This is a genomic window from Shewanella sp. SM21, assembly GCF_025654335.1.
Lineage (GTDB): Bacteria > Pseudomonadota > Gammaproteobacteria > Enterobacterales > Shewanellaceae > Shewanella > Shewanella oncorhynchi.
Map to the genome: position 1 here is coordinate 115,343 of NZ_JAKKRL010000007.1, position 57,671 is coordinate 173,013.

48 protein-coding genes, 7 tRNA genes and 1 riboswitch (1 of these 56 cut by a window edge) are annotated in these 57,671 nt (G+C 44.5%); of the genes, 13 read left to right on the forward strand and 42 right to left on the reverse strand.

The annotated features are described in order from the left end of the window. Nucleotides 1-62 precede the first annotated feature (62 nt). The 16 genes from L5L94_RS10955 to motY all read right to left on the reverse strand — a co-directional run bounded on the left by L5L94_RS10955 (nt 63) and on the right by motY (nt 10,504). A tRNA-Lys gene (locus L5L94_RS10955) sits at nt 63-138 on the reverse strand. A 177-nt stretch (nt 139-315) separates the two neighbouring features. Next, nucleotides 316-391: transfer RNA gene (locus L5L94_RS10960), tRNA-Lys, on the reverse strand. 58 nt (nt 392-449) lie between these two features. Next, nucleotides 450-525, reverse strand: a tRNA-Lys gene (locus L5L94_RS10965). Nucleotides 526-562: 37 nt separating this feature from the next. Next, a tRNA-Lys gene (locus L5L94_RS10970) sits at nt 563-638 on the reverse strand. Between the two features lie 38 nt (nt 639-676). Next, a tRNA-Lys gene (locus tag L5L94_RS10975) sits at nt 677-752 on the reverse strand. A gap of 59 nt (nt 753-811) precedes the next feature. Further along, nucleotides 812-887, reverse strand: a tRNA-Lys gene (locus tag L5L94_RS10980). 185 nt (nt 888-1,072) lie between these two features. Continuing rightward, nucleotides 1,073-1,148: transfer RNA gene (locus L5L94_RS10985), tRNA-Lys, on the reverse strand. Between the two features lie 142 nt (nt 1,149-1,290). Next, entirely contained in the window at nt 1,291-2,037 is a 747-nt protein-coding gene (ybgF, locus tag L5L94_RS10990) for a tol-pal system protein YbgF (RefSeq protein WP_028760345.1), read from the reverse strand. A 24-nt stretch (nt 2,038-2,061) separates the two neighbouring features. After that, the gene (gene pal / locus L5L94_RS10995) at nt 2,062-2,595 is read right to left on the reverse strand and encodes a peptidoglycan-associated lipoprotein Pal (RefSeq protein WP_028760346.1); all 534 of its coding nucleotides are present in this window, start codon (nt 2,593-2,595) and stop codon (nt 2,062-2,064) included. 46 nt (nt 2,596-2,641) lie between these two features. Then, entirely contained in the window at nt 2,642-3,970 is a 1,329-nt protein-coding gene (tolB, locus tag L5L94_RS11000) for a Tol-Pal system beta propeller repeat protein TolB (RefSeq protein WP_263163141.1), read from the reverse strand. An 11-nt stretch (nt 3,971-3,981) separates the two neighbouring features. Next, the gene (gene tolA / locus L5L94_RS11005; protein WP_263163143.1) at nt 3,982-5,007 is read right to left on the reverse strand and encodes a cell envelope integrity protein TolA; all 1,026 of its coding nucleotides are present in this window, start codon (nt 5,005-5,007) and stop codon (nt 3,982-3,984) included. Beyond that, nucleotides 5,008-5,442: a protein TolR gene (tolR, locus tag L5L94_RS11010; RefSeq protein ID WP_113938780.1), complete on the reverse strand. Its 435-nt coding sequence runs from the start codon at nt 5,440-5,442 to the stop codon at nt 5,008-5,010. It lies immediately after the preceding gene. Continuing rightward, on the reverse strand, nt 5,442-6,128 hold the full coding sequence (gene tolQ, locus L5L94_RS11015) for a protein TolQ (protein WP_028760350.1): 687 nt from the start codon (nt 6,126-6,128) through the stop codon (nt 5,442-5,444). The genes tolR and tolQ overlap by 1 nt, the downstream gene beginning before the upstream one ends. Further along, nucleotides 6,118-6,519, reverse strand: a complete 402-nt coding sequence (ybgC, locus tag L5L94_RS11020; protein WP_006081251.1) for a tol-pal system-associated acyl-CoA thioesterase — start codon at nt 6,517-6,519, stop codon at nt 6,118-6,120. The genes tolQ and ybgC overlap by 11 nt, the downstream gene beginning before the upstream one ends. Before the next feature lie 171 nt (nt 6,520-6,690). Then, complete coding sequence (locus L5L94_RS11025) at nt 6,691-8,874, reverse strand: prolyl oligopeptidase family serine peptidase (RefSeq protein WP_263163145.1); 2,184 nt, start codon at nt 8,872-8,874, stop codon at nt 6,691-6,693. 760 nt (nt 8,875-9,634) lie between these two features. Next, nucleotides 9,635-10,504: a flagellar protein MotY gene (gene motY / locus L5L94_RS11030; protein WP_028760352.1), complete on the reverse strand. Its 870-nt coding sequence runs from the start codon at nt 10,502-10,504 to the stop codon at nt 9,635-9,637. Nucleotides 10,505-10,645: 141 nt separating this feature from the next. Here motY and rnt point away from each other — a divergent pair, with 141 nt between their 5' ends. After that, nucleotides 10,646-11,317: a ribonuclease T gene (rnt, locus tag L5L94_RS11035; protein ID WP_263163147.1), complete on the forward strand. Its 672-nt coding sequence runs from the start codon at nt 10,646-10,648 to the stop codon at nt 11,315-11,317. Between the two features lie 100 nt (nt 11,318-11,417). On the opposite strand, the gene L5L94_RS11040 is transcribed toward rnt, so the two are convergent. Continuing rightward, nucleotides 11,418-12,023, reverse strand: coding sequence for a peroxiredoxin C (locus tag L5L94_RS11040; protein WP_006081247.1), 606 nt, complete (start codon nt 12,021-12,023; stop codon nt 11,418-11,420). Between the two features lie 385 nt (nt 12,024-12,408). Here L5L94_RS11040 and L5L94_RS11045 point away from each other — a divergent pair, with 385 nt between their 5' ends. Then, a complete protein-coding gene (locus L5L94_RS11045) occupies nt 12,409-13,728 on the forward strand; it encodes a Na+/H+ antiporter family protein (protein ID WP_173496537.1) in 1,320 nt (439 codons plus the stop codon). A gap of 188 nt (nt 13,729-13,916) precedes the next feature. Here the strand turns inward: L5L94_RS11045 and L5L94_RS11050 are convergent, their stop codons facing one another. Both L5L94_RS11050 and upp read right to left on the reverse strand, forming a co-directional pair. Further along, nucleotides 13,917-15,332, reverse strand: coding sequence for a GGDEF domain-containing protein (locus L5L94_RS11050; RefSeq protein ID WP_263163149.1), 1,416 nt, complete (start codon nt 15,330-15,332; stop codon nt 13,917-13,919). 252 nt (nt 15,333-15,584) lie between these two features. Beyond that, nucleotides 15,585-16,211: a uracil phosphoribosyltransferase gene (gene upp, locus L5L94_RS11055; protein ID WP_011789711.1), complete on the reverse strand. Its 627-nt coding sequence runs from the start codon at nt 16,209-16,211 to the stop codon at nt 15,585-15,587. Between the two features lie 330 nt (nt 16,212-16,541). On the opposite strand from upp, the gene purM reads away from it, so the two are divergent. From purM to asnB, 5 genes are all read left to right on the forward strand, one after another. Further along, the gene (gene purM / locus L5L94_RS11060) at nt 16,542-17,579 is read left to right on the forward strand and encodes a phosphoribosylformylglycinamidine cyclo-ligase (protein ID WP_263163150.1); all 1,038 of its coding nucleotides are present in this window, start codon (nt 16,542-16,544) and stop codon (nt 17,577-17,579) included. Next, nucleotides 17,579-18,223: a phosphoribosylglycinamide formyltransferase gene (gene purN, locus L5L94_RS11065; RefSeq protein WP_113938787.1), complete on the forward strand. Its 645-nt coding sequence runs from the start codon at nt 17,579-17,581 to the stop codon at nt 18,221-18,223. Before purM ends, purN begins: the two co-directional genes overlap by 1 nt. A 159-nt stretch (nt 18,224-18,382) precedes the next feature. Next, a complete protein-coding gene (locus L5L94_RS11070; RefSeq protein WP_028760358.1) occupies nt 18,383-19,129 on the forward strand; it encodes an HAD-IIA family hydrolase in 747 nt (248 codons plus the stop codon). A gap of 241 nt (nt 19,130-19,370) precedes the next feature. Beyond that, complete coding sequence (locus tag L5L94_RS11075; protein ID WP_263163152.1) at nt 19,371-21,047, forward strand: M28 family metallopeptidase; 1,677 nt, start codon at nt 19,371-19,373, stop codon at nt 21,045-21,047. A 578-nt stretch (nt 21,048-21,625) separates the two neighbouring features. Further along, on the forward strand, nt 21,626-23,290 hold the full coding sequence (gene asnB, locus L5L94_RS11080; RefSeq protein ID WP_263163154.1) for an asparagine synthase B: 1,665 nt from the start codon (nt 21,626-21,628) through the stop codon (nt 23,288-23,290). A 170-nt stretch (nt 23,291-23,460) separates the two neighbouring features. On the opposite strand, the gene L5L94_RS11085 is transcribed toward asnB, so the two are convergent. From L5L94_RS11085 to L5L94_RS11095, 3 genes are all read right to left on the reverse strand, one after another. After that, a complete protein-coding gene (locus L5L94_RS11085; protein ID WP_263163156.1) occupies nt 23,461-24,579 on the reverse strand; it encodes a patatin family protein in 1,119 nt (372 codons plus the stop codon). A gap of 243 nt (nt 24,580-24,822) precedes the next feature. After that, nucleotides 24,823-27,069, reverse strand: coding sequence for a TonB-dependent siderophore receptor (locus L5L94_RS11090; RefSeq protein WP_263163306.1), 2,247 nt, complete (start codon nt 27,067-27,069; stop codon nt 24,823-24,825). 396 nt (nt 27,070-27,465) lie between these two features. Continuing rightward, on the reverse strand, nt 27,466-29,256 hold the full coding sequence (locus tag L5L94_RS11095) for an acyl-CoA dehydrogenase C-terminal domain-containing protein (protein ID WP_263163157.1): 1,791 nt from the start codon (nt 29,254-29,256) through the stop codon (nt 27,466-27,468). A 246-nt stretch (nt 29,257-29,502) separates the two neighbouring features. Between L5L94_RS11095 and L5L94_RS11100 the strand changes: the two genes are divergently transcribed. Further along, nucleotides 29,503-30,351, forward strand: a complete 849-nt coding sequence (locus tag L5L94_RS11100) for a D-hexose-6-phosphate mutarotase (protein WP_263163159.1) — start codon at nt 29,503-29,505, stop codon at nt 30,349-30,351. Between the two features lie 160 nt (nt 30,352-30,511). On the opposite strand, the gene L5L94_RS11105 is transcribed toward L5L94_RS11100, so the two are convergent. The 11 genes from L5L94_RS11105 to yceD form a co-directional block, all read right to left on the reverse strand. Beyond that, the gene (locus L5L94_RS11105) at nt 30,512-31,387 is read right to left on the reverse strand and encodes an NAD(P)-dependent oxidoreductase (RefSeq protein WP_263163161.1); all 876 of its coding nucleotides are present in this window, start codon (nt 31,385-31,387) and stop codon (nt 30,512-30,514) included. A gap of 167 nt (nt 31,388-31,554) precedes the next feature. Further along, nucleotides 31,555-32,034, reverse strand: coding sequence for an acyl-CoA thioesterase (locus tag L5L94_RS11110; RefSeq protein WP_105252855.1), 480 nt, complete (start codon nt 32,032-32,034; stop codon nt 31,555-31,557). Between the two features lie 117 nt (nt 32,035-32,151). After that, entirely contained in the window at nt 32,152-32,520 is a 369-nt protein-coding gene (locus L5L94_RS11115) for a hypothetical protein (RefSeq protein WP_028760367.1), read from the reverse strand. A gap of 232 nt (nt 32,521-32,752) precedes the next feature. Further along, nucleotides 32,753-33,991, reverse strand: a complete 1,239-nt coding sequence (fabF, locus tag L5L94_RS11120) for a beta-ketoacyl-ACP synthase II (protein ID WP_006087466.1) — start codon at nt 33,989-33,991, stop codon at nt 32,753-32,755. A 236-nt stretch (nt 33,992-34,227) separates the two neighbouring features. After that, entirely contained in the window at nt 34,228-34,461 is a 234-nt protein-coding gene (acpP, locus tag L5L94_RS11125; RefSeq protein ID WP_006081231.1) for an acyl carrier protein, read from the reverse strand. A 164-nt stretch (nt 34,462-34,625) separates the two neighbouring features. Further along, the gene (fabG, locus tag L5L94_RS11130) at nt 34,626-35,372 is read right to left on the reverse strand and encodes a 3-oxoacyl-ACP reductase FabG (RefSeq protein WP_006081230.1); all 747 of its coding nucleotides are present in this window, start codon (nt 35,370-35,372) and stop codon (nt 34,626-34,628) included. A 9-nt stretch (nt 35,373-35,381) separates the two neighbouring features. Beyond that, nucleotides 35,382-36,308: an ACP S-malonyltransferase gene (fabD, locus tag L5L94_RS11135; protein WP_113938794.1), complete on the reverse strand. Its 927-nt coding sequence runs from the start codon at nt 36,306-36,308 to the stop codon at nt 35,382-35,384. A 62-nt stretch (nt 36,309-36,370) separates the two neighbouring features. Beyond that, on the reverse strand, nt 36,371-37,330 hold the full coding sequence (locus L5L94_RS11140; RefSeq protein ID WP_028760369.1) for a beta-ketoacyl-ACP synthase III: 960 nt from the start codon (nt 37,328-37,330) through the stop codon (nt 36,371-36,373). Nucleotides 37,331-37,339: 9 nt separating this feature from the next. Beyond that, a complete protein-coding gene (plsX, locus tag L5L94_RS11145; protein ID WP_028760370.1) occupies nt 37,340-38,368 on the reverse strand; it encodes a phosphate acyltransferase PlsX in 1,029 nt (342 codons plus the stop codon). Nucleotides 38,369-38,383: 15 nt separating this feature from the next. Further along, nucleotides 38,384-38,554, reverse strand: coding sequence for a 50S ribosomal protein L32 (gene rpmF, locus L5L94_RS11150; RefSeq protein ID WP_006081226.1), 171 nt, complete (start codon nt 38,552-38,554; stop codon nt 38,384-38,386). A 16-nt stretch (nt 38,555-38,570) separates the two neighbouring features. Beyond that, nucleotides 38,571-39,095: a 23S rRNA accumulation protein YceD gene (gene yceD, locus L5L94_RS11155; protein ID WP_028760371.1), complete on the reverse strand. Its 525-nt coding sequence runs from the start codon at nt 39,093-39,095 to the stop codon at nt 38,571-38,573. Between the two features lie 262 nt (nt 39,096-39,357). On the opposite strand from yceD, the gene L5L94_RS11160 reads away from it, so the two are divergent. Further along, nucleotides 39,358-39,942 carry a Maf family protein gene (locus tag L5L94_RS11160; protein WP_263163164.1) on the forward strand — a complete coding sequence of 195 codons (585 nt, stop codon included), beginning with the start codon at nt 39,358-39,360 and terminating at the stop codon, nt 39,940-39,942. Between the two features lie 163 nt (nt 39,943-40,105). On the opposite strand, the gene L5L94_RS11165 is transcribed toward L5L94_RS11160, so the two are convergent. Together L5L94_RS11165 and rluC are read right to left on the reverse strand one after the other, a co-directional pair. Continuing rightward, entirely contained in the window at nt 40,106-40,825 is a 720-nt protein-coding gene (locus tag L5L94_RS11165) for an HAD family hydrolase (RefSeq protein WP_263163166.1), read from the reverse strand. Nucleotides 40,826-40,847: 22 nt separating this feature from the next. Next, a complete protein-coding gene (gene rluC, locus L5L94_RS11170) occupies nt 40,848-41,807 on the reverse strand; it encodes a 23S rRNA pseudouridine(955/2504/2580) synthase RluC (protein WP_263163167.1) in 960 nt (319 codons plus the stop codon). Nucleotides 41,808-42,349: 542 nt separating this feature from the next. Here rluC and rne point away from each other — a divergent pair. Next, a complete protein-coding gene (gene rne / locus L5L94_RS11175; protein WP_263163169.1) occupies nt 42,350-45,790 on the forward strand; it encodes a ribonuclease E in 3,441 nt (1,146 codons plus the stop codon). A gap of 1,003 nt (nt 45,791-46,793) precedes the next feature. On the opposite strand, the gene L5L94_RS11180 is transcribed toward rne, so the two are convergent. The 4 genes from L5L94_RS11180 to L5L94_RS11195 form a co-directional block, all read right to left on the reverse strand. Next, nucleotides 46,794-47,003, reverse strand: a complete 210-nt coding sequence (locus tag L5L94_RS11180; protein ID WP_011789734.1) for a cold-shock protein — start codon at nt 47,001-47,003, stop codon at nt 46,794-46,796. A gap of 307 nt (nt 47,004-47,310) precedes the next feature. Further along, nucleotides 47,311-48,126: a 23S rRNA (guanine(745)-N(1))-methyltransferase gene (gene rlmA / locus L5L94_RS11185; protein WP_263163171.1), complete on the reverse strand. Its 816-nt coding sequence runs from the start codon at nt 48,124-48,126 to the stop codon at nt 47,311-47,313. 40 nt (nt 48,127-48,166) lie between these two features. Further along, the gene (locus tag L5L94_RS11190; protein ID WP_263163173.1) at nt 48,167-49,015 is read right to left on the reverse strand and encodes a hypothetical protein; all 849 of its coding nucleotides are present in this window, start codon (nt 49,013-49,015) and stop codon (nt 48,167-48,169) included. Between the two features lie 288 nt (nt 49,016-49,303). Beyond that, nucleotides 49,304-49,711, reverse strand: coding sequence for a DUF1398 domain-containing protein (locus L5L94_RS11195; protein WP_263163175.1), 408 nt, complete (start codon nt 49,709-49,711; stop codon nt 49,304-49,306). Between the two features lie 452 nt (nt 49,712-50,163). Between L5L94_RS11195 and L5L94_RS11200 the strand changes: the two genes are divergently transcribed. Then, a complete protein-coding gene (locus L5L94_RS11200) occupies nt 50,164-51,087 on the forward strand; it encodes a hypothetical protein (protein WP_212599916.1) in 924 nt (307 codons plus the stop codon). A gap of 173 nt (nt 51,088-51,260) precedes the next feature. On the opposite strand, the gene L5L94_RS11205 is transcribed toward L5L94_RS11200, so the two are convergent. Further along, nucleotides 51,261-53,507 (reverse strand): TonB-dependent receptor, encoded by a 2,247-nt coding sequence (locus L5L94_RS11205; protein ID WP_263163177.1) that lies wholly within the window; start codon nt 53,505-53,507, stop codon nt 51,261-51,263. Nucleotides 53,508-53,740: 233 nt separating this feature from the next. Between L5L94_RS11205 and L5L94_RS11210 the strand changes: the two genes are divergently transcribed. Beyond that, nucleotides 53,741-54,202: a Fur family transcriptional regulator gene (locus L5L94_RS11210; RefSeq protein ID WP_049821724.1), complete on the forward strand. Its 462-nt coding sequence runs from the start codon at nt 53,741-53,743 to the stop codon at nt 54,200-54,202. 335 nt (nt 54,203-54,537) lie between these two features. Here L5L94_RS11210 and L5L94_RS11215 read toward each other — a convergent pair whose 3' ends face one another. After that, nucleotides 54,538-54,756, reverse strand: coding sequence for an Arm DNA-binding domain-containing protein (locus L5L94_RS11215; RefSeq protein ID WP_263163179.1), 219 nt, complete (start codon nt 54,754-54,756; stop codon nt 54,538-54,540). 955 nt (nt 54,757-55,711) lie between these two features. Further along, nucleotides 55,712-56,452 carry a carbonic anhydrase gene (locus tag L5L94_RS11220; RefSeq protein WP_219252817.1) on the reverse strand — a complete coding sequence of 247 codons (741 nt, stop codon included), beginning with the start codon at nt 56,450-56,452 and terminating at the stop codon, nt 55,712-55,714. 552 nt (nt 56,453-57,004) lie between these two features. Next, nucleotides 57,005-57,116: riboswitch (yybP-ykoY riboswitch) on the forward strand. 11 nt (nt 57,117-57,127) lie between these two features. On the opposite strand from L5L94_RS11220, the gene L5L94_RS11225 reads away from it, so the two are divergent. Then, nucleotides 57,128-57,671 carry the 5' portion of a sodium:calcium antiporter gene (locus L5L94_RS11225; RefSeq protein ID WP_263163181.1) on the forward strand. Its footprint extends 542 nt past the window's final position, so the window shows 544 of its 1,086 coding nt (coding positions 1-544); it begins with the start codon at nt 57,128-57,130; its stop codon lies off the right edge, out of view.

Genomic DNA, 57,671 nt, shown 5'->3' on the forward strand with positions numbered 1-57,671 from the left:
TATTGGAGTTTAGCTTGGAAAATTCAGTGACTATTCGAGAGAAACACAGCGGGAAAAATAAGTGGTGGGTCGTGAAGGATTCGAACCTTCGACCAATTGGTTAAAAGCCAACTGCTCTACCGACTGAGCTAACGACCCATCTATTGTCTATTAAAACTGTTATGCTGATTTATACACTTTCAGTAAAGTGGTGTGTCATGAAGGATTGGAACCATTCGACTGATTGGTTAAAAGCCAACTGCCCTCGCCTTATAAAAAATCGACTGAGCTAACGAGCCATCTGGTATTGCGCTGATTTATACACTTTCAGTAAAGTGGTGGGTCGTGAAGGATTCGAACCTTCGACCAATTGGTTAAAAGCCAACTGCTCTACCGACTGAGCTAACGACCCAACTAGGTATTACGATAAAATGTTCACTTATTTTGGCATCAACAATGCGAATAATAAGTGGTGGGTCGTGAAGGATTCGAACCTTCGACCAATTGGTTAAAAGCCAACTGCTCTACCGACTGAGCTAACGACCCATCTGGTGTTGCGCTGATTTATACACTTTCAGTAAAGTGGTGGGTCGTGAAGGATTCGAACCTTCGACCAATTGGTTAAAAGCCAACTGCTCTACCGACTGAGCTAACGACCCATCGAGGTATAACGCTGATTTATGCACTTTCAGTAAAGTGGTGGGTCGTGAAGGATTCGAACCTTCGACCAATTGGTTAAAAGCCAACTGCTCTACCGACTGAGCTAACGACCCATCTAGGTATTACGATAAAAATGTTCACTTATTTTGGCATCAACAATGCGAATAATAAGTGGTGGGTCGTGAAGGATTCGAACCTTCGACCAATTGGTTAAAAGCCAACTGCTCTACCGACTGAGCTAACGACCCATCTGGTGTTGCGCTGATTTATGCACTTTCAGTAAAGTGGTGCGTCATTAAGGATTAGAACCATTCGACTGATTGGTTAAAAGCCAACTGCCCTAGCTTTATAAAAAAGCGACTGAGCTAACGACAAATTGTACTACTGACTATCTCGTTAAATACCACTAACTTATTCTATTTATTAGATTAAGTGGTGGGTCGTGAAGGATTCGAACCTTCGACCAATTGGTTAAAAGCCAACTGCTCTACCGACTGAGCTAACGACCCATTTACTGGTATTTCACGCCCCGAACGACCTCGCCGCTCTGAGGGCGCCTATAATACCTTTTTCATCTTCTCATGCAAGCGCAAATTCCCAATTTTTTGTCGTTTGCATGAAAAACAGACTAAGAGTATGTTTTTTAGTTAATTACGCTTTAATTGCAGCCAGTTGCTGCTGTGCAATGCGTGCTGCGGCGCTATTTGCGTAATCTTTGACAACTTGTTGGTAGTATTGCATCGCACCAGCTTTATCACCGGTTTTCTCGGCGATCATGCCAAGCTTCACTAAACTATCGCCACGTTTATTAGAATCACTAAAACGATCAACCACAGTTTTGAAGGCTTGTTTGGCTTCTGCAAATTCGCTCTTATTAAATAATAGCTGTCCTAACCAATAGTTCGCATTCGCGGCATACACAGAGTCTGGGTATTGTTTGATAAAAGCACGGAAGGCAGGAATGGCATCGTCATACTTACGCTCTTTTAAGACTAAGTTAACGGCATTTTCATAACTTGCAGTTTCACTTAAACTACTTGCGGCAGCATTGGTCGATACCACAGAGGGGATAGATGTCGCTGCAGCTGCAGGTGCGGCAGATGCCTTTGAGGATAAATTAGCAAGCTCATCATATAACTGACGCTGACGCTCTTGCATCTGCTCAATCTGATAATTCTGTTGTTCGGTTAAACCGCGTAAATCGAGAACTTCCTGCTGCAGTGTATCAAGACGACGTTGCATCTCGAGCTCACTTTGTTGTCTCGATTTTACAATACGTTCGATACGAGCAAGTCTGTCATCACCCGAACCACCAGCAATATCTTCCACAGGAGCAGGCGCTGCAACTGCAGCGCCCGCACCAAGGAACATTGCCGTAATTAAGACGGCACGTTTCATTGTGTTACTCTCCGAGATTCAATCTTAGTAAACTAAAACTGCACGACGGTTTTTGCCAAAACCTTCATCAGTGCGAGAAAAATCAAGTGGTTTTTCTTCGCCATAGCTGACTACGCTCATTTGGCTTGGCTGTACGCCCATACCTTGTAGGTATTTAGCAACGGCTTTAGCACGACGTTCACCCAGAGCAATGTTGTACTCAGGAGTGCCACGCTCGTCCGCATGACCTTCAATCAGTACGCGCACACTTGGGTGCTCAACTAAGTAAGTACCATGAGCTTCTAATACAGCGGCGAATTCAGTTTGAACTTCACTGCGGTCGAAATCGAAGTAAATGATGTGTTCTTTTCTCAACTCTTCTAACTGCTGACGTTGCTGCTCTTCAGATGACAACATAGCACCCACACCACCAGTTTGAATGCCACCATTCAGTTCGCTACCTGAACCGTTTGTTGAGCCCATTGCATCAGTTTCTGATTCTGAAGTTGAGCTACATGCACTAATAGCCATAATTGGAAGTGCTACCAACATAGCTTTTAACAACTTATTCAGATCCATTACGTGTTCCTTATAAAATTAAATGTGATTAAATCAAGGTATAACATTAGAGAAACGGAGACCAAGAAGGTGATTTCACCTCGCCTTGACCCACGGGTAATCTCGCTTTAAAGCGTCCATCCGTAGAAACAGCTGCTAATACTTGCTTACCTTGGTGTGTAGTGCCATATATGACCATAGTACCATTAGGCGCCACACTTGGGGATTCATCCAAGCGTGTAGAGGTTAGCACCTGCATAAAACGCGTATTTAAGTCCATACGCGCAATATTAAACTTACCGTTAGTACGGTTAACAAAAATCATACTACGTCCATCTGGCGTAATTGAACCGCCAAGGTTCCATTCACCTTCAAATGTTTCACGACTCACTTTACCTGAACTTAACTCTACGCGATAAATTTGCGGTCTACCACCACGTTCAGAGGTGAAAATCAACGACTTCCCATCAGGATACCATGATGGTTCAGTATCGATAGCATAGTGATTGGTAATACGCTTAATCGCTTTTGTCGCAATATCGATAACATAGATCTCAGGCTGACCATCCTTAGACAGCGTCACAGCCAAAGATTTGCCATCAGGAGAGAAAGCCGGCGCACCGTTAATACCAGGGAAAGAGCTCACTTTAGTGCGCACTTGGGTATAAAGGTCTTGTACGAAAATCTCTGCTTTTTTATTTTCAAAGCTAACATACGCCAAACGACGCCCATCGGGTGACCAAGTAGGTGACATTAATGGCTCAGGTGAGCGCAGTAACATTTGCTCGTTAAAACCATCATAGTCCGCAACCATCAACTGATAAGGTGCTTTTTGAGTATGATTGACCACGACGTAGGAGATCCGCGTTAAGAATGCACCGCGAATACCGGTTAACTTTTCATAGACGATATCGCTAATTCTATGACCATATTGACGAAATTGCGCTGCTGAAATCACAGTTTGGCGACTGTCCATCAAAAATTCTGTAGCACTGACTGAGCCTTTCAATGCTTGGTTTTGTGCTTTAACTAAATCGATTAAATCAAAGCTCACCAAATACTGATCGGTCCCGTAAGGTTTCACAGTACCTAACACCACAGCTTCTGCGCCAACGCTAGACCATGAACTAGGTTGAAACTGAGCCAAAGCACCAATATTGCGCTGAGGTAGTCCGAGCTCGTCTAAAGGTTTAAAGGTACCGCTACGAGCTAAGTCAGACATCACCACATCAGCAATCGCTTGTGGCGGTGCGCCAGGACCTTGCCATACAAAAGGCATCACAGCAATCGGACGCGCTGCATCAACACCTCCGGTAATTACAATATCCAGCGCCGCTTTTGCGGGGGTGGTGCACAGCAGAATCGCCACTGTTAACCATTTTGCCAAAATCTTCATGTGACTCCTTGTTAATTAAACGTTGGTTCAACGATTAAGTTAAGTTCTTTCATAAAATTATATACTTGTGGATCCGGTGACACTGGCAGTTTACCCGCCTTTAAAATCGCGCTCTTAGCAGCACGGCAAACCGATTCATCACCGCTTTTTGTTTGACTACTGATTACAAAACCATCGCTGGCTAAACGTACTGAAACAGTACAAGTCTTGCCCCGCATCGATTCATTCTTCACTAAATTACGTTGTATGACAGATTGAATCATCGAGGTGTACTTACCCACTTCGCTTTCCACTTGTTTACTCATGGTTTGCGACAATGCCGCCTGCTCCGCCGCTAATGCATCGGCCATTTCCTGCTCTTGATCGGCACGGGCTTTGGCATCCGCTTTAGCTTTGGCATCCGCTTTAGCTTTGGCATCCGCTTTAGCTTTGGCATCTGCTTTAGCTTTGGCATCTGCTTTAGCTTTGGCATCAGCCTCCGCTTTAGCTTCCGCATCTGCTTTTTGCTTACGGTCAGTTTCAGCTTTCACTGCAGCAGCTTCTTCAACCTTGCGTTTTTCAGCTGCTTTTTGTGCGGCGTCTTCAGCAACCTTACGCTCCTGCTCTTTCAGCTTACGGTCGGCTTCGGCTTTGACCGCCTTTTCCTTTTCCTGCTGCTGTTTCACCTGGGCTAATTTGGTCGCTTCATTGGCTTTTTGAATCTCAATTTCCTGCAGCTTACGTTCTTGCTCTAGCTGTTTAATCTGAGCTTGTTCGCGCTCGCGTGCCTGTTTCGCTTCTTGAGCTTTGCGTTCAAGCTCGGCTTGACGTTCTTGCTCACGGCGTTCGGCATCACGCTTTTCTTGCTTAAGTTTCTCAACTTGATTAGCCACTTTTTGCTGATCAACCATAACAGCTTTGATTGCTGGTGCGCTAACTTGTTGCATAGGCTCAGGTTTGTGAGAAAAATCTATTCCTAACGCCAGAATAATTATCACGCCAATATGAATACCCGCTGAAATTGACAGAGGTAATGTTACATCTGACTTATCTGCCACCTATTTCTCCTTGGGTGAATCCGTCATCAAACCGACTGATGGCACGCCAGCTTGCTGCAGTGTCACCATCAACTGAATCACTTTATCGTAAGGAATATTTCTATCGGCTTTAACCACAACAGGACGCTCAGGTTCAGTCACGATAAGTGCAGCCACTTCCGTTGCCAATTCTTCCAAATCCATAGGCACATTCGTTGAACCGCCTTTATTGAGGAAGTAATCACCATCACCATCGATTGAAGCAACAATGGGCGGCTTACTGTCATTGGGTAAAACTTCTGCCGCCCCTTGAGGTAGCTCAACTTTGACCCCTTGGGTGACTATGGGCGCTGTTACCATAAAAATAATTAACAGCACGAGCATCACGTCGATATAGGGCACCACGTTGATTTCAGCAACGGGGCGACGACGTTTGCGCTGATAAGCTGGTTGCATTATGCCCCTTCCTTCTCACTGTATGCTTGGCGATGCAAAATGCTGGAGAACTCTTCCATAAAGTTTGCGTAAGCCATTTCTAATTTATCGACTTGAGTCGAGAAACGGTTGTAGGCGATTACCGCTGGAATTGCAGCAAATAAACCCATAGCCGTTGCAATCAAAGCTTCAGCAATACCTGGGGCAACCATAGCTAAGGTGGCGTTTTCCATCGAACCAATAGCGATAAAAGAATTCATGATCCCCCATACCGTACCAAATAAACCGATATAAGGGCTAGTCGAACCAATCGTTGCTAATAACGGTAAGTTAGCTTCTAACTTTTCCATTTCGCGAGACAAGGTCACACGCATAGCACGCGATGTACCATCCATGACGGCATCGGGCACTTTGCTATTTAATTTATTCAGGCGTGAATATTCCTTAAAGCCAGTCACAAATAATGACTCTAAACCGCTATTATCTGGACGAGATGATAATTCTTTATACAAACGGTTTAAATCAACACCTGACCAAAATTTGTCTTCAAACTTCGCCGATTTACTTTTTGCGGATGTCAGTAAGCTACGGCGTTGTAAAATCACCGTCCAAGACATCACCGACAAGCAAAGTAAAGTGAACATAACAAATTTCACTAATAAACTGGCTTGTAAAAATAACCCAACAATCGACATATCAGCTTGCACTGTCAAACTCCTGCACAATATTTAAGGGAATAGCTCGGGGACGCATACGTGATAGCGCAACACAAACAACCAGCACTGTGCCTTCACAATAACAGTCTCCCTGTTTATCGACCAAGCGTTGATGAAAGATCAACGAGGCCTTTTTCAACTCTATGACCTTAGTTTCAACAATAAGGTTCTGTTCAAAACGTGCTGCTTTGCGAAAATCGAGTTCCGCACGCTTTACGACAAAAGCAGTGTCGTCGGCTAATAACGCAGTCTGACTCACGCCAAGGGCTTTTAGCCACTCGGTTCGCGCGCGCTCAAAAAAGTTGAGGTAGTTCGAATGATAGACAACGCCACCAGCGTCGGTGTCTTCGTAATAGACTGAAATTGGCCAATGAAACATCATTTGAAAATAAGCAAATTTTGGTTGAAAAATTGACGCTTACTATACCTAGGGAAACAAGACTTGTGAATGACCCGATGAAGATATAGATAGGAATAGCGCGGGTTTCAGATGAATAGGGGCAATTGTAAAAGAGAATGGGGTCAAACGACCCCATTTTATTAACATAGTTAGTTATTTTGCGATAGCTTGTGGCAAGGTTAAGCCAAAACTCTGCCACAAGAAACTGTAGATGTCGGCAAATTCGTCGATCTTCATCGCCGTGGGCTTACCCGCTCCATGACCAGCATTTGACTCGATACGCATAATGACTGGTTTATTGCCCTGCTGTTTCTCCTGCAGCATGGCCGCAAACTTGAAACTGTGTAATGGCACAACACGATCATCATGATCCGCAGTCATTACCATAGTCGCAGGATAAGCTTGCGCTTTTACATTGTGATAGGGCGAATAAGCCAATAGCGCAGGGAATTGCTCTGCTTTATCGGCACTGCCGTATTCACTCGTCCAAGCCCAACCAATAGTGAACTTGTGGAAACGCAGCATATCCAACACGCCCACCGCAGGTAATACGGCAGCAAAGAGTTCAGGACGTTGGGTCACAGCAGCGCCCATCAACAGACCACCATTACTGCGGCCATAGGCACCGAGTTTAGAGCTGTTGGTGTATTTTTCGCTGACCAGATATTCAGCAGCAGCAAAATAGTCATCAAACACATTTTGCTTTTTGTCGAACATCCCCGCTTGATGCCAGCTTTCGCCATACTCAGCACCGCCACGTAAACTCGGCACGGCATAAATGCCCCCCATGTCTAACCAAGCGATATTAGCAGGGCTAAAACGTGGTGTCATCGAAATGGCAAAACCACCATAGGCATAAAGTAATGTCGGATTTTGACCGTTTTTCACTAAGCCCTTTTTATAGGAGAGCATCATAGGCACACGCGTACCGTCTTTGCTGTTATAGAAAACCTGTTCAGAAACATAGTCATCGGGATTAAACGAGACTTTGGGTTTAGCAATGACGGTTGAACCGCCAGTTTTAAAATCAAACTTATAGGTGGTTTCAGGCTGAATATAACTATTAAACACATAATAGAAATAATCTTTGCTGGCTTTACCAAAAGGCCCTGCCACATTGCCAAGACCAGGCAATGCCACATCTTGACGCTTCTGACCACCCATACTGTAAATCGATAATTGACCTAACACATCATGTAAATAACTCACCACTAAATGGTCATTAATAATGGCGACATTATTAATCGGATCTTTAGACTCAGGAATAATCGTTTGCCATTGCGATTTATCACTATTGCGGGTGTCAATCGCAATCACTTTACCATTAGGCGCCTCTAAGTCAGTTTTGAAATAAAACACTGAACCATCATTACCGAGAAACTCATATTCAGCTTCTAATTTGAGGATCAATTCCACCACTTGGGATTTAGGCTCAAATAACGATTTATAGAAGAAACGATTACGCTTATCCGTTCCTTGAGAAATCGACAGTAATAAGTATTCACCTTTCTCAGAGACATCAATGCCAAAGCCCCAATCTTTATTCTGTGGACGCTCATAAATCAATAGATCTTGATGTTGGTCTGTGCCTAATTTGTGGTAATACACTTTTTGGTTAAAATTAACGTCAGCTAAGACATCCCCCCCTGCAGGGGCATCATAACGGGCGTAGAACACACCTTGATTTTCTTTATCCCACACTGCGCTAGAAAATTTAATCCATTTCAGTTCATCGGCCAGTTTCTTACCAGTTGCGATATCAACGAACTGCCATTGCTGCCAATCTGAGCCAGAATTTGACACACCATAGGCTAAAACTTTACCGTCATTACTCACAGCAACGCCGGATAAGGCAACAGTGCCATCCGCAGACAGTTTATTTGGGTCAAGAACAGGCTTTTCAACACCATCTAAACCTTTAACATACAAAACCGATTGCGCCTGTAGGCCATCATTACGGTAGTAAAATTGATTGTCGCCGTTTTCAAACGGAGCAGAGACTTTTTCGTAATTCCAAAGTTCTGTAATACGTTCGACCACAGCTTGTTTATTGGGGATCTTAGCGAGGTAGGCTTGACCAAAGTCTTGTTGTTCTTTTACCCACTCTTCAGTTTCAGGCGTATTGGCCTCCAGATGACGATAAGAGTCGGCCACTGCGACACCATGAATGGTTTCGACGAGGTCATCTTTTTCAGTAACAGGGTAAACGAGTTTAGTTGCGCTTGCCTGCTCAGTCGAATTTTGCTCAGGTGCATTGCCACTTTGGCAGGCACCGAGTGCCATCCCCAATGTGGCCACTAACAAACCTTGCTTTGCAAGGCGAAATCTTAATGCCATCGTGTTGTCGTCCTTCTTATGGTTTCGGGCTTAAGGCCTTTTCAGCAAGTACTATACAAGCAAAAAAAATCATGGCAATGGCGTAACTTAATATGAAGTTTTTTAAGCTGTATCGTGAATTTAACAAAATAGCAGCAAGGATAAGCTTATTGAAGTGTATTATTATGCATTAATAGTGAGTTATAAGTTATTAATCAAGGTAAATAGTGACTTAAGTGATATAAATCACCTTTGCAGTCATTAGAATTACTAATGTTTATGGGCAATTTTTCTCGTTTGTTTTACAACAGGTTTCCCAATAGAATGTACTTGTTTTCAGGAGATAACTGCTTGCAGATATCGAAAACAAAGAACTTTTAAACTGGTGTGTTCCCAACACTTCAGTTTCTTTTCTGGTTCTTATGCTTGACTTCCTTCCTTCAATTTGTTGATTGCAAATGCATTATTTTTGCGGCCCGCTTAGTTTAAGCGGGCTTTTTTTTAGCATTTCAAACACAATCCTGATTATTGCAACGGCCAAGTTTTATACTTCATCTATATTACTCGTACTTATCCCACTCTCGCTTTCTGCAGTACTTGTTGAGGTGGATATGTCATCACTACAAATTAAAAAATCTCATTATTTTTACCCATACTCGCAAATTGAGCGAATCATTCGATTAAAGTGGCATACTGCCTGAACTCTCCTTCTTTTAAAAACGACAATGCCAAGTCATAAACTTGGCATTGAAAAACACTTAAAACATAGGTAAAACAAACACTAAAAAGGTTTACTGATCCGTATAACAACGCGACGGTTACGCGCCCTTTCATCCATATCATCATTGGAAGCCACGTGACGACGCTCACCATGCCCGAATGTGACAATACGATCTTGAGGAATACCACTGGCAACAAAGAACTCTTTTACCGACGCAGCTCGTGTATCCGACACTTTCTGGTTTACTGAACGGCCACCATAACTGTCGGTATACGCATCCACCAGCACTAACTCTACCAAGGGATCATAGGCTAAATATTCTTGCACCCGAGACAGTTGTTGCTGGGAGAAACGAGTTAAATCGGTTCCGCCTTCATCGTAATTTAATACAGTAAAAGCGATATCTTCAAAGCTATAGGGCAATAAATGCGCTAGACAAGCTTTAAACTCAGTATATTTACGGCCAAAATTAGCTGAAGACAAACCCACAGCTATCTTATTCGACTCGTTATACCAATCAGCATAGTAAAACGTTGGTTCCATACCGCGACTCAACTCTGCCAACATAGACCAAGCTGCACGCTTAGGCACTTCACCGTTAAAGTACTTTTGATAATGTAATGACGTGATCTCTTTCGATACCACACCAGGACGCCACTGCGGCGCGCGGCTAATTAATTTCGCCTGCGTCACTTGATCAGGTTTTACCCACATATCTAAGGTAAAAGTCATATTCTGCTGTTTACCCGCTTCACTGGTAAAAATCGCTTTACCGTAAGAAGGAATATCATGCTCAAGGCGACAGACGATGGGAGTATTTTCACTCACTCGCCACTGGGAATCACTTAAAGAGGCGACATAATGGCGCAACTCTGCCATTGCAGTTGCTGGAACGCATAAAATTGATACTAATATCAGTTTTCGCCACATAGCCTTTACTCATGTTTAATCGGTTACATGGCTTTATCGGCAAACTATTTAGTTCCTTTAGCTCATAAAACCACCAATCAAGCATGACACACCCCAACACATTTAGCATAATAGCGCCCTGTGAATTTTCTTGAGTACTTTATGAGTGACATTTGCGACGCGAACAAATTGAAATACCGATTTCGAGGCTACTTTCCCGTAGTCATTGATGTCGAAACTGCGGGCTTCAACTCTCAAACCGATGCGTTGCTAGAAATTGCCGTCACCCTACTAAAAATGGACAATGAAGGTGTGATAGGAATCGATAAAACCCTACACTTCCACATTGAGCCCTTTGAAGGTGCAAATTTAGAACCCGAAGCGTTAGCATTCAACGGTATTGATCCCACTAATCCGTTACGGGGAGCGGTGAGCGAGAAAGAAGCCTTTTTAGAAATCTTTAAAGCCGTGAAGAAAGCCCAAAAAGCCTCCGACTGCCATCGCAGTATCATAGTGGCGCACAATGCGGCATTCGATCATGGTTTTGTGAGTAAGGCGATAGAACGTTGCGACTTAAAACGCTCGCCGTTTCATCCTTTTGCCACCTTTGACACAGCAACGCTCGCCGGACTCGCCATTGGTCATACCGTACTTGCCAAGGCATGCATTATGGCGGGTATTCCCTTCGATAATAAAGAAGCCCATTCGGCGCTATATGATACCGAACGTACCGCGGAGCTTTTTTGTCACATCGTGAATCGTTGGAAATCATTAGGTGGCTGGCCGTTACTGGCCGTGGGTGCGCAGGATGCAGAAAGCAGTACTGTGGAATAAATTGAACAGTTAACAATAGATCTTCAGCAATGAAAAACAAAAAAGCTGCCATTGGCAGCTTTTTTCATTTAACAGGCGACTGTGATTAGAAAAGTACTAATTACAGTGAGCTTGCGTTTTCAGACAGGTAAGCAGCAACACCTTCAGTGCTTGCATTCATACCTTTATCGCCTTTTTCCCAGCCAGCAGGACAAACATCACCGTGCTCTTCATGGAATTGCAGTGCATCGATCATACGTAGCATTTCATCAACGTTACGGCCTAATGGCAGATCGTTAACGACTTGGTGACGAACCATGCCTTCTTTGTCGATCAGGAATGAACCACGGAAAGCCACACCCGCTTCTGGATGCTCAACATCGTATGCTTTGCAGATTTCATGTTTAACATCAGCCACTAGCGTGTATTTAACTTGGCCAATACCGCCTTTTTCAACTGGGGTGTTACGCCATGCATTGTGGGTAAACTGAGAATCGATAGACACACCAATCACTTCTACGCCACGCTTAGTGAACTCTTCCATACGGTGATCAAAAGCGATCAACTCTGATGGGCAAACGAAAGTGAAGTCAAGTGGATAGAAGAATACGACGGCTGGTTTGCCTTTGATGGCTGCAGTCAAGTTAAAGCTATCAACGATTTCGCCAGAACCTAATACAGCTGCAGCAGTAAAATCAGGAGCCTGACGGCCTACTAATACGCTCATTTTATATCTCCATCTATGAGTTGAACTAAGTGTAAGGCAAGATGCCTTCTAGCCAGTATGTTCTCAACCTAGGTCAAGTTAAATCCTTACTGATTAAAAGGTGTTCTTACCAATCAAATCCTTAGGCATTATAAGTCGTGTGCTGTGCCTTACAACCTATTTAAGACCAATATCACATTTTTCAAGGGTATTTCCGTTTTGCCTGACTAAGGATAGAGCAATCTGCGTATCCTGTGTGCGGAGCAATCCACATTCGGCTAACAGACAAAACCCAGCATGATCACATTTTCAGATATTTTTCAGATAAGCCCTCGGCAAACTGGACATCCACTGCCTTTGCAGTCGAAAATAGCTCCTTTGGCTTAAAGAATTAAGAAAATTGATAATGAATGCAGTCGTAATTGCAGTGTGCTTAATGTTAGCACTCAGTTTAGCTAGGGTGAATGTGGTTATTGCCCTGACCGTGAGCGCCCTCGTGGCGGGATTAGTAGGCGGAATGGATCTGCACCAAACTATAGATGCCTTTAATACAGGCTTAGGTGGCGGCGCACAAATTGCGCTCAGTTACGCATTATTAGGCGCCTTCGCTGTCGCACTATCGCATTCAGGTTTAACGACGCTGATTTCCAGAAGCATCATTAGTAGCCTTGGACAAGATCCTAATCCCACTAACACTAACTGGGTACGCTGGTTACTGCTGTTATCGCTACTCGTCATGTCGATGGCTTCACAGAATATTTTACCGATCCATATCGCCTTTATTCCGATTTTAGTGCCACCACTCTTACATGTGATGACCAAACTGAACATCGACCGCCGCCTTGTGGCTTGTGTTCTCACCTTCGGCCTAGTCACCACCTATATGATTTTACCGATTGGTTTTGGTGGCATTTTCTTAAATGATATTCTGCTTTCTAACTTAACCAGCAATGGCTTAGCCGCTGCTCGTGAGCAAATTCCGCCAGCCATGTTAATCCCTGCCGCGGGTATGGTCGTAGGGTTACTCACCGCAGTATTCATCAGTTACCGTAAACCTCGGACTTACGACGAGGCAAAAGTGTTGGTCGCTGAACCTGAAGAAAATCTCAACAAACGCAATATCATCATTGCTGCACTGGCGATATTAGCCACTCTCGTCGTACAACTTGAAACTGACTCTATGATTTTTGGTGCCTTAGTCGGCTTCATGATTTTCAGTTTTTCGGGAGCCTTGAAGCATGTCGCCGACCAAGATATTTTCAACCAAGGTGTGCGAATGATGGCCAATATCGGCTTTATCATGATTTCAGCAGCTGGCTTTGCCGCTGTCGTGAAAGAAACCGGTGAAGTGGGTACGCTTGTGGCCTCGCTTAGCGACATCATTGGGGATAATAAAGCCCTCGCAGCCTTCTTAATGCTACTGGTTGGTCTACTAATCACTATGGGAATTGGGTCGTCTTTCTCCACCATTCCAATTATCGCGACGATATATGTACCATTGGCATTGAGTTTTGGTTTTTCAGTAGCGGCCACAATCGCGTTAGTTGGCACTGCCGCCGCGCTGGGTGATGCGGGCTCGCCAGCATCAGATTCCACCTTAGGTCCCACTGCAGGTTTGAATGCCGATGGTCAACACGACCACATTCGTGACAGCGTGATCCCAACATTTATCCACTACAATATTCCACTATTAGTGTTTGGGTGGATTGCGGCCATGGTGTTGTAAGTGTTATCGCAGATGTTTACATTACCGGATTAGAAAGTAACAACAGCGCGGCATTCTCCGCGCTGTTTTTTATCGCGGGTATTCACTTTATTGCGGGCAGCAGGTTAACTCACTGATTCACTCGATAACTCACGTAATAATGAACGTAATAATGAACGTAATAATTAACGTAATAATTAACGTGATAATTAAGATGTCGGGTCAAGCTTGCGACTTCCTTGCTTATTCTTTTTATCCTCATATAACGCTTTATCCGCCGCTTGTAGCACTGCCTCAAAGGAAGCATAATCTTGCGAATCAGCCACACCGCAGGAGACTGTCAGCACATTTAAAAACTGCCGCTCTGCGACCGCCTGACGTAAATGTTCAGCCAACAATAAGGCCCGTTCAAAAGTACAATTAGCTAAGATAACGACAAACTCATCACCGCCGGTTCTGATTAACAAATCATTTTCTCGAAATACACTGCGCATCGCATCAACAATTTGCATGATCGCCATATCCCCGAGTTTATGCCCATAGGTATCATTAATGGTTTTGATTTTGTCGCCATCCACGCAGATCACCGCGTAATGCCCCTTAGTTGCGACATCAAACAGTGTGGTCTCATAGACTTTCTTATTATAGGTTCGAGTAAAAGCATCCAATAACATCGCTTCACTAAACCGTTGACGCTCAGTACGAAGTTTCCTAAAACGATTGATATTAATTTGAACGAAGAAGATCACGATAGATAACAAAAACCATAGGGGCAAATTCCACACAATGAAACGAAATATACTGATTTTATATGTCAGTGAAGTCATGTTATCTAAATGATTTGTCATCGAATAAAACAAGAACTCCGGCGTCAATTCAGCCCAAAGGCTATCTGTCGTGATCACCAACTCAGTACCATAATCCGTTTTCTGTAATTCAACATGTTTATTACGCATAAAAACCGACGTCATTAGAGCCGTGTCGGCAATAACATCACCGATGAAATGATTAGGATCATTAGATGATGAAATCGGTGATGCCATCGATAAAATGACTTTTCCACTGACTTCATCTTGATAAGGAATGGATAATACGATTCCATCGGCTAAGGACTCTGGGGTCGCGTCTTTCGCGCAATAGTGCAGACTCTGACAAAACTCATTCGTTGAAGTACGGTCTTTAATCAGCCGCGCTTTTACGTCCTCAGGAATTGGGGAGGCAAAATACATGGCATCACTGCGATAAAGTCCCACATACAGAAATATATCTTCGACATTGGTCTTTTTACTGGTTTTACTGGAATAGAGATAATCAAAATAGCGTAAGACTTGCTCTTCTTCTGCGGAAAGCACTCCCCCTTGCGGCAGCATTAATCTAGAAGGGTCAAGCTGAAAAAGCGCTAAAGAGGATTTATTGAAATCAATAATATCATGCAGAGATAAGCTTTTACCGAGCAGTTCAATATAACTCGGTGTAAGTTGCTCGTTTTTTACAAAAGACACAAAGGATTTATGCTCTCTATCGATTTTAAACGGTAATAGAATAAGTAGGAGTACGACAAACAAGAGGGTCGCAAATTCAAATGATCGACGCAATAATAACCAGTTGAGAGCCGAATTTCCCATAATTCCTCTTAATCCCTGTTCTACCGATATGTACCTTGCACAAAACGTAAACTGCGATCAATAAAATTGCAAAATAAGCCAATAAAAACAACTTCAATAGAGAATTATTATTTACCTTATCCTAAACTTTAGCAGCTTAAGATAAAGTTGTTATTACTGTATTGAACAAAAACAAAAAGGGAGCCCAGGCTCCCTTACTGACCACATCCGCTCAATTGAGCATCAGCAACTCTGATTATTTAGCAACTTTAGCTATTTAGTACCAAAGATTTTATCGCCCGCATCACCAAGACCTGGCAGGATATAGCCTTTCTCGTTTAAGCATCTATCGATAGCGGCAGTATATAATTCGATATCCGGATGCGCCGCTTCTAAGGCTTTAATGCCTTCAGGCGCAGCCACTAGCACTAGGGCCTTAATTGAAGTACAACCGCGCTTTTTCAATAAATCGACGGTCGCAATCATAGAACCACCTGTCGCCAACATAGGGTCAACAACTAAGGCGATACGCTCGTTCATGTCGCTGGCCAGCTTCTCAAAATAAGGCACTGGCTCAAGGGTCTCTTCATCACGGTAAATACCGACAACTGAGATACGCGCACTTGGAATGTGCTCGAGTACGCCGTCCATCATGCCCAAACCCGCACGTAAAATTGGCACAACAGTGACTTTCTTACCTTTGATTTGATCGACTTCAACCGGACCATTCCAGCCTTCAATCGTCACCGTTTCAGTTTCGAAATCTGCGGTAGCTTCATAGGTTAATAAACTACCCACTTCGGCGGCTAGTTCACGGAAACGTTTAGTGCTAATGTCACCTTCGCGCATTAAACCGATTTTGTGACGCACTAAAGGATGTTTAACCTCGACAACTTTCATTTTTCTCTCCTGCTTATTTTTCGGCGTATTATTTTAGGCAAATTTTTCAGATTCTAGTTGATTTGTTTACTAGGTAAAACAGAAAGTTTTGCCATTCGGTCTAATCGTGAGCTATCTCGCAAGAATAATCCCCAATCGTCTAAGATACCTACTGTGATTTACTATTTTGTGACCAAACTCAAGACCTCTAAAAATAGAATATCTCGCATTCAGACCAAAAAAACTCCGCCGAGGGGCATAAATCCAAATCATGACTTTCGACCCCTAGCACAAGCTGGTAGAATACCGCCGCATAAAATCCAATAACGATGTACCCGAGAGGATCCCTCCGTGAGCACACCTACCCCACTGAGCTATAAAGATGCCGGCGTTGATATTGATGCAGGTAATGCACTGGTAAGTAACATTAAAGCCGCCGTTAAACGTACCCGTCGTCCAGAAGTTATGGGCAACTTAGGTGGTTTTGGCGCCCTGTGTGAAATCCCCACTAAATACAAACAACCGGTTTTAGTGTCTGGCACCGATGGTGTTGGGACTAAATTACGTTTAGCTATCGACTATAAAAAACATGACACTGTCGGCATAGACTTAGTTGCCATGTGTGTGAACGATCTGATCGTCCAAGGCGCTGAGCCACTGTTTTTCCTCGATTACTACGCAACAGGCAAACTCGATGTTGAAACGGCAACGTCCGTCGTCAACGGCATCGGCGAAGGTTGTTTCCAATCTGGTTGTGCGTTAATTGGCGGTGAAACCGCTGAAATGCCAGGCATGTATGAAGGTGAAGATTACGACCTAGCGGGTTTCTGCGTGGGTGTAGTTGAAAAAGCCGACATTATTGACGGTAGCAAAGTGGCAGCGGGTGATGCGCTTATTGCATTAGCCTCAAGCGGCCCTCATTCAAATGGTTACTCTTTAGTACGTAAAGTATTAGAAGTGAGCCAAGCAAACCCTCAACAAGATCTCAACGGCAAACCGCTGATTGAACATCTACTTGAGCCAACCAAAATTTACGTAAAATCATTGCTCAAACTGATTGAAGCATCTGATGTCCATGCGATGGCGCACATTACTGGCGGCGGCTTCTGGGAAAACATCCCACGCGTACTGCCAGATAATTTAAAAGCGGTTATCCAAGGCGATTCATGGCAATGGCCCGCTGTTTTCAGTTGGTTAATGGAAAATGGCAACATTGCAGAATACGAAATGTATCGCACCTTCAACTGTGGCGTCGGCATGTTAGTCGCGCTGCCAGCCGATAAAGTAGATGCAGCACTTGCATTACTGGCTGCAGAAGGCGAACAAGCATGGCTTATCGGTGCTATCGCACATCGTGAAGGCAATGAAGAGCAAGTGGAGATCCTGTAATGCCCCAGAGCTGTCGTGTAGTTGTATTAATTTCCGGAAATGGCAGTAACCTGCAAGCGGTTATCGACGGTTGCGATGATAATCTGCAGGCCGAAGTTGTCGGAGTCATCAGTAATAAACCCGATGCCTATGGCCTAGTGCGCGCCCATCATGGCGAAATTGATACCAGCTGCGTGATAGCTCACCAAGGTGAATCTCGCTCTGAATACGATGCACGTTTAATGACAGTGATTGAAAAGTACCAGCCCGATTTAATCGTGTTGGCGGGATTTATGCGGATCTTAACCGATGATTTCGTGAATCATTACCTAGGTCGCATGATCAATATTCATCCTTCGCTGCTACCGAAATACACTGGCTTAAACACCCATCAACGTGCCATAGACGCGAACGATAGCGAACATGGTGCCAGCGTGCATTTTGTCACGCCTGAGCTGGATGCTGGCCCAGTGATATTACAGGCCAAAGTGCCTGTTTATGAAGAAGATACGGCTGATATGCTCGCCGCCCGCGTGCATGAGCAAGAACATGCTATTTATCCGCTCGTGGTGAAATGGTTTAGTCAGCAACGTCTTAACATGCAAAATGGCCAAGCCTATCTCGATGGCAACCTTATCGGCCCAAGCGGTTACGCGCCCGATTAGTTCCACTTGACCGTAAGTTGTACCAATCAAAAAAATAGAGACCTTCGGGTCTCTATTTTTTTAACTATTTTCAACAAAAGCATTGTTTTCTTAGGCAATGTGGCATTAGATAACTTAACGAAAAAGTGATTTTTGATCGGCATGACAAGAGACTATTAGATGAAAAATATTATCTGCGATATCGATGGTGTACTACTGCACGACAATAAACTGATCCCCGGCAGCGACAAATTTATCCAGCGCATTTTAGAGCAAGGCAATCCGTTAGTGATATTGACTAACTATCCCGTACAAACGGGTAAGGATCTGCAAAACCGTTTAAGTGCCGCCGGTATTGATATTCCTGAAGAATGCTTTTACACCTCTGCCATGGCCACCGCCGACTTTTTAAAACACCAAGAAGGCAGCAAGGCCTATGTCATTGGCGAAGGCGCCCTCACCCACGAACTCTACAAAGCAGGCTTTACCATTACCGATATTAATCCCGATTTTGTGATTGTCGGTGAAACCCGCTCATACAACTGGGAGATGATTCATAAAGCCGCAGGCTTCATCGCACGCGGCGCGCGCTTTATTGCCACTAACCCTGATACCCACGGCCCAGCTTACAGCCCTGCTTGTGGCGCACTCTGCTCACCCATCGAACGTATTACCGGTAAAAAACCTTTCTACGTGGGCAAACCGAGCGCATGGATTATTCGCTCAGCACTTAATCATATTGATGGACACTCGGAAGACACTGTCATCATAGGTGACAATATGCGTACCGATATTTTGGCGGGCTTCCAAGCAGGGCTTGAAACCATTCTGGTCACCAGTGGTGTGAGTAAGCTCGAAGATATCGACAAAGAGCCCTTCCGCCCGAACCATGTGTTTGCCTGCGCGGGCGATATAGATGTTGTTTAAACAATTATCTAAACCTTTGTCTAACCCTGCGTAGCCAGTCATTCTGCAAGTCATTCCAACATTACCTATGCAACACGCCTCGCCCAAAGGCGTATTGCATAGGGTAAAGCAACATTAAGTAACATATTCGCCTACTTCTCAACCTTGTGGCTCACCGCGGCTTGCTTCATGATAAGTCTCGCTTCTGATTGATTAACAGAAATCTAAAATACCTTAATTAAAACAACAGTAGGATTAACCTATGCGACGTCTGTATCCACTCTGTGCGTTGGCCATGCTCAGTGCCTGTAGTCCTAATGCACCAGAGCCTGATGGCAACAGCACTTTGGCTGAACTCAAACCAGTGCAGTTTAATGAAGCGCGCTTTAGAAATGATATTAAAGCCCTGTCATCCGATGAATTTGAAGGCCGCGCGCCCACCACTCACGGTGAAAAACTCACCTTGGATTATTTGACCAAAGCCTTTACAGAGATGGGACTCAAGGGCGCGTACCAAGGCAGCTTTTTACAACCTGTGCCTATGGTGAGCTATACCGCAGATGAAGCGCAGCAAGTCACGCTGGCAGGATTACCCTTTAAATACCGAAAAGATCTAGTGCTCAGCAGTCGCCACGATAACGGTGGTATTAGTATTGAGAACGCACCATTAGTCTTCGTCGGCTATGGGGTGAATGCCCCTGAATATGGTTGGAATGATTACCAAGATCTCGACATGAAAGGCAAAATCGCGGTGATCTTAGTGAACGATCCCGGCTTTGCTCGCCCTGACTCGGGTAAATTCAACGGCAAAGCCATGACCTATTACGGCCGTTGGAGCTACAAATTTGAAGAGGCCAGTCGTCAAGGTGCACTCGGCGCACTGATTATCCATGATACCGAGCCAGCTTCTTACCCTTGGTCCGTGATAGAAAATAGTTGGACTGGACCACAGCAAGATCTGGTCCTCAGTAAAGCAGAACAAGATAGCCGTATCCAAGTCGAAGGCTGGCTTACATTGGACGCGGCTACGCAACTGTTCGATAAAGCCGGTTTATCACTACCTAATTTAATGGCGCGCGCCGCCGACAGCTCAATCAATTTACCCCTTGAACAAACGGCCAACATCGCCTTTAAAAATAAAGCCGAATACGCAAATAGCTACAATGTGGTCGCCACACTCCACGGCAGCACACAAGCCGACGAGCAAATCCTCTACACCGCCCATTGGGATCACATAGGTAAAGACGAGACGAAAGAAGGCGATCAGATTTATAACGGTGCCATGGATAATGCCTCGGGCACTGCTGGCATTCTCGAAATCGCCAGACAATTAGCCGACAATGCCAAACAAGGCCATGGTTTAGCGCGCTCGGTTACCTTTATCGCTACCACAGGTGAAGAACAGGGCTTACTCGGTTCGCGCTATTACGCCGCCAATCCACTTTACCCTATCGACAAAACCGTGGCAGTGTTAAACCTCGACAGCACGAATATCTACGGTAAAACCAATGACTTTACCATCGTTGGCAAAGGTAAATCTGAGTTAGAAACCTACCTTATCGATGCGGCGAAACAACAAAACCGCATCGCCATGGGTGAGAAAAATCCCGCTTCGGGCGGTTTCTTCCGTTCAGATCATTTCAGCTTTGCCAAACTTGGCGTGCCAGCGGTATTTGCCGGCGGCGGTAGCGACCCCGTTGATGAGGCCACGGCTGCTTATAAAACTCAAATGCAAGCCACAATGAAAGGCTGCTATCACAATGTCTGCGATGAATACCGTGAAGACTGGGATTTGAGCGGCGCGCTGCAAGACTTGCAAATCTACTACCAAGTCACACGCACATTGGGCAACAGTAAAGATTGGCCGGGATACTATCAAGGCACAGAATTCAATAGCCTGCGCCCAGCCAGAACGACGCTGGTAACGGACGCAAAATAACAGCCTGAGTCAGTGGCTTCTTGCGAGAGACAGCTGGGTTAGTCGTCTCTTATTGACGCCTGCTAGTAGAACCTGCGAAATAAAGCGCCAGCTGAATAAAGCGCCAAACAAGACCTAAAAGCACGTGAACCATTCACGTGCTTTTTTGTTTTCAGCTCACAAACAATGCCGTTATCGCGAAATATCCATCCTGCCACACAATTCTGAATAGTCTTATGCCATTGGTTGATGTCAAACTCAGCGCATTAATTGATTAAAAATAAAACACTTAAACGAGCCAACTCATTATTTATGGTCTTTTTTAACGGTTTTTCTGTCATCGACACTTTTTTAAAACTCATTGTGAATTCCCCAAAACTCTCCGCGCCAAATCAAACAATAAAAACAAATCATCAAAAATAACTCAAATTAGATGAGTTATTCTCAAATAAAAGCATTAAACACAAACATCTAAATCAATAAAAACACCAATAAACAGATAAAACATCAAAAATAGTATTTGGCAAATACCTAAATTGCTGGCACATTAAACCTCAATTGAGACATCCTCAAATGACAGACAGTGTGGGAGTTGTACTATGTGTTCAATCTTTTCGATTTTAGATATCCAATCTGATGCCAAAGAACTGCGCCAAGTCGCGCTAGAAATGTCTAAGCTCATGCGCCACCGTGGGCCTGACTGGTCAGGTATTTATGCCAGTGATAAGGCAATTCTTGCCCACGAACGTTTAGCAATTGTTGACATTGAACACGGTGCTCAGCCGCTGCTGACTGAAGATGGCAGTTTGATCCTCGCGGTCAACGGCGAAATCTATAACCACAAAGAATTGAAAGCCCAGTTAGGCGATAAGTACAGCTATCAAACCAACTCTGACTGCGAAGTGATCTTGGCGCTGTATCAAGAATACGGCACTGAATTTCTTGATAAATTAAACGGTATCTTCGCCTTTGTGTTATATGACAAAGCCCAGGACAGATACCTTATCGGCCGCGATCACATGGGTATCATCCCGCTATACACAGGCCGTGACGCTGCGGGTAACTTCTATGTTGCCTCAGAAATGAAAGCCTTGATGCCAGTGTGTAAAACGGTAGAAGAATTCTTACCGGGCCGCTATCTGTATTCAAAAGATGGTGAAGCCGTTAAATACTATAGCCGCGATTGGCAAAGCTATGATGCGGTTAAAGATAACCCAGCCAGCCAAGAAGAATTGCGTGACGCATTAGAAGCGGCGGTCAAACGTCAATTAATGTCAGACGTGCCCTATGGTGTGTTGCTGTCGGGCGGCTTAGATTCATCTATCATTTCCGCCGTGACACAAACCTTTGCTAAACGCCGAATTGAAGACGATGGCGAAACCAACGCTTGGTGGCCACAGTTGCATTCCTTTGCCGTCGGCCTTGAAGGTGCGCCAGATTTAATCGCCGCCAAAAAGGTCGCCGAAGCGATTGGTACGATTCACCATGAGATCCATTTCACCTTCCAAGAAGGCTTAGATGCGATTAAAGAAGTGATCTATCACTTAGAAACCTACGATGTCACCACCATACGTGCTGCCACGCCAATGTATTTAATGGCGCGTAAAATCAAAGCGATGGGCATTAAGATGGTGTTATCAGGTGAAGGTGCTGACGAGCTATTTGGCGGCTATTTATACTTCCATAAAGCGCCAAACGCACAGGCATTCCACGAGGAGTTAGTCCGCAAACTCGATAAGCTGCATCTGTTCGATTGTCTGCGAGCCAACAAAGCCATGGCCGCTTGGGGATTAGAAGCCCGTGTGCCCTTCCTCGATAAAGAGTTTATGGATGTGGCGATGCGCATCAACCCTGAAGCGAAAATGTCTAAGGATGGCCGTATTGAGAAACACATTCTGCGTAAAGCCTTTGAGCACAAGTTGCCAAAAGAAGTGGCGTGGCGTCAAAAGGAACAATTCAGTGACGGCGTTGGCTACTCTTGGATTGACGGTTTGAAAGAACAAGCTGCAGCACGGGTGGATGATTTACAATTGGCGAACGCGAAATTCCGTTTCCCATACAACACGCCAGAAACCAAAGAAGCTTATTTCTATCGCTGCTTCTTTGAGGAACATTATCCACTGAGCGGCGCTGCAGAAACGGTTCCAGGCGGTAAATCCGTCGCCTGTTCAACGCCAGAAGCATTGGCTTGGGACGAAAGCTTACGCGGCATTATCGACCCATCAGGCCGAGCCGTACGCTCAGTGCACACCTCAAGTTATTAATAGCCTAACGTTGAAGTGCTCAGTTGATAAACTAGGTTAATGAGCTAGATTGATGAACCGGTTAATACAGCCAACCACAAGCGCCACCCTAGGGTGGCGCTTGTATTTTAATGCTTTTTACTTTTATTGCTTACTCGCGTACAAAATGGTGACTTAGCTAAAATACCAAACTAGGCCGACAACGCACTGAATGGCTTGATTTGAGAGTGAGTTTGAGTGTGGGTTTGAGTGTGAGCGTTGGTTTGCACTTGAGTTTGAAAATAAGCATTACTCTGCGTCAACGCCATCGGATCTAGGCTTAAAAACTGCTTTCCAGCACTCAGCCCCGCATGATAATCATGGCGTAAATCCGCATCGGTACTGCCCAGCAATTTACTTTGCAAATTTTCAGCAGCAAAAATCTGCACTATCTCCACATCCTCTGGCGGATTAGCGATGAAATCCAATTCATCCTGATAGGCTTGTTCGTGCTGCACTAAGTAATCTATGGTTTTCGGACAAAAGCCAGAAACACAAATCCAAGATTTTAATTTGTGAACCCAAGCCGATTGCGCCTGAAAATCCTCGCTCACAGTACGGATCACCACAATTTTGCGGGCACCACGACGATAGGCCTCACGCACAGGTAAAGGCGCTGCTAAACCGCCGTCGAGATAAAAATCACTATCAATACCTTCGCTTAATGCTGTGCCGTGACCAGAGGCGCTATGATTAGCCGCGCCGTTATTACAGGCGTTGTCACTATTACAGGCATTATCATTTAGCCAAGGCGTGAGTTTCACCCCTTGTTTATACAAAAATGGTAATGCGCTAGAAGCTTTTAGCAATTCGCGCCACTGGCTTTTACTGCTTGGACTTAAAAAATAACCTTTGCGATCACTGGCATTAGTGGTGGTGATCAGTAACTGCCGATGACCGAGTGAAGCTGTCGCCGCGTTAAGATCTAATTTAAACATCCCTTGTCGAGTCTGCTCAAAATACCAATCTAAATCGACTACATTGCCGCCGACTAACCCGCGACCGAGTCGATAGAAGCGTTTATGGCGCGATAAACCGCGGATTAAGCGTTTGGCATAACCCTTTTGGCGGGCCAAAAAACTACTGAGATTCTGTGAACCTGCTGAGGTACCGATAAATAAATCAAAGGGATCGAATCCGCCATCAAGCCAGGCATCGAGCACGCCTGCGGTGAATATACCCCGCTGACCACCACCTTCTGCAATCAGGGCCACCAGTGGGCTAGCGTTAGATTGAGTGTCTTTGGAGGCTAAGTGGCTGACGGCGTGCATAGGGAAACCTTATCGAATAATTCATATAAGGCGAGTCTAAACAAGCTGAATGAGAAAAGATAACGGATAGAAACTATCATCTTAATAGGTAAACACTATTAAGATGATAAGTCACACAAGGTTAATCCATGCTAAAGGCACGAATACTGACTGAGAGCTACGGCGGTTATTCGCACAAGATTAACCCATTCGCTCCAGCTTGCTCATCATCCTTAACGAACAAGCTATTTTTACATCAATGCATTAAAACTTATGACTCAGTTCAAGCGTGATATTACGCGGCTCACCAGGGAAATGGCCATTACGCTCGCTAAAACCACTGACGGCATATTCTTTATCGAAGATATTTTTAAGATTTAAGCGAACTTGAGTTTGATCCCACTGGGTCGTCCAGCTCATGTCAAAAATCGTATGGGGCTTCACCGTTTGGCCATCGAGGCTGAACTGCTCGCCCACATAGTCCATACCAAAAGCAATCGCCGAATCGAGTGCATTGATATCGTAACGGGTCCATATCCCTGCTTGATGGCGCGGCGCATTGGCAAAGTGCTTACTATCAAACGTATTGGTTAAACTATCGTTCGTTACCCCTTTAACCACTTCGGTCTCGTTATAGGCATAGTTTGCCGTGACGGTCAGGTTATCGGTTAAATCCCCCACCAGCGTCCATTCAAGGCCTTGACTGTGTACTTCACCCAAATTAAGTAAAGCGGGAATACCATCGTCATCGCCAGTATCTAAAGGGTTAGCTTGGGCGACATTTTGTTTTTCAATGCGATATACCGCGAGCGTGGTCATAAACTGGCCATCAAGCCATTCATTTTTCATCCCAAGTTCAATTTGATTGCCCGTTTCTGGCTCGAGGAAACCGTCACTAATATCTTCCGCTTGATTGGTTAAAGATGCTGGATTAAAGCTCTCTGAGTAATTCAAATAAAAGGACATTGAATCGATTGGACGATAATTAAGCCCTGCTCTTGGCGTTATCGCGTTATCGCTGAAGGAGAAACCGGTATTTTTATCATAATCATCAAACTGGCTAAAACGCAGACCAGCAATCAATGACCACTGTTCATTAAAGTGCAGATGTTCCTGTACATAAATGCCGTAACGGTTAGCGCGGGTACCATCGGTATTTTTATCCTTCAAGTTGTAACTATTAGGGTCGGTTTCACCATAGTTAAGGTCAAAAATATTCAGGTTACCAACACCATCCTTATCAGTCGCCAATTTGTACTGATATTCGGTTTCGACATAGTGATAGTCGCCGCCGAACAGAAATTCATGTTCAAAACCTAAAGCATCGAATGCATAGACAAAATCATTGGTTAAACTGATTTCATCATTAGCCCGTACTTGAACTCGGTATTCTCGTTTAATGGTTCCATCTGCACTATTGGCTTTACCATCACCATTTACATCGACCCAACCCCTCGATTCATGGTATTGCTGGTCCGAATCATTATTCAGATAGCGGACCTGAGTCTTGACCGAGAAGTTATCGGTAAATTGATGATCGAGAATCGCTTGCAGCACCAGTGCATCCATCTTCTGGAAGTCACTCTTCTCATTAGCATTATAGGATGGCGCAACAAGGAAATTGCCCGCATCATCCACTGGCACGCCGCGCAGCCGATTGCCACCTAAATCCTGCTTAATGATATCGAAAGTGGTAGTAAGCTTGGTATCATCACTGATTTCGTAGAGTAACCCACCCGCCACTTCGGCATTTTGGCTATCGGCATTATTTCGAAAGCTATCTTCCTGCTGATAATAGGCGCCAAAGCGATAGGCGAGATTTTGGGTTAAGCCGCCAGTGAAATCCAGCGAGCCCCCCATCATATCCTCGCTGCCTGTGCTTAAGGTCAGCTCTTTGCTCTCGACAAAGGTTGGTTTTTTAGTGACATAGTTGATCATGCCGCCAGGTTCACCGCCGCCATAGAGTGCGGATGCTGGACCTTTTAGCACTTCAACCCGCTGCACATTAAAGAGTTGCGGCACAGAAAAACCAGAATAGGGATCGCCCCTTACCCCATCATAAAATACGTTGGCATCGTCGCGAAAACCGCGAAAGGTTACGCCCGAATAACTGAACTCACTCACGCCCGCGATAGAGCGGTATAAATCGGTAATATTGCGCGCCGCTTGGTCGACGATTAATTGCTCGGTCAGCACTTGCACAGACTGCGGCAATTCCATCACATTAATCGCCGTCTTAGTGCCAACCGTCGTTTCTTTATCGACGTACATTTGCATTGCACGGCCATGGACAGCAATACGCTCAGGTGCTGCGAGTGTTATCTCCCCATCGGCTGCGGATTGAGTCGATGCAGGACTGGGGACTGGTGAGCTCGTAGACAAGGTCTGCTGTGGAGCCTCTTTATCGAGTACGGTTTCAGCGGCAAATGCCGACTGATGTTGAGCGAGTGCAAGTGCGATTAATGAGTAGGCGAAACGAGTCTTCACAGAATGTCCCCAGCGCGAGCGCATAAAAATGGCATAAACCAAAGGGTTTACAAATGTATTCAAACGAATTGGCCGTCATTATAAAGAATGATTTACGAATGACAATAATTATCATTTGAATTTACACAATTGTGAAAGGCGTTTAATAAATCATCGAAATCAGCCCACATAATCCTTGTTATGTTTGGTTATGACTCAAACGAAAGAGGGCGCCAGTAACACAAACCTTCGATGGAAGTTTTTATGTGGAATGAGATAGAGACTCACAGCATCCAGCTGAGTACTTGCGTGCAGCTTAATAAAAACAATAAGTTAAAGATTTAAACGATATAAAAATAAAAACCAGCGACAAGACGCTGGTTTTGACTGTTGTTGAGCTGTTTTTAAGCAAAGGCTTAACTCAGCCTATAAGGTGAATGCTTAAAAGATAGCTTCATCCAATCGAGTTAGCATTTCACTCGCCTGCTCAATTTGCTTACGCAGACTGCGACCTTGCACCGCCCAGTAAGCCATGTAGAAATCGGCAGTTTTCAATTTAGCTTGGTAAAATGCGGTTTCTTCGGTGCCCTGCTCCAGCGCCGCTAATGCCACTGCGGCACTTCTGGCCCACATCCACGCCAGCGCAGTCACCCCAAATAACTCCAGATAAGCCATAGAGGCTGCGCCGATAATGTCAGGATTGGTCGCTGCCTGCGAAGCTAAATAACCGCTAGCCTTTTGCAAATCACCCGCACAATCCATTAAACCACTCACGTAAGGTTGCATCGCCGCATTCGTGCTATGTGACTTAATAAACTCAGTCACTAACGCCGACCATTGCTGCATCGCCGCACCGCGGTCGCTAAGCAGCTTACGCCCCACTAAATCCAATGCCTGAATACCGTTAGTGCCTTCATAAATCAGTGCAATACGGCTATCACGCACAAATTGCTCCATACCCCACTCATGAATATAACCATGTCCACCAAACACTTGCTGTGCATCGACACAGGCATTAAAACCACGGTTAGTGATAAAACCTTTCACCACTGGCGTGAACAGTGCCGCTAATTGGGAAGCAACTTTGGCTTTGGCGGGATCGGTATGACGCTCAGCTTCATCGAGCCACAAAGCTTGTTGTCCAACTAAGGCTCTTGCGCCTTCATTAAAGGCTTTTTGCGACAGCAACATACGGCGCACATCGCCATGAACCAAAATCGGATCGGCGGCTTTTTCGGGTGCTTTGGCACCGCTTAAAGCGCGGCTCTGTAATCTGTCTTTGGCATAGGCCAGCGCATTTTGATAGGCAATCTCAGAGACACCCAGACCTTGCACGCCAACGCCTAAACGCGCTTGGTTCATCATAGTAAACATGGCGCGCAGTCCTTGGTGCGGCTCGCCAACAAGCTCGCCCAGTGCGCCTTCAAATACCATCACACAAGTTGAGTTACCGTGAATGCCCATCTTATGTTCAAGGCCACTGGCATATAAAGTGTTCGGCGCGCCTAAACTACCATCGTTATTCACTAATACTTTAGGCACGGCGAACAAAGATATGCCCTTCACACCTTCAGGTGCATCGGGCAAACGAGCTAATACGAGGTGCACTATGTTGTCGGTGAGTTGGTGATCGCCTGAGGAGATAAAAATTTTCTCACCGCTGATAGCAAAAACACCTTCGGATACTGGCACGGCTTTAGTGCGTAATAAGGCTAAGTCCGTACCGGCGTGGGACTCGGTCAAGTTCATGGTCCCAGTCCATTCACCGCTGACCAGTTTACTTAAATATTTTTGCTTGAGCGCATCACTGCCGTGGGTATGGATGGCGGCATAAGCGCCATGGGTCAACCCCGGATACATAGCAAAGGCCATGTTGGTTGCCGTTTGTATCTCAGTGGCAAAAATCCCCACCACTTCGGGTAAACCTTGGCCGCCATATTCAGGATCGCAGGTCAGCGTCGGCCAGCCATTATCAACAAACTGCCGATAGGCATTATCAAATCCTTCCGGTGTAATCACCTTACCATCGACCAACTTACAGCCTTGCAGATCGCCGACACTATTGAGCGGTAACATAACTTCAGTACTAAAGTCGGCCATACCTTGCAGGATCGCATCGACAAGATCTGGATCGATTTCATCGAACCCCTTGAGTGCATCTTGCTGATAAATATGTAACATTTCATCGAGGATAAATTGATAGTCGCGCAGCGGCGCTTGATAAACTGGCATAATCGCTTCCCTTTTCTTGTTAGACTGCAACTCAACTAAGTGATCTGACCACTTTGGTGCTCTGACCACTTTAGCTAAATTTGCCGAAAAAGAAAGCACCTCAGTATCTGCCACAGACTTTTGTTTACACAAACGAACAGCGAAACCGTAAATTGATCGCAACAAAGCCTTATGTTATCGCGGAAAACTTTGTAAGCTAACTGCCTGTTTTTCTGATATGTCAGCAGAGTTAAGGATATTGTTACTATGGGTTCTGTCACTACTAAAAAGCACGCCAACGGGCTCGATTATGTCGAAGTGAATACGGCGTTATGTCAGGCAAGAATTTTTTTGCAGGGCGCGCAAATAGACTATTTTCAACCCGTAGGCAAACCACCTTTGCTGTGGGTTTCATCGGCTGACGATTATCAACCCGGTAATGGGATCCGTGGCGGTGTACCCGTATGCTGGCCTTGGTTTGGCATGAGTAGTAAAGCGAACTTTCCCCAACACGGTTTCGCCCGTACTCGAATTTGGGCACTGGAATCGGTAGAAATGCGTAATCAGTTAGTGGATTTACGTTTTAGCTTAAAAATCAGTGAGCAAGATAAAATCTATTGGCCGCATAACACTGAGATCAGCGTGTTATTCACCCTAAGCGACACTCTAAGCATCAGTCTTGTGAATACCAACTTAGACGATGAAACCGTGACGCTTACCCAAGCGCTGCACAGCTATTTCCCGATTGAGGATATCCACCAACTCAAAGCCAGCGGTTTTAGTGGCTCAAAATACATCGAATTTGCACAAGGGCCTTATCCGCAAACCACGGATGAAGTGCTGTTTGATCGCGAGACAGATCGTGTCTATACCGATCTCGGCCCAGCGCAGTTATTGCATACGCCGCAGGGGACAATCGAAGTCAGCCGTGAAAACAGCCAATCCGCCGTATTATGGAACCCATGGATTGAAAAGTCACAACGCCTGGGCCGATTTAATCCAGAAGATTATCTGACCATGGTCTGCCTAGAAGCGGCCAATGTATTAGAAGATAAAGTCGTGCTCGCGCCAGGTGAAACCCACAGTTTAGTGACCCATATTCGCTGGAAAGACTAACGATTAAATATCCTAGCTCTTAATGTCCTAGTCAAAAAACGATACACACAAAAATGCCCAGTCCTATTTGCCAACGCAATCGGGACTGGGCATTTTTATCACTGCAAAACCTATCACTGCGAAAGCTAAGTTTTTATAACGATAAAACTTAAGGTAAAGCTTATTTCGCCGTTTTTTCTAAGCGCGCCAACAAGCTAGATGTATCCCAACGGTTACCGCCCATGCCCTGCACTTCTGAATAGAATTGATCCACCAAAGCGGTCAATGGCAAGTGTGAACCATTGCGGCGGGCTTCTTCTAAGGCGATGCCTAAGTCTTTACGCATCCAATCGACGGCAAAACCAAAATCATAGCTTTGGCCCCACATCGTCTTGTAGCGATTTTCCATCTGCCAGCTTTGCGCCGCGCCTTTGCTGATCACTTCAATGACTTTCTCGCCATCGAGTCCCGCTTTACGGGCAAATTGCAGCGCTTCCGCTAAACCTTGTACCACGCCCGCGATACAGATTTGGTTCACCATCTTAGTTAACTGGCCTGCACCGACGTCACCTAAACGCTCGGCGCAGCGGGCAAAGGCTTCAATCACAGGTTTAACCCGGGCAAACACGGCTTCATCGCCACCAACCATCACAGTCAAGGCGCCATTTTCGGCGCCTGCTTGACCGCCAGACACAGGCGCATCGAGGAAATCAATGCCTTTTTCGGCTAAGACTTTGGCAAGCTCGCGAGCGACATCGGCCGAAGCCGTAGTATGGTCAACCAGCACAGTGCCCTTTTCCATACCATGTATAACACCATCACTGCCTAATACCACTTCCCGCAGGTCGTTGTCATTGCCCACGCAAGTAAACACAATATCTTGACCCTCTGCCGCTTCCTTTGGTGTTGGACAGCAGCGACCACCATAGGTGTCGACCCAAGTTTGCGCCTTGGTAAAAGTACGATTATAAACAGTGACCTCATGGCCTTTGTTCAGTAAATGCCTCGCCATGGGATATCCCATTACGCCTAAACCAATAAATGCGACTTTTGCCATGAGCTGATCCTTAAATAGATAAACAAAATGAATCGATCAAAATAGTGGCCGCAGTTTAACATCCATCAACGGTAACGTCAGAGTGAAATCGGAGCGAGTGATAAACGCACTTTTCGCTAAAAACAACAAAGGCGCCTTAAGCGCCTTTGTTGATTTAATTTATGGGGCTATTTCACCACATGGGCTTCCATTTCGGCGCCAATCTTTTTACGCATTTCCATCAAGCGCAGTGCAGAATCCCGCAAATGAATATCATGTTCCGTCTGTGGTATCCACTCAGGCACAGGCGTAGGTAGGCCATCTTCATCAACTGCTACCATGATCACAATACAATGGGTGGTGAGATGACGCTCAGAAACTTTAGGATCCCCTGCTCGTACATCGATACCGATATGCATAGAGGTTTTACCCGTATAAATCACTTTTGCGCTGACTTCAACGATATTGCCCACCAAAATGGGTTGCACAAAACGAATACCGCCCGCATAAGCAGTAATACAATATTTACCGCTCCAGCCCGCTGCACAGGCATAGGCCGCGAGATCGATCCACTTCATCACAGCGCCGCCGTGAACTTTACCACCAAAATTCACATCCGCAGGCTCTGACAAAAATCTCAGGGTACTTTGTCTATCTATACCAGCCATATAACCTCAACTTATTCAGCCACTGTGGCTCAATGTTTCGTGCAATAGGCTGAGTTTACGATAGAAAGCGCCATTAGCGTAAAAATAATTACGATTGACCTCGTCAAAAAATTCGATTTAACCAAAGTGGCTAATAAGCACGCAGCAAAGCAATAAACTCGGCAACGCTAAACGATAAATCCATAGCTGAAATTCACTACTGACGAAACGCGTACCCTTAGCAAAAGTGTAAACGCCTAAGCCAAACATAAAGAAACCAAGCACTTCGAGGCCCGAAGACATATTGCTATCGCCACCGACGTTAATCGCCGTCACCAATAAGGCAAACCAAACCACCACGTAAGCAGCGATTGCTAAGGTAAAAGTCTTGATCCCAATGTCCATGTTTGGATGCCACACTTTAAACTCACCGCGGATCAATTCGGTCAGATTGGCAGTTAATGCGCCAATGAGGGGAACAAGCGGGATCACCGCGGGATTTAACATGACACACTCCATTAAGATTGAATATGTCTGTCATTATCTGTGGTCATTAGAATTAAACAAGCTTGATGAACAAATGTTAACACTATGGATATCATACAGTTAGAAAGTGACATCTATCACAATAAAGCTATAAGATAACGGAGTTCAACTCACATGAGCAATGAATTTGACCTATAAAAAATGCGCCCTCAGGCGCATTTTTTCACTGTTTTTTACACCATAAATGCGTGTTTTACACTTTCTTGAACAGTAATGAACCGTTAGTCCCACCAAAACCGAAGGAGTTACACAGAGCGTAATCCATCTTCACGTCACGGGCTGTATGGGCAACAAAATCTAAGTCACAACCTTCATCTGGATTATCCAAGTTGATGGTTGGCGGTACGGCTTGGTCGCGCAGTGCTAGCAAAGTGAAAATTGCTTCAACCGCACCCGCAGCACCTAACAGGTGACCCGTCATCGATTTAGTCGAGCTAACCAGTACTTTATAAGCGTGGTCGCCAAATACTGACTTAACCGCTGCCGCTTCCGCTTTATCACCCGCTGGCGTCGACGTACCGTGGGCATTGATATAACCAATTTGCTCCAGTGATAACTTAGCATCATTAATAGCATTGACCATAGCAGCCGCAGCGCCTGCTCCGTCACTTGGAGGTGATGTCATGTGGAACGCATCACCGCTCATACCAAAACCGACTAATTCGCCGTAAATGGTTGCACCGCGCGCTTTTGCGTGTTCGTACTCTTCCATCACCATCACACCAGCGCCATCACCGATCACAAAACCATCACGGTCTTTATCCCATGGACGGCTCGCCGCAGTAGGATCGTCATTGCGTGTCGATAACGCTTTCGCTGCACCAAAACCTGCCACGCCTAAAGGAGAAGTGACATCCTCAGCACCGCCCGCAACCATCACGTCTGCATCGCCATAGGCAATGGTACGCGCCGCGAAACCGATATTATGCACACCCGTAGTACAAGCGGTCGTCACGGCAAAGTTTGGCCCTTTCATGCCAAACATGATCGACAAGTGGCCCGAAATCATATTGATGATGGTACTAGGTACGAAAAAAGGAGAAACCTTACGCGGGCCACCATTCATCAATGCGCTGTGACCTTGTTCAATCAACCACATACCGCCCATACCCGCACCAATAGCAGTACCGACACGACCAGGGTTTTCTTTACTCATGTCCAGACCTGAGTCTTGGATAGCTTGGATGCCAGCCGCCATACCGTATTGAATAAAGAGGTCCATCTTACGGGCGTCTTTTTTCGTTACGTATTGCTCAACATCGAAATCTTTTACTGAACCACTGAAACGAGTGGTAAATTCACTGGCATCAAATTTGGTTATCGGTGCAATACCACTCTTACCCGAAAGCAAAGCCTTCCAAGTAGTATCGACAGTATTGCCCACTGGAGTTACTAACCCCAAACCGGTTACCACTACACGACGTTTAGACACGGCAGTCACCTTTAAATGCTAATTTGTTAATTCAGATAGAGGACACAGGGTTTTCTATCATTAGACAATTTCTTAAATAATTTTTATTTAGAAAAATTCGCCAATCTGCGGCGAGCATCTCGTGGATAACAATTAAAACACGATCCAGAGACGATTGAATGGCACGGAGGCAGAATTTGACGGGGGTAAAACAAAAACAGGCGGCAAAAATGCCGCCTGTCTTCAAGAATTCAGAATTACTGATTCTTAGAAACGTAGTCGATCGCTGCTTGAACAGTAGTGATCTTTTCAGCTTCTTCATCAGGGATCTCGGTATCAAACTCTTCTTCCAGAGCCATAACCAACTCAACAGTGTCCAGAGAATCTGCACCCAGATCGTCAACGAAAGATGCCGCTGGCTTAACGTCTTCTTCTTTAACGCCCAGTTGCTCTACAATGATTTTCTTTACACGTTCTTCGATGTTGCTCATTAGTTTTCTTTCCTATTCAAATTACGCACTTGCGTAAGATTGCGAGTAGTTTATTAGATTTGGCTGACAATGCAAGCTTAGTTTTCGTGGTCTAACCACGAAATTTCACTATCAATTGATACAGATCACTACTCAGTTGCGACAGAAATCCCTGCCATTCGCCCTTAAACCATGTACATGCCGCCATTCACATGCAAAGTTTCGCCTGTGATGTAAGCGGCTGAGTCCGAGGCCAAAAAGAGCACTGCATTGGCAATTTCTTGCGCTTGCCCTAATCGTTCCATCGGAACCTGTGACATGATAGCTTTTTGCTGCTCTTCGGTCAGCTCATCTGTCATATCGGTCTGGATAAATCCAGGAGCGATAGCATTAACTGTAATTTGACGAGATGCAACCTCTCTTGCAAGAGATTTTGTAAATCCAATCAAACCCGCCTTTGCTGCCGAGTAGTTAACTTGACCTGCATTGCCCATGGTGCCTACCACTGAACCGATATTGATGATTCGGCCAAAGCGCTTTTTCATCATGGTACGCATCACAGGTTTTGACAGTCTAAATAACGATGTCAGGTTGGTGTCGATAATATCCTGCCATTCATCATCTTTCATCCGCATCAGCAGATTATCACGGGTTATACCCGCGTTGTTGACTAGAATATCAACATCACCCGCTTTTTCTTTGATCGAGGCGAATAAATGTGTAACAGATTCACTATCTGTGACATTAAGCACTAAACCAAAACCTTTGTCACCCAGATATTCTTGGATCGCCGCAGCGCCCTTCTCACTGGTTGCGGTTCCAATAACCACGGCGCCCGCTTCGACCAATGTCTCAGCGATCGCACGGCCAATACCGCGGCTCGCACCTGTCACCAAAGCCACTTTGCCTGTTAAATTCAGGTTGAAACTCATATAAACTCCTTACTCAGTTAATGCTGCTAATGAAGCAACATCATTAACCGCTTGGGCTGATAGTGATTTATTAATTCGTTTTGCTAATCCTGTCAATACTTTACCAGGACCGCATTCCACCAGTTGGGTAATGCCTTTTTGGGCCATTAGCTCAACAGTTTCGCTCCAGCGGACAGGACAATATAACTGACGCACTAACGCATCTTTAATGTCATCAGCAGAGGTGGGTGATGCCACATCAACGTTATTAATCACAGTAATTGTTGGGGTATTAAACTGTACATCGTTTAATGCCACGGCCAGTTTATCCGCCGCAGGTTTCATTAATGCACAGTGTGATGGCACGCTGACAGGTAGAGCCACCGCCATTTTAGCGCCTGCTGCTTTACAAGCTGCTGCAGCGCGCTCAACTGCGTCTTTTTGACCTGCAATGACCACTTGACCAGGACTGTTAAAGTTAACTGGACTCACCACGTCCCCTTGAGCCACTTCGGCGCAGGCATTAGCGATACTCTCGTTGTCCAAACCGATAATCGCATACATAGCCCCCGTGCCAGCTGGAACCGCTTGCTGCATCAGTTGACCACGTAATTCCACCAACTTAATCGCATCTTTAAAATCCATCACACCCGCGCAAACTAAAGCAGAATACTCGCCTAAGCTGTGACCCGCGAGTATAGCTGGCATAGGTTTGCCTGAAGCCACGTAGGTACGCCAAATCGCCACGCTCGCCGCTAACAGGGCTGGTTGAGTTTTATCGGTTTCATTTAAGCTTTCAACAGGACCTTGCTGAACCAATGCCCACAGATCATAACCTAAGACGTCACTCGCCTCAGCAAAGGTTTGTCCAACAACAGCATGAGATTCGGCAAGCTCGGCTAACATGCCTAGGGCTTGTGAACCTTGACCCGGAAATACAAAAGCAACATTTTCCATATTCAAATTACCTATGGCTAACTTAATTTATTGAAAAATCATGTGGAACACACATGTAGAACTTAGAAACGAATGAGCGCACTGCCCCACGCAAAACCAGCACCAAAGGCCTCAAGCAGCAGTAGTTGTCCGCGCTGAATACGGCCATCACGTACGGCTTCATCCAATGCAATGGGCACTGACGCGGCAGAAGTATTACCGTGTTTAGCTAAGGTCAATACGACTTTATCAAGGCTCATATCGAGCTTTTTAGCGGTAGCATTGATAATTCGGAAGTTGGCTTGATGTGGCACTAACCAGTCAATTTCTGACTTATCGATATTGTTAATGCGTAACGTCTCAGTCACGACATGGGACAATTGAGTCACAGCCACTTTAAAGACATCGTTGCCTTTCATGGTCATAAAACCGACCGCTTCAGAGGTTTCGCCTTTACGTGGTGGGAAAGCGCATTTCAATAAGTCGCCTTGGCGACCATCGGCATAAATATGGGTCGAAATGATCCCTGGCGTTTCGGATGCGCCTATCACAACAGCGCCCGCACCATCACCAAATAAAATAATAGTTGAACGATCTTCTGGCTCACATAAGCGAGACAGTACATCGGCACCAATCACTAATACTTTTTTAGCCGCGCCCGTTTTTACAAATTGATCGGCAACAGATAAAGCATAAACAAAGCCTGAACACGCCGCTGCGATATCAAAAGCTGGAATGGTATGCACGCCAAGCATGGCTTGAATTTCACAGGCCGCAGCCGGAAAAGCATTGGGAGCACTGGTGGTGCCGCAAACGATCATGTCTAAATCTGATGCTTCTATGCCAGCCATTTCTAGCGCTTTTAATGCCGCTTGGTAGCCCATAGTTGAAACGGTTTCATCGAAAGCCGCAATGCGACGTTCTGATATACCTGTACGTTCAACAATCCATTGGTCAGTGGTTTCCACCATTTTTTCCAAATCTTGATTGCTACGCACCTGCACCGGTAGATAACTACCAGTTCCGAGAATTTTTGTATGCATAAGGAGGGATCAGTTATTTATATCTAAAAGAATCGACTCCAAACGATCTTTTATCATTTCAGGGAGTCGACGTTGAGCTTCCGTTACTGCCAAACTAATTGCTTGTAAATAGGCAGTTTCATCCGCGTTTCCATGGCTTTTTACAACTATTCCGCGCAATCCTATCAGACTTGCACCGTTATAGTGGTCGGGGTTCATCTGACTAAGCACCGCCTGGATACGAGGGGCGATAAGTTTAGCCAGAAAACGAACGAATAAACCTTGGGTTAGTCCCCGTTTTAACTGATGTACTAATAACTTGGCAATACCTTCTGAGGTCTTGAGCGTGATGTTACCCACAAACCCATCACAAACAATCACATCCACATTACCGGAATAGATTTCATCCCCTTCGATAAAACCTGTGTAATTGATTTGTTCTGTGTGTTGCAGCAACTGCGCGGCTTGCTGAACTTGGTCATTACCTTTAATTTCTTCAACGCCCACATTGAGCAAGGCGACTTTTGGCCGAGATTTCTTATCTACCGCTTCGCACAGGACTGAGCCCATCACGGCAAATTGAAATAAGGTTTCCGAGTCACAGGAAATATTCGCGCCCAAATCCAACAAATAAACCGGTTTTTGAGTCACCGCAGGTAAACAACTGACTAATGCAGGTCGATCAACACCAGGCAAGGTCTTCAGCAATACTTTCGCCATTGCCATCAGCGCCCCTGTGTTACCGGCACTTACACACGCTTGTGCGCGGTCGTCACGCACTAACTCAATAGCCAATCGCATGGAACTGTTTTTACGTGTACGCAAGGCATGCACAGGCCTATCGGACATACTAACGACTTCATCGGTATGAATGATTTCTATGCGCGAAAGTAAACTCGCTTCGGCTTGACGTAGATAGACATCAATTTCAGTCTTGTCACCGACTAAAATGATTTTAAGAAAAGAATGTAATTGTAGTGCCCGCAAGGCTGCAGGCACCGTGACGTGGGGGCCATGATCACCACCCATTGCATCTAACGCAAGCGTCAGATTCGTCATTAGGAAACCAACAAATTACTTGTTGATTACCTTTTTACCGCGATAGAAGCCATCTGCAGTCACATTGTGACGCATATGGATTTCACCGCTGGTAGCGTCTACAGACAGCTGAGCAGTGCTCAGTGCGTCATGTGAACGGCGCATTCCGCGCTTTGAACGTGATTTTTTGTTCTGTTGTACAGCCATTGGCCTGTCTCCTCGATTACTTGCTCTTCAGTTTTTCTAACACTGCAAACGGATTTGGACGCTCCTCTTGAGCGGGTTCTATCTCGCCTACAACCATGTCTTTAGATCCTGCACTGCAATCAATTTCTTGATGCATTGGGATTATCGGCATAGCGACTATCAATTCATCTTCGATCAATTGATGTAGACGCACTTCGCCAATTTCATTGCACTCAATTGGGTCATACGCATCCGGGAGCTCATCGATTTCTGCCTTAGTCCGACATGGACCAAAACAAAACTCGACCGTAACCTCAGTGGTAAATAGTGTCATGCAACGTTGACATATCAGAGTGAGCTCCGTCACAGCCTTCCCTTTCAGGTAGACTATCCCCTGTAAATCTACGCCACATTCAAGCGACACTGCCACATCGGAACAGTCGCCGGCACATAACTCAGTTAATCTTTTCAGTTGCACACCAGGAACAACGCCCTGATAAACTAGGCGACTCGAGGCGGCGCGAAATGGATCAATTGAAACCGGTATCTTTACTGTTTGCATAAGGCGCGCATATTATAGTTTGAAAACGCTAGAGTCAAAGAAAAAATGCTAACTTAAGTCCCAGTTTGCGACTTAAGCCTTTCCCCTGCCCCAACATTGAAATTGACGGAAGCGAAATAGTACCCAAGCATGGGACCGCATACAAGCGCAAGCCGCCTAAAATAGTCGCATTCATTGAAAAGAAACCGTAAAAGACGAAACTCTTGTACTCTCTCGCATTGATTGGTCACAATATGAGTCACTCTTTTGCGGATATCTCATTATGCCAACCCCATTAATCTTAGCTTCGACGTCTGTATATCGACAATCTTTACTGCAAAAACTCGGGTTACCCTTCGAATGCTGCAATCCTAATATTGACGAAACAGCGTATCTCGAAGAATCGGCCCATGCTTTAGTGCTGCGATTAGCCAAAGCAAAAGCCGTCGCGGGAGCAGAACAATTCCCCGATGGTCTGATTATTGGTTCCGATCAAGTTGCCGTCATTGATGACAAGATTATCGGTAAACCCCATCATTTTAATAATGCCGTCGCGCAGCTCACTCAAGCCTCAGGCAAGGCCATCACCTTTTATACTGGTCTTGCACTCTATAATGCCAAAACTGGCGCTATGACCGCTGAGGTTGAACCCTTTACGGTTCATTTTAGGCACCTTAGCCATGCGCAGATTGTGGCCTACGTAGAAAAGGAAGAGCCCTACTACTGTGCAGGCAGTTTTAAGAGCGAAGGTTTAGGTATCGCGTTATTTACAGAGCTCGAAGGTCGCGATCCCAATACCTTAGTTGGCTTACCACTGATATTACTGACGGAAATGCTGTTAGCCCAAGGTGTAGACGTTCTCGCTTAAACGTTTGCCAAGGCTTTGCTCTGTTTATTGAATCGATGACGCGCATTAAAAATACTGGGCTACAGAGTCGTTTCATCGACAAGAAGACGAGACGTAAATAAAAGTGATAAGGAAGTCTCATGCGCAGCGGCATGTATTGCCGCTCCAGCATTAAATAGCAGTGTTAGAGGTATTGCAGTAATTGCTTTGGTGAATCTATCAAGGCGATAGGTTTTGCCAGCAGCAACTTGTCGGCACTGTGGGCGCCATAGGTCACGCCAACGCTATCAATCCCGGCATTGGCCGCCATGGTCAAATCCAGCAGAGAATCACCCACCATTAAGGCTCGGTTCGGGGCAATATTCAATTCTTTCAGCAAACTTGAGATCATTTCAGGATGGGGTTTGCTGTGCACTTCATCGGCGCAGCGTGATGCAACAAAGTATCGACCTAAGCCTGTTTGCTCAAAGACGCGATCAAGTCCCGCACGGGCTTTACCAGTTGCGACGGCTAACTTATAGCCTTGGCTATGCAAGTCATCAATTAACGCTGGAGTTTGTACAAACAAGGGCGTTGGCGTGGTGTCTAAATGCAAATATTGTGCTTTAAACTCAGCGCGCATCTGCTGATATTGATCATTTTCGCCTTGGCTGAATGCATTATTAGAATGCTGCTGATGCTGAGAATTGGCAGAAGAAGCGCTGCAATTAAGCCCCTCAGGGAACAGGACTCGCAGCGCTTCTGTCATAGAAAGACCAATAATATCGCGAATGTCACTTTCAGTTGGGATAGGTAACTGCAATGCCTTAGCCATATTTTCAATACAAGTGATAATTTTACCGATGGAATCCATCAGAGTGCCATCCCAATCGAAAATCACTAAATCGTATTGCTTTATCTTCATCCTTGAAACCTATCCCCGTCGATTACGCACGCTTTAACTTATCGAGTAATTGCGACAAATTTTCATCTAAAGGCGCTGAAACCCGCATCACTTCATCATTTTCCGGATGAATGAACATCAATTCAGCAGCATGTAAAAAGAGTCGAGTTAAACCTAATGCACGCATGCTATCGTCAAACCCTTGCTCGCTGTACTTATCATCACAGGCGATAGGATGGCCAGCAAATTGGCAATGCACCCGAATTTGATGAGTACGTCCAGTGACAGGGCTTGCCTTTACTAAAGTACAACCTTGGTAACGCTGCATAATTTTAAAGCGTGTTTCTGAAGGCTTACCCTCAGCATTAACACGCACTATGCGCTCACCCGATTTAAGGGTGATTTTCAATAAAGGCTGTTTAACGGCTTTATCTTGAGCAGACCATTCACCTTTAACTAAGGCCAAATAGTCTTTCTGCATCTTTTTATACCGAAGCTGATCATGCAGATGTTTAAGCGCGCTACGCTTTTTCGCCACCAACAACACACCCGAAGTATCTTTATCGAGACGATGTACTAGCTCTAAAAACTTTTGTTGAGGACGCAGTGAACGCAATGCTTCGATCACACCGTAATCGACTCCACTACCACCATGCACGGCAATGCCAGCCGGTTTATTCAGCACGATCAAATGATTGTCTTCATGCAAAATACGATCTTCGAGTTGCGAGACTTTACTTAAGTTCGCCGATGGTGCGGTACGGTTATCCGGCTCTGCCACTCGGACTGGCGGAATACGTACTATGTCGCCAATCTGCAACTTGTACTCGGGTTTGATGCGTTTCTTATTCACTCGAACCTCGCCCTTGCGGACAATGCGATAGATCATGCTTTTCGGCACGCCCTTCAGCTTGGTCATTAAGTAGTTATCGATACGCTGTTCGAAGTGATCTTCATCAATCGTGATCAACTGAACCTGTTGTGAGGTGGATTCTATATTCATGATGCGCCATCTAATTATAACGGTCGCCATTGTACAACAACTGAGAAGAATTGTGCCTTTCCATTGCTGAATTTTTTGATTATTGCTATATTTCACCAGCGATTAGGGATAAGCCGTGAATAAAGTGTTCACAACGCCCTGATCCCAAGCGGAAAATTTAACGGATAAAAAAAGATTTTCTTGATAGCAAATCATTGATTTGCAAATCGTATATAGAGTAAAAATACCACAAATGCGTTTTTTACGATTAAATCGAGAAAGTCACCTTACTTTAATAAGGTTTACCCTAGGTTTTCCTCCCCGATTTCGAAGGATATTTTAACTTGTCGTCAGACAAACCGATTCGACTTGGGCATTACCGGAACGAAACTAAAGAATTTATGGGGTTGGTTGATGTTTTACAACGAATTCCTTGTTTTTGTAATCATTAAAAAATAAGCCATAAATAGGATGCGACACGCAGCGACTGCGTCTAACAGTAATGCGCACCTCTTGCCTAGCCACCAGCCGTGAGGCTCAGTTGACCTACTGCTAGGCCCGTAATGCAGCGAAGCGCGATGTTTGATGACCTCTATTTAAAGAAGAATGACGTCATCATGAAACGTATGTTAATCAATGCAACTCAATCAGAAGAGTTGCGTGTTGCCCTTGTTGATGGGCAACAACTGTATGATCTAGACATTGAAAGCCCAGGTCATGAGCAAAAAAAATCAAACATTTACAAAGGTAAAATTACCCGCGTAGAACCGTCTTTAGAAGCCGCTTTCGTCGACTACGGCGCCGATCGTCACGGCTTTTTGCCACTGAAAGAAATCGCTAGAGAATATTTCCCGAAGGGATATTCGTTCCAAGGTCGCCCAAATATCAAAGAAGTGGTCAGTGAAGGACAGGAAGTTATTGTCCAAATTGACAAAGAAGAACGCGGCAATAAAGGTGCAGCCTTAACGACCTTCATTAGCCTTGCAGGCTCTTACTTAGTATTAATGCCAAACAATCCACGTGCTGGCGGGATTTCTCGTCGTATCGAAGGTGATGAACGCACTGAGCTAAAAGAAGCGATGGCTGACTTAGAAGTGCCTGCGGGCATGGGTCTTATCGTGCGTACTGCGGGTGTAGGCAAAGAATCTGCCGAGTTAAAGTGGGACTTAAAAGTTCTACAACACCACTGGGCGGCGATCACCGAAGCTTCACAAGTTAAAGGCGCACCTTTCTTAATTCACCAAGAAAGCAATGTGATAGTTCGCGCTATTCGTGACTATTTACGCCGTGACGTGGGCGAAATCCTCATCGATCATCCACGTATTTTTGAAGAAGCGAAGCAACATATCGCCTTAGTTCGCCCTGATTTCGTTGAGCGCGTAAAACTGTACGAAGCTGAAGTGCCATTATTCACTCACTTCCAAATCGAATCACAAATTGAATCCGCCTTCCAACGCGAAGTACGTCTGCCATCTGGCGGTTCGATTGTTATCGACCCAACTGAAGCGTTAACCTCAATCGATATCAACTCTGCCCGTGCCACTAAAGGCGGCGATATTGAAGAAACAGCACTTAACACTAACCTCGAAGCCGCCGATGAAATTGCCCGTCAATTGCGTCTCCGCGACTTAGGTGGCTTAGTGGTTATCGACTTTATCGATATGACGCCAGTGCGTCATCAGCGTGAAGTTGAAAACCGTTTACGTGATGCTGTGCACCATGATCGTGCTCGCGTGCAGTTAGGTCGCATTTCTCGTTTCGGTTTGATGGAAATGTCGCGTCAACGTCTGCGTCCCTCTTTAGAAGAATCTGCAGCGCATATCTGCCCTCGCTGTCATGGCCAAGGCACGATTCGCAGTACCGAGTCTTTAGCACTGTCAATTTTACGTTTGATGGAAGAAGAAGCCATCAAAGAAAACACCTCACAAATCGAAGCGATTGTGCCTGTGGATGTTGCAGCTTTCTTGTTAAACGAGAAACGCAAAGCCATTCGCATCACAGAACAGCGTCACGATGTTGAAGTGTATGTGATACCTGACGCACACATGATGACGCCTGATTACCGCGTGATCCGTCACCGTAGTGATGATGAAATCAGTGAATCAAGCTATAAGCGTATAGAGCATCCTGAAGCCAAATTGTATGAGCCACGCAAACTGGAACGTACTGCGGCGCCTATTCCGGCATTAAAAGGTTTTGCAGCGCCACAAAAAGTAGAACAAGCCCCATCACCAACGGTGAAAGTTGAAGCGCCACAACCTGGCTTCTTCAGCAAGCTTGTGAGTGCAATCAGTGCCATGTTTGCGCCAAGTGAAAAAGCTGAACCCGTAAAAGTTGTTGAAACTAAAGCAACTGATACCAGTGCGGCTAACGCAAATCGCCGTAACCGTCGTAATGACACTCGCCGCCCACGCAATGCCCAAGATGCCGACAAAGCAAAAGAAGGCACTCGTGAGCCGCGTAGCCGCAATCCAAAAAAGCCGACTGATGCAGTAGTCAGCACACAAGAACGTCCAGTACGCGAAAAAGAAGAAGCGGCTAAACGTCCAGCTAAAGCTGAACCGAAGCCACGCGTACAAGCGCCAAAAGATGTTGTTGCCGACATTGAAGCAGATGATGCCCCTAAGCAAGAAGTCGCCCGCGAGCGTCGTCAGCGCCGTAACATGCGTCGTAAGGTGCGTATCGATAATGGCCATAATACGCCAGATAATGCGATCCCAATTGCACCTGAAGATGCAGCAGAAGTGTTAGCGGAAATTGCAGCCCTTAACGCCGCAGCGGCAAGTACTATCAGTGTTAATGCCAAAGCTGAAGTCATTGCCCAAACGCCAGTAGAAACTAAAGCGCCAAGAACACGTCGCCAGCCTCGTAAGGAAGCTGCACCTGCTCAAGAAGCGCAAGAAAATATTGTGCTAGAAGAGGCAACTGTAATTTCTACTGTAGTAGAAACACCTGCGGTTGATGCTATTAACGTAGCTGAAAACACCTTGGTTGACACAGCAGCTCATACTGTAGCAGCGGATGCAGTATCGCAAGATAGCGAAGTTGATGCAGACAACGAAAATGCTAATGCTGATGATCAATCAAAACGCGAGCAAAGAGATGGTCAACGTCGTAGCCGTCGTAGTCCTCGCCACCTTCGTGCAGCGGGTCAACGTCGTCGTCGCGACGAAGATGACCAAGGGACATCAACGCCAGCGCAATTCGTTCCTAATGACGAATTAGGTGCGGACCAAGAGTACCCAAGCGAAATCGTCAGTGTTCGAGTGGAAACTCCTGTTGTTGCAACTCAAACAACAGCGGTAACTGAACCGGCCGTTAAAACTGCTGACGTCGAAATAGCTGAAACAAGTTCAACTCCAGCTGTTGAAGCTCCTGCTGTTGTTAAAGTAGAAGCAAAAGTTGAGCCTCAGCCTCAAGCAAATGACGTTGCAGCAGTTGAAACTCAGCAAGTTGAAACTAAACCTGTTGTGACTAAAACCACTGAAACGAAAGCGGAAGAGCCAAAGGCTGCTGACGTAAAAGTTGACCTTGCGTCAATCGTTGAAACTCAGGTGACCAGCGTTACTGCTGAAGCCGTAGTCGTTGTAGTCCCATCAGTTGAAAGCTCAGTGACTAAATCAGTAGCAGTACCCAAAACTGAAGCAGCTAAAACCGAAACACTTGTCGAGCCAAGTGTTGCACCGAGCGCTGAAGTAAAAGAAGCCGTGAAAGCAACAGCCTCTGCGCCAATGGCCAGACCGGCTGCTATCGCTAAGCCTCAAGCCACAGTACAAACAGCTCCAACAACACCGCAAATCACGGATGCAGTTGTTGTCATCAAGCCGAAAGCGGCCAGCCGCTTTGGCTCTATGGTGTCTTCGGATATGACCAAGCCTGTCGTTGAAGTGAGAGAACAAGTGGCAGTCCCTAAAGGACGAGAGTATGAGAATACTGCGAACGAAGAGTCTACTGCCAAAATCAAACTCGCTAATGGTGCAGAGTCTGATATGGCACGTCCATAATCACTTAAGCTAAACCAGAAAAGCCATGCAATTGCATGGCTTTTTTATTTACACTTAATACTCCACAATATTTAAATTTAGCTCTATCCATTTTTCGGCTTAATCGTAGTCCCTTGAATAACATAACCCATCAAAAGATCCTCGGTATATAGTTCTCAACTTTAAGTATTCTTGTATTGTCACTAACGTCACATTAGAAGCAATAAACATGCTAACAAAATATTAGGCCAATACCGCCAGTAGAAAGGGCACTTAATCCATTTAGTGCTAACTGTAGACCTCTCCTTTATAAGTTAGGGAAACTAGTCGAGGGAGAACATTATTCCGCTATAAAGTAGCCGATAATTAAGTTGGATTAGCAACCTAAAGCTTCTGTCAGAAATGCTTAAATGTACGAAATGCAAGGCATCTCAATAGCAATATTCATTTTTTGGTCGGCTCCAAACTACATCATAAATAAGCTAGTGTTCTTTAATATCAAGCACTAAATGCTTTGCCAGCCTCAACTCTTTACTACAAGGCTTTCAGCCTTAGGTGCAGCTTAGTATATGTAGGATAACTAAGTGCAAGAAATGTAAATGCACCAATCATATTCGGCAACACCTGAAGCCACTGATTTACAAAAAATGAATGATTAGACACATTCGCGTTCGACATTGAATATAAGATTACGCAAAAAATAAACTCGATAAGAGCAAGCGTTAAGAGTTAGCATATAATGGAATTGAATGTTACAGGGGTAAAAATAAGGAGAGTGTATCAAATGGTTTTATTGAAAATTTTGGAGATATCAAAATTGGGATCTAACAGAGAAAGATTAGATGATTAACTTCAGATTTAAGCATTAAATTAATGCGACATGTTAAGTGGGTCTTGTCGCTTATACTGGATTCAACAATCTAAACTAAATGAAATCTTATTTTCGCACAAATAAAAAGAGCCACGGAATTAACCATAGCCCTTTAATCCATTGCTATTAGCTCTAGGCTAACAGCACTGAAAATTAACCAATGATAGTTACGTTTTCAGCTTGTGGACCTTTTTGACCTTGAGTCACAGTGAAAGACACTTTTTGGCCTTCATCAAGAGTTTTGAAACCGTCAGAGTTAATCGCACGGAAGTGTACGAATACATCTGGACCAGATTCTTGCTCAATGAATCCGAAACCTTTGTCAGAGTTGAACCACTTAACAACACCAGTAACTTGAGACATAATATAAATCCTGTAAATAAAAAATTAAAGCCTTAACGGCGGGTGGAGCTGGAAAATGCCGGTATTACTTATGTTTACAGGACGAACTGGTCGTATTGAACACATAAATATAAGCCCAACCTTCAAGCTGATAAGACTATAAACCATTCTAAAGATAAGTCAACACACTGCGACACTTTGGATTATTTATTTTGCCTAAATCTACTTTACGGTTTTGCAACCGGCTAGCAGAACACTAGGTTCATGCTGTTTAGCAAGTACAGTTAAGCATTTTAAATACTTTATTTCAATAGCTTAATCTTATCGCTTACTTTGAAATCCGATGCACTTCAATTTGGAAATCCAATTCACAGTTCAGTCCTTGCAACGCAAATGCTTGCTTTTGGGCATGAGTAAACTTCCAAGCATAGGGCGTCATTTCTAAAAAATGAGCAATATGTTCACTGTTTGCCAGTTCTAACTGGGAGATTAAGCGCTCCTGATGCAGACACTCAAATCCAGCAATATGCGCTGTGGAAACGGGATGTAATCTTGGCTCAGCATAAATTTGTTGTTTCAACGCAAAATGGTGTAAAGGTCCCGGAGAAACCGTTATCAGTAAGCCTCCATCAGCCATAATCCGTTGTAACTCTTCTACTTTTGAAGGGGCATAAATACGAATGGCAAGATCGACACTTTGGGATGCGATTGGCATTTCATAGGCACTTGCGACACAAAATTGCAAATTAGGGTAACGTTTAGCTGCATATTTAATTGCAGACTTAGAAATATCTATACCTTGTAAATTGCAATCATGGTGCTGGCTCAACACATAGAATAAACGTTGACTGTAGTACCCTTCCCCACAGCCTATATCGAGGATTTGTTTTGCTTCGGCACTAAACTCAAGCGCGAGCTCATTCACTCTATCACTCAAACCTTGATAGTAACCCGCGTTTAAAAATTCACGCCGAGCAAACATCATCTGTTTATTATCACCAGGATCTTTTGAGTTTTTCTTCTGTACAGGTAATAAGTTGACATAGCCTTCTTTGGCCATATCAAACTTATGTTGCTGTGAACAACCCCAAGTTCGCTCCGTTAACGTCAGTGGGGCGGCACACAGGGGACATAAATAATGCATAATGGACTCTTATCATTTAGCTAAATTTGGGTAAAAAAGTTTACGTTTCGTCTTCCATCAATCGGTCTACCATCAGGATCAATTCCGGTGAAGCGAGTAATTCATAACACTCTAATTTTCTTAATAGCTTATCAGTGTTATCGACATCATTAGCAGCGCGGCTGTAGTTTGGTCGCTCAAACATATGGGTATAGGTTCTAAATAACCATTGTTGTTTTTGCAGTAGCAAGGGATCGATCCTTAATACTTCATCAGCAAGGCTGGCATGACATTGACCAAGCTCCCCACGCATAAACGCCTGCAATTCTAATCTAACCTGCTCGATTTCAGTCATGTAAATTGCAAGAGATTCAGATGATGCGGCATAGTCGTAGTGCCTTGCTAACAGTGCTTTAGCAACCATTAACGCTTTGGGCTCATGCAAAACCCGTAAATCCGCTTCTAAGGGTACTAACTCAAACTTTGAATTGGCTTGTAAGGCAAAAGTTAAGTAACTATCTGCACCTATTAAGTCATTATCTGCACCTAAATGACGAGTCGTATCTAAGGTAAAAGATACACCTCGCCTCAATTCAGCCGCACAAAATTTCGCAGCAGTTCCCATCCGTGTATAAAGCCTAAAACCTTGCCCAAGGCTGCGTGTTATTGGTGTATTGAAAGCCTGAGGGCTTTGCGGTAACGATTCGACCTTAAGACCCATAAACGGCTGGAAGCGGATGACTATATTTTGCTGAATTCCGGCTTCAGCGATGACGATAATCTCTAGTAAAGGGGCATTGATCGCCTGCGACACAATAAAATCACTCACATCGTCGGGTAGCCGTAATGTGAGTATTGATGCCTTTTCAATATCAAGCACCATAGGTTCATTTAGAAATTGATGGTACATAAGACATTATTCTCCTATTTAACCGCAATTGTACCGTCCAATACCAATTAAAATCACTCCGTAAACCATTACCATCGCAAGATATGACTTAATTTTCTTGATGCCGTAAATCGGCATTCGAGAAATAGTAGTGACATTACGTGGTAGCATATTTATGCCTCCAGTGTTCTATAACGTTAAGCACAGGAAGATGTAAATGACGTATACAATGAACTTCACATAACCATTCACCCAATGTAAAACTCACGATGCACCCTGCCCAGAAAGTGGCGAGCCTAGTCAGCATTGTTAGACATCGCTCGGCTTAGCGCCAGAAAACCATTCGGTATGCTGGTCACCTTGACGGCCAAAATAGGTTACACGTTTACCTCGCAAAAACACGAAATAACCTTGAACTCCTGCATTCATAGCGCGCTGGCAGAAAAGCCGAAAATTTTGCCCATGCTGCTGACTATCCAAGATGGCAGCTCTGAGTTCAATCACATTAAAATTTTCAGCAATTAATGGAAGCCCCTCAAATGATAAAGGTGATTGCACTGTAGAACCTGCTGCGCTATAGAAAGTAAATGACTTCGAGGCATAGTCTACATAGTAATACTCGACACCTTCAGCAATAAGATTGCCGACAATTTGAGGAAATGGTATTAATCCAGACAAGGTTGCTTGTGCAGATTCTAAAATTTTATCCGAGTTCATTGATGTCCTCTCTGGGCCTTGAGTGGTCAATTTATATGTTCAACATCAGCAGTAGAGCCAAAGTGATAGCACTGTAAAAACGTGGAGCATACGCCAGCGCTGGTTAAACGCTCAAAGCACGTTCTCATAAATGATTAACGCAATAAACACGACCTTCAAACTTCCCCCAAAATTGTTGCCAGACTACAAACACGTTTATGCATATATAACGTAAAGCCATATTAAAAACACTATGGCTAAAGAACATAAGGACTTTAAAATATTCTGCGAGCCACTCGCACCCAGTGCCAACACCGTTGGGGTGTCTAAATTGATTTACAACTCACATAAACCCAAACTAAAAAAATGTATCATTTACACTTATCATCTGTTTCTTTATCCCGCAAGCCACCTAGGCTACTGCTAAAATAAGCACACCGAATCAATTTCAACCTCTAGCAATGAGTTTATTGATGGATAATTTACAGCGACTGGGCATTATTTTTTGTATTCTTTCCCTGTGGGTCTTGGCAAACATACCCGTCACTTATGCTAATGATCAATTCATTATCAATCAGTCAGAATCCAAGCTTGATCACAGATATCAGTATACTTATGACCTTTTACAATTAGTTATTGATGCAACCAAAGCCGATTTTGGTGAAGCATCACTGCAAGTCTCAGATCTAATAATGAGTCGAAATCGTATCTTCAGAGCATTACAAGAGGGTGAAACCATCAATGTTATTGCAGAAGCCTCTAACCTACAGTGGAATAAACAGCTTATTCCAATAAAAATTCCCATTAGAAAAGGCATTCAGGGATTTAGAATTTTTATTATTAAAAAGGAAAATGTATCTAGGTTAGCCCAAATCACCTCGCTAGCGCAGTTAACTGCTCTTGATACTGGTTCAGGTAGCCAATGGTCGACTAAAGTTGCCATGCAACAAGCAGGATTTAAGATTATAGAAAGCAATCAATATGACAGTTTATTTAATATGTTATCAAAAGGACGGTTTATAACATTTGGCCGCGGAGTGAATGAAGTATTTCAGGAGGTTGAGCAGTTTAATCAACAATATCCAGATCTCGTTGTTGATGAAAGCATCATGCTACATATTCCACTAGCGACATATTATTATGTTTCGCCTAACAAACCTCGCTTAGCTCAGCGAATACAAATTGGCCTCCAGAGAATTATCGATAATGGTCAATTTGACCAATTATTTTATCAACGCCATTGCGATTTTTTGATAAAAAGTAAATTGAATCAACGATTAGTTTTTAAAATTGACAATCCTTTTATATCTGAATCAGAAATGACTTCCATTGTCGGTAAAGATTTCTTACTCAATCCAATGGATGACTTTTCCATATTATGTAAGAAATATCATTGAATAGGCTTCATCAGATAAACGCTTAGGGTCCGTCATGACTTAAAAACATCTCTCGGAAAATGGGATAAAAAACAGCAAGTCGCGGCTTGAATTGAAGGAGGTTAGATTTTTGGCCTTGGGTATCAAGAAATCAAATGAAAACCTTCAAGGCCATTAGCCTTGAAGGAAACTTTTTAGAATTGCACTCTGACACCAATAGCCGCTGAGCGACCTGGCATAGGGGATAAATGCCTTAGGAAACTGTTATGTGGGCGCGCATCTACATCGGTAAGATTATCTAAGCTTAGGTAGAATTGAGTCGGCACTTTCGAAATGACTTGATCTAAAGTGATATTGGCTCCGAGCAAAGCATAAGATTCAGAGGGCCTCTCAAATCTGCTAACGTCACCTTGTGAATGATAGCGAACATAATCGATGGACACAGTAAGCGCATCATACTGCCAATTTAGTGCAGTGCCTGTTTTGGATTGTGGTGTTCGAGGCATTGAAGTGCCTTCTAACCTGCGGCGAAAGTATTCGTCCCGCTCACCTGCGAGAGGTGGGCGAGTACTAAAGATGTCATAACTACCATCATATTGATATCGAGGAGTATTTCTCACTCTGTCAGTAAATGCGCTGAGCTCAAAAACTCCCCACCTTTGCCACGGGAAGGTATAGATAGCTTGTACCTCTAACCCTTGATTGTTTGTATCTGCTTGGCGCCATTCACGAACATAAGTACCATTACGCTCAAGGCCTGTACTACCAAGATAAATAAAATCATTGAATTGATTTTGATACCAACTTGCCATTAGCTGTAAATCGGCGATTTTAGCGATGGTATTTATTTCAAAGGAGTGATTAATTTCCTTTTTAAGATTTGAGCTGCCCTGTTCTTCAATTAACAGAGCATAGTGTGGGTTACTGGCGTAAAGCTCATTCATTTCAGGAGCACGCTCGGCATGAACGTAATTGACTCGTGTTGACCAATTTTGCAATATGTCCCATTGCAGTGATCCTGAGTAGCTTTGGAGATAAAAATTTCTATCTTTAACATTCGCTCCTGAGCCTCGACCTACCTTGTAACCCTCTGCGTTTACTTGGTGCTTAATCGCATCATAACGACCTCCAAACTCAAAAGTAACCGGACCAAAGTGCAGGGTTTGTAGCGTATAGGCTGCATAGTTTTGACTATCGACATCAGGCATGTAATTGTCATAGCCCTCCCCTTTATAGGCTTTAGTGTCGTACTGTAATCCTAAGACACCATCGAAGTTTGATGTCCAACTATGATAGAGCTTAGGGCTAATGACCCAAGAGGTAAGTTCGAATTGGTTGACGGATACCTCTGCCATATGCTCATCATCGACTTGATTCGAATAGGCGCCATCGAGGCTAAATGAGTTTATCCAATTGTCATCCCAGTTTTCGACATACTTCATATCTACGCGATCACCACGGGAAAAAATTCGAATATTACCCCGTTGATCAAAATCCACTGGTGCGCTGCTGCCACGACGCATGAATCCCGGAATACCGCGATGAGTGTCCGTATAACCGTAAGCCAAACCCAAAAGACGTTGTTGGCCAGTGTAGCTTCCGCCTGCCGAGAATGATGATGTGTGGTGGCTGCTGTTAAGTACAATGCCATTACTGTCTATTGAGTAGTCGGTGATAATTTGTTGTTCTAAAGGTGTAGCATCTTCATAGCGTTTTAATTGATTGTTCATCTGCCACACAGGTTGCGCATATTTGATTTGGCATAGATCGGCAAACTGTGCGGCACCTACGACTTTTGACCACGTTTTACAATCACTGTCTTTAGAATATCCAGGGATATCGTAGTCACCACGGTCTTTGTTGATCATATTCAGCGCAAAGTTAAAAGATTCATTCCATGCGGTAAGTTTTGCCAGTGCGGTACTTGTACTATTGAAGCCAGCTTTCACTTCAGCGCGACTGTTAAACCCATTGATTGGGCTCAATGGAATACGACCATCTTGGAGATCAACAATGCCTGCCATCGCTTGCCCACCATAGGCAATCACAGCTGTAGGACCTTTAATGACCAAGATACTATCAGCAAGAAAGGGCTCGATGGGGATGTATTGATCCTCACTCACCGACGACATATCCTCAACTTGAGTTCCATTGAGCAACATTTTAACCCTGTTTCCACCAAATCCACGGATTTGTGGCCTACCCGATGAGCTACCAAAAAAACCACTGTCTACTCCCGGTAATTGGCTTAAAGTTTCTCCTAAGGTATCGGCTTTACGATTATTTAGTTCATCGCCGCTGAGTTCGATTTTACTGGCTTGTATTCTTTGGCTTAATGGTTTTTCTAAAGCATGCCCAGTGACATTGATACGTTCAATAGGTTCTGCTGAAACAGCTAAAGTGCCAACACCTAATAACAGAAGGTATTTGTGGGAATTCATTTTGTGGGTCGTCTCCATATGATTACTTCTGAAAAAAAATGATATGTTACAACGTATCATTATGTATCAGTCGAGTTCAATATGAATGAAAGCAAATTAAGTTACTGATTGTAAATGGCAATCAGAACAGCACTCGGTATGGTGACTGATGATTGCTAACAAAGATTGTCATTAGAAGGGGTGGATCAGGTAAACTGTTCAAGTATGATCATTTCAAAAAAATTGGCAGTTCTATGACAGGAAAAAATCTTGATTTACTGCGTGAAGTAGTGAAAAAGTGTGAAGAAAAAGGCATCAATCTTACCAGTAAGCGCAAAAAAGTACTTATCGTATTACAGGAACATGATGTTCCTTTGTCTGCCTATGAAATTGCCGATGTGTTAAAACAAAGTTTGGGCGAGAGTTTACCCATAATGTCTATCTATCGCATGTTGGATTTCTTAGTACAGGAACAATTAGTGCATAAGTTATTAACGGTGAATAAGTATATTGCCTGCCATCATGTATGCGATCATCACATTCACAATCAATTTTTAATTTGTAATACTTGTCAAAAAGTCACAGAGATAGCATTGCCCACTGCTCTTGTTGAACAGTTACAGTTGAATGTTAGCCAAGCAGAATTTACCTTATCGAGCCCACAGCTTGAATTAGCGGGTTGGTGTCATGAATGTCAGCAGCAACATAATAGTTAAGTTATGTACATTAACTAATTTGGAACGCTATTTATCATGGTTGCTGAACTTATCCCATACTCACAGTAACGCTATAAATTCCCCAGCTTCCGATATTCTGGTCGATAATGTCCGTCTAAAATCGTGGATATGCCAGTCTTGGTTTCATATCGCGGACCAGCTCATTAATGGAAGCAACATTACCCGGTCGCTTGCCGTGGGAAAGCGCCATGGCGAGTGATATAAGTTCCACTGTTCTTATAATATCTCGAGTAAAGCAGAACTGATCGGCCTTCGAATGTGTTAAGCGGTTTCCAAAACGCATGGGGATCTATAATATTTACCCATGAATTTAGTCACGCAGGGACCAGCTTACATGCGTCAGCAAGTCCTAAATCCGGGTAGAGACCAAAGGTTAAGCACCCTGATGGATTATCAATCCTAAATCGATACTGCCATGTTATAGTCCCTGCAGGGGTAATACGAACGCTTAAGCCGTCGCGGTCTGCAAGCTCTGGTTTCTCTAAATATGGTTTGCCGTTTATTGCACGTAACCAATTGTCAGATAAAGACATTTTAATTACCCTGTGTACATGTGATTTTAGCTAATCTGACGCAGAACCCAATATATACAGATATGTACTCACATCTAAGTTGTAGCAAACTAAATTGATGTGAATGACAACGAATCCAATTAAAGAAATGTAACTATTGATAACATGAAGTTACATGCTTTAGAGAACGAAAATAAATGAAGATGAAAGACGATAAAGCAGGGTCAATATTTTAGCACGACTACGGAAACATGTAATATTAACCATTGATTTATAATAAATATATGTACAAACTTCGTTTAAGAACCTTCCAATATCACAGCTGCTAAACAACAAAATCACTTCTAAATTCGATACTATTTTTAATTGCAAAAAAATGTTGTCTAATTATGTTTATCTATTAAAAAGTGGTGTGCATGACAAGTGCTTAAGAACTTCCGGCTCCATACTTCTGATTACTTTAGCAGAGTGTTCTAATTCTAAATTAAGCTCAGACCAACCATCAGTGCTCATAAACTCTGCCAGTAGATAACAAATCCTAGGTGTAACGGCTCACAATCGAAATTCCTTGTGCTCGCAATTAGCGCAATCTTCGGCTCAGATTAAGTGACAATAAAATCTTACTGAGCTCACATTAAGTGATAGACAGATGACGGTCAGCTTTATTGGTAGTGCTTAATTTCAATGCAGTGTTCAGTTTACAATAGTGTTCTGTCGCGCAGAGTTTGCGTCAGCAAGGCGAGCTCCTGATCTTTGCTTCAAACCCGAGCATAACCGTAAAAGGCCATTGTTATTAAAAATGTCTCGTTAGGCTTTAGATGAGGAAAACATAACATCCAAATGAGACAGAAAAACCGTCTCATTTGGATGTATGCTTTAGGTATACTCAAAACATACATTAGCATCAGAGATAAAATTTAATAATCTCTTAGTAGAGTGCGAGGCTGACTTTTTGGGCTACGGACTTCTGTTACAGTTATACCTCGAAAAACTCAATCTTACCGCCAGTAAGGTGATACATACTACCAACGATTTTAATTTTATTCTGGTCTTCCAGCTGTTTCAGTACCGGGCTGTTTTTGCGGATATTCTCGATAGTCAGTTCAACATTTTTCCTTGCCACAGCATCGACAAAATCGTAATTACTCCCTTTACGCTCTCCGGTGTACTCTGTTTTTTCAATAGCAGGTTTAATTTCATTCAGCAGGCCCGTCAGGTTGCCTAGTTCTGCATTATCAATAGCGCCACGTATCGCACCACAGCGGGTATGCCCCATAACCAGCACCAATTTCGCACCAGCAAGAGCACAGGCGAATTCCATACTGCCCAATATATCGCGATTACTGATATTACCCGCAACACGAGAATTGAACGTTTCGCCGATCCCCGCATCCAGCACAATTTCCGCTGGCGCACGTGAGTCAATGCAGCTAAGGATCACTGCAGCAGGATACTGACCCGTGATACTGTTGCGTTTCTGCGCCAAATAATCATGTTTCGCCGTGCGATTCTCCCGGAAGCGCAGATTGCCCTGCTTAAAATGTTCAATCACAGCCTCAGGTGTCATACCATCACGTTCATCTTTACTGAGGGATGCCGCAAAAGAGATAGAGGGCACCGATAAGGCCGCCAGCCCAGTTACCGAAAGGGCCGAGACAGCAAGTGTTTGTTTCAGGATTGTCCGGCGTGAGGGTTGAGCCGGTTGGTTATTTTTCATAATGTTCTGCAGTCCAGTTTGTTGAGTTAACAAAGGTTGTTGCGATAGTACTGTTAAACAAATCACAGCTTCAACCTAATGATAGTGGAGACCCAGTCAACGCGATTAAATACGGGCGGCAGGGTTACAGGTATGGCGTTTTTCATTTGCAGTTATTGTGAGCCAGAAGCAATGGATAGCTAGCCCGAGGGATTTCGATTGCGAGCCGCCATACCTAGGTTCTTCCACTGATGCCTGTAACATTCCTGATAAACGAAATATTCCAAAATTTGTATGAATACGATTATCGAAAATTTCTTCATATGCTGCCTATAATTTCGCAGCTCAACTACCATAAGTCTAACAAAGCTAAGAGAAAGGGCGCATAAAGCAAAGATCAAAAGATCACAAAATAGATCTGTCAAAGTTGTTGTTTCCCGCATACCTACTATTTTCAACTTCTGAGCAGAAAAACAAAATAACAACGTAAAATCAATACAATACACAGAGCTTGAAATTATGAGTACACTAAAACCTAATGGCGACATTTACCTGCAAGAACGGTAAAATGCCCCCATTGTCATTGGGGAGTAGTCATCCTTAGCCTCCCACTAAGGAGTCCACGTCAACAAAATTGAGGTCTAACACCTCATGGCGTGGTCAGCCTCTGCGAATGCGGAGAGCTAGGCGAGACCTTTGGCCGCAATACGCTTTCCCAGCCGGGCGAGCAGTGTTGTCGTGCCATTGGATTATTGCTCGCCCGGCCGGATTGCTCACATGATCCTTACTCTTACTCTGTTTTTCATCTCAGCAGGTACCATTTATTTGGCCTGCGAATACTTCGTCAACGGCATCGAATGGTTCGGCCGCCGTTTGAATCTTGGCGCGACAGCAGTGGGTTCAGTACTTGCTGCCTTCGGTACAGCACTACCTGAAACGGCGGTGACCTTCATTGCCGTTGTCTTCGGCAAAACACCAGAGCAAAAGGACATTGGCGTCGGCGCAGCCATGGGCGGTCCGCTCGTGCTCGCTACCTTAGCCTATGCAGTGGTCGGCTTGGCACTGATTTACCACCATCGCCGCCTTCAACGGGAAACGTATCATGTACGTGCCGATCACGCCCGTATGAGTCACGACCAGCTCGCCTTTCTCGCAGTGTTTGTAGTGAAAGTGGCACTTGGCCTAATCGCCTTTGCCATCAAGCCGTGGCTGGGTGTCTTGTTTCTCGTAGCCTACGCAA

What these genes read in the sequence shown, in the direction of transcription:
- ybgF (WP_028760345.1), bottom strand. Translation starts at nt 2,037, where the DNA reads ATGAAACGTGCCGTCTTAATTACGGCAATGTTCCTTGGTGCGGGCGCT.
- pal (WP_028760346.1), bottom strand. Translation starts at nt 2,595, where the DNA reads ATGGATCTGAATAAGTTGTTAAAAGCTATGTTGGTAGCACTTCCAATT.
- tolB (WP_263163141.1), bottom strand. Translation starts at nt 3,970, where the DNA reads ATGAAGATTTTGGCAAAATGGTTAACAGTGGCGATTCTGCTGTGCACC.
- tolR (WP_113938780.1), bottom strand. Translation starts at nt 5,442, where the DNA reads ATGCAACCAGCTTATCAGCGCAAACGTCGTCGCCCCGTTGCTGAAATC.
- ybgC (WP_006081251.1), bottom strand. Translation starts at nt 6,519, where the DNA reads ATGATGTTTCATTGGCCAATTTCAGTCTATTACGAAGACACCGACGCT.
- L5L94_RS11025 (WP_263163145.1), bottom strand. Translation starts at nt 8,874, where the DNA reads ATGGCATTAAGATTTCGCCTTGCAAAGCAAGGTTTGTTAGTGGCCACA.
- motY (WP_028760352.1), bottom strand. Translation starts at nt 10,504, where the DNA reads ATGTGGCGAAAACTGATATTAGTATCAATTTTATGCGTTCCAGCAACT.
- rnt (WP_263163147.1), top strand. Translation starts at nt 10,646, where the DNA reads ATGAGTGACATTTGCGACGCGAACAAATTGAAATACCGATTTCGAGGC.
- L5L94_RS11040 (WP_006081247.1), bottom strand. Translation starts at nt 12,023, where the DNA reads ATGAGCGTATTAGTAGGCCGTCAGGCTCCTGATTTTACTGCTGCAGCT.
- L5L94_RS11045 (WP_173496537.1), top strand. Translation starts at nt 12,409, where the DNA reads ATGAATGCAGTCGTAATTGCAGTGTGCTTAATGTTAGCACTCAGTTTA.
- L5L94_RS11050 (WP_263163149.1), bottom strand. Translation starts at nt 15,332, where the DNA reads ATGGGAAATTCGGCTCTCAACTGGTTATTATTGCGTCGATCATTTGAA.
- upp (WP_011789711.1), bottom strand. Translation starts at nt 16,211, where the DNA reads ATGAAAGTTGTCGAGGTTAAACATCCTTTAGTGCGTCACAAAATCGGT.
- purN (WP_113938787.1), top strand. Translation starts at nt 17,579, where the DNA reads ATGCCCCAGAGCTGTCGTGTAGTTGTATTAATTTCCGGAAATGGCAGT.
- L5L94_RS11070 (WP_028760358.1), top strand. Translation starts at nt 18,383, where the DNA reads ATGAAAAATATTATCTGCGATATCGATGGTGTACTACTGCACGACAAT.
- L5L94_RS11075 (WP_263163152.1), top strand. Translation starts at nt 19,371, where the DNA reads ATGCGACGTCTGTATCCACTCTGTGCGTTGGCCATGCTCAGTGCCTGT.
- asnB (WP_263163154.1), top strand. Translation starts at nt 21,626, where the DNA reads ATGTGTTCAATCTTTTCGATTTTAGATATCCAATCTGATGCCAAAGAA.
- L5L94_RS11085 (WP_263163156.1), bottom strand. Translation starts at nt 24,579, where the DNA reads ATGCACGCCGTCAGCCACTTAGCCTCCAAAGACACTCAATCTAACGCT.
- L5L94_RS11090 (WP_263163306.1), bottom strand. Translation starts at nt 27,069, where the DNA reads ATGCGCTCGCGCTGGGGACATTCTGTGAAGACTCGTTTCGCCTACTCA.
- L5L94_RS11095 (WP_263163157.1), bottom strand. Translation starts at nt 29,256, where the DNA reads ATGCCAGTTTATCAAGCGCCGCTGCGCGACTATCAATTTATCCTCGAT.
- L5L94_RS11100 (WP_263163159.1), top strand. Translation starts at nt 29,503, where the DNA reads ATGGGTTCTGTCACTACTAAAAAGCACGCCAACGGGCTCGATTATGTC.
- L5L94_RS11105 (WP_263163161.1), bottom strand. Translation starts at nt 31,387, where the DNA reads ATGGCAAAAGTCGCATTTATTGGTTTAGGCGTAATGGGATATCCCATG.
- L5L94_RS11110 (WP_105252855.1), bottom strand. Translation starts at nt 32,034, where the DNA reads ATGGCTGGTATAGATAGACAAAGTACCCTGAGATTTTTGTCAGAGCCT.
- L5L94_RS11115 (WP_028760367.1), bottom strand. Translation starts at nt 32,520, where the DNA reads ATGTTAAATCCCGCGGTGATCCCGCTTGTTCCCCTCATTGGCGCATTA.
- acpP (WP_006081231.1), bottom strand. Translation starts at nt 34,461, where the DNA reads ATGAGCAACATCGAAGAACGTGTAAAGAAAATCATTGTAGAGCAACTG.
- fabG (WP_006081230.1), bottom strand. Translation starts at nt 35,372, where the DNA reads ATGAGTTTCAACCTGAATTTAACAGGCAAAGTGGCTTTGGTGACAGGT.
- fabD (WP_113938794.1), bottom strand. Translation starts at nt 36,308, where the DNA reads ATGGAAAATGTTGCTTTTGTATTTCCGGGTCAAGGTTCACAAGCCCTA.
- L5L94_RS11140 (WP_028760369.1), bottom strand. Translation starts at nt 37,330, where the DNA reads ATGCATACAAAAATTCTCGGAACTGGTAGTTATCTACCGGTGCAGGTG.
- plsX (WP_028760370.1), bottom strand. Translation starts at nt 38,368, where the DNA reads ATGACGAATCTGACGCTTGCGTTAGATGCAATGGGTGGTGATCATGGC.
- rpmF (WP_006081226.1), bottom strand. Translation starts at nt 38,554, where the DNA reads ATGGCTGTACAACAGAACAAAAAATCACGTTCAAAGCGCGGAATGCGC.
- yceD (WP_028760371.1), bottom strand. Translation starts at nt 39,095, where the DNA reads ATGCAAACAGTAAAGATACCGGTTTCAATTGATCCATTTCGCGCCGCC.
- L5L94_RS11160 (WP_263163164.1), top strand. Translation starts at nt 39,358, where the DNA reads ATGCCAACCCCATTAATCTTAGCTTCGACGTCTGTATATCGACAATCT.
- L5L94_RS11165 (WP_263163166.1), bottom strand. Translation starts at nt 40,825, where the DNA reads ATGAAGATAAAGCAATACGATTTAGTGATTTTCGATTGGGATGGCACT.
- rluC (WP_263163167.1), bottom strand. Translation starts at nt 41,807, where the DNA reads ATGAATATAGAATCCACCTCACAACAGGTTCAGTTGATCACGATTGAT.
- rne (WP_263163169.1), top strand. Translation starts at nt 42,350, where the DNA reads ATGCAGCGAAGCGCGATGTTTGATGACCTCTATTTAAAGAAGAATGAC.
- L5L94_RS11180 (WP_011789734.1), bottom strand. Translation starts at nt 47,003, where the DNA reads ATGTCTCAAGTTACTGGTGTTGTTAAGTGGTTCAACTCTGACAAAGGT.
- rlmA (WP_263163171.1), bottom strand. Translation starts at nt 48,126, where the DNA reads ATGCATTATTTATGTCCCCTGTGTGCCGCCCCACTGACGTTAACGGAG.
- L5L94_RS11190 (WP_263163173.1), bottom strand. Translation starts at nt 49,015, where the DNA reads ATGTACCATCAATTTCTAAATGAACCTATGGTGCTTGATATTGAAAAG.
- L5L94_RS11195 (WP_263163175.1), bottom strand. Translation starts at nt 49,711, where the DNA reads ATGAACTCGGATAAAATTTTAGAATCTGCACAAGCAACCTTGTCTGGA.
- L5L94_RS11200 (WP_212599916.1), top strand. Translation starts at nt 50,164, where the DNA reads ATGGATAATTTACAGCGACTGGGCATTATTTTTTGTATTCTTTCCCTG.
- L5L94_RS11205 (WP_263163177.1), bottom strand. Translation starts at nt 53,507, where the DNA reads ATGAATTCCCACAAATACCTTCTGTTATTAGGTGTTGGCACTTTAGCT.
- L5L94_RS11210 (WP_049821724.1), top strand. Translation starts at nt 53,741, where the DNA reads ATGACAGGAAAAAATCTTGATTTACTGCGTGAAGTAGTGAAAAAGTGT.
- L5L94_RS11215 (WP_263163179.1), bottom strand. Translation starts at nt 54,756, where the DNA reads ATGTCTTTATCTGACAATTGGTTACGTGCAATAAACGGCAAACCATAT.
- L5L94_RS11220 (WP_219252817.1), bottom strand. Translation starts at nt 56,452, where the DNA reads ATGAAAAATAACCAACCGGCTCAACCCTCACGCCGGACAATCCTGAAA.